Raw genomic sequence first — 57271 nt, 5'->3', positions numbered from 1 at the left:
ATCAGCGCTGCTGGCGGCATCGGCTACCCGCTGGTTGTGCGTCCGTCCTACGTGCTGGGCGGCCGTGCCATGGAAATCGTCTACGAACTGGATGAGCTCAAGCGCTACCTGCGTGAAGCTGTGCAGGTGTCCAACGACAGCCCGGTACTGCTGGACCACTTCCTCAACTGCGCCATCGAGATGGACGTGGACGCGGTGTGCGACGGCACCGACGTGGTAATCGGCGCGATCATGCAGCACATCGAGCAGGCCGGCGTTCACTCCGGTGACTCCGCGTGCTCGCTGCCACCTTACTCGCTGAGCAAGGAAGTGCAGGACGAAGTCCGCGTACAGGTCAGGAAGATGGCTCTGGAGCTGGGCGTGGTCGGCCTGATGAACGTGCAGCTGGCCCTGCAGGGCGACAAGATCTACGTGATCGAAGTCAACCCGCGCGCCTCGCGTACCGTGCCGTTCGTGTCCAAGTGCATCGGCACCTCCCTGGCGATGATCGCGGCCCGCGTCATGGCTGGTAAAACCCTGAAAGAACTGGGCTTCACCCAGGAAATCATCCCGAACTTCTACAGCGTCAAGGAAGCCGTCTTCCCGTTCGCCAAGTTCCCGGGGGTTGACCCGATCCTCGGCCCTGAGATGAAATCGACCGGTGAAGTCATGGGTGTCGGCGACAGCTTCGGTGAAGCCTTTGCCAAGGCCCAGATGGGGGCCAGCGAAGTGCTGCCGACTGGCGGTACCGCGTTCATCAGCGTGCGTGACGACGACAAGCCGCAAGTGGCTGGCGTTGCCCGCGACCTGATCGCCCTGGGCTTCGAAGTGGTTGCAACTGCGGGCACCGCCAAGGTTATCGAAGCGGCTGGCCTGAAAGTGCGCCGTGTGAACAAGGTGACCGAAGGTCGTCCGCACGTGGTCGACATGATCAAGAACGATGAAGTGTCGCTGATCATCAACACCACCGAAGGTCGCCAGTCGATCGCCGATTCCTACTCGATTCGTCGCAATGCGCTGCAGCACAAGATTTACTGCACCACCACCATTGCGGCCGGTGAAGCCATCTGCGAGGCGCTGAAATTTGGTCCGGAAAAGACCGTTCGCCGCCTGCAGGATCTGCATGCAGGACTGAAAGCATGAGCATTACCAAGTACCCGATGACCGTCCAGGGCGCTCGCGCCCTGGAAGAAGAGCTGCTGTTCCTGAGCAAGACCGAGCGCCCGCGCCTGAGCCAGGCCATTGGCGAAGCGCGCGAGCTGGGTGACCTGAAGGAAAACGCCGAATACCATGCTGCTCGTGAAGAGCAGGGCATGGTCGAGGCGCGTATCCGCGATATCGAAGGCCGCCTGCAGAACTCGGTGGTGATCGACGTGACCACCATCGCTCACACCGGTAAGGTGATTTTTGGCACCACCGTGGTGCTGGCCAACACCGAGACCGATGACGAAGTGACCTACCAGATCGTTGGCGAAGATGAAGCCGACGTGAAGAAAGGCAAGCTGTCGAGCAGCGCTCCGATTGCCCGCGCCATCATTGGCAAGGAAGAAGGGGATACCGTTGTCGTGAAGACGCCAAACGGTACGGTCGAGTACGAGATTGTCGAAGTCAAGCACATCTGACCGGCGCCTGCGGGCGCCATCCCTCGAAGGGATCCTCTGGCAGCTGGCCCAGGTCTTCTGGGTCGGTGGCTTGTGGGTGTTTCACGTGGGGCTGGTGCCAGCGCTCAAGGTCAGTGGCCTGGCGCCGCTACTGGTGCAGGATATCGCCGGGCAGATCGACCGCTGGTTGATCGGCGTGGCGTTGCTTGGCTTGTTGACCCAGCTGGCAGTGCTGGCAAGGGTGGACGGCCTGGCGGCCTGGTGGCGGCAATTCCGTGGCCAGATGCTGTTGCTCGGCTTCGGCGCCTGTGTGGGGTATTACACCCTGCGCTACGGTATTTCCGTAGGCGAGCGCTGGCAGATGTTCTGCTTCCTGGTGCTGGGCTTCTCCGGCATCGTGCTGGTGGCCCAGCCGGTGCCGGTCAAGGCCCGACGCTAAGCGGCTCGAAAACGCTGGGTCCGCTTTGCGGCCCATCGCCGGCAAGCCAGCTCCCGCAGGTAGGGCGCATGGCTTGAGTTCGATGCGGTCGGTGTGGGAGCTGGCTTGCCGGCGATGGGCTGCAAAGCAGCCCCCATGCCGTTACTTGTAACGGTGGATGTTGGACAGCTGCTTGTTCGGCTGTGGGTTCTTGCGGTAGATCAGGGCTTTCTTGCCGATGGTCTGCACCAGCTCGGCACGGCCGGCCTTGCACAGTTCGGCAATGGTCTCGGCGCGCTCTTCGCGGTCTTCCGAGCGAATTTCGACCTTGATCAGCTCATGGTCGACCAGGGCGCGCTCCAGTTCGGCGATCACGCCCTCATTCAAACCGTTGCCAGCAACGATCAGGACCGGCTTCAGGTCATGACCAATGGACTTGTATTGCTTCTTCTGCTCGTTATTGAGCGGCATAATCTGACCCTTTCCGTCTGATTCTGTAAAATTGACCGGCATTTTACCCGAGGGCCACCGGCTCCGCCCAGTCAATCACGACGCATATCATCGAGGTGCCCCGTGGTACAACGTTCCAAAAGCAGCGCAAACTGGCTGCGAGAGCATTTCAACGATCCTTTTGTGAAACAGGCACAGAAGGATGGCTACCGCTCGCGTGCGAGCTACAAACTGTTGGAGATCCAGGAAAAGGACCGGCTGATCCGCCCAGGCATGAGCGTGATCGACCTTGGTGCTGCGCCTGGTGGCTGGTCGCAGGTGACCAGTCGTCTGATTGGTGGCCAGGGCCGCCTGATCGCGTCCGACATCCTGGAGATGGACTCGATCCCGGATGTAACCTTCATCCAGGGCGATTTCACCCATGATGAAGTGCTGCAGCGCATTCTCGAGGCGGTCGGCGATTCGCACGTAGACCTTGTGATTTCCGACATGGCCCCCAATATGAGTGGTACGCCCGCGGTGGACATGCCGCGGGCCATGTTCCTCTGCGAACTGGCCCTCGATCTGGCAACCCGCGTGCTAAAGCCCGGCGGCGACTTCCTGATCAAGATTTTCCAGGGCGAAGGGTTTGACGTGTACCTGAAGGACGTGCGCAGCAAGTTCGACAAGGTACAGATGCGCAAGCCGTCGTCATCGCGTGACCGTTCCCGCGAGCAGTACTTGCTGGGCCGGGGCTTCAAGGGGGCGTGAAAGGCGGCAAGCGGGGTGGCCGATAGTTATTTCCAATCGGCCGCTGCGTCAGGATCGTCCGAACTTCGTGTAGTCTAGCTTTCACAAAGGGTTACAGACGGTGCCTGCGGCTGCGTAGGTAATGTAGTAAGTTAGGGCGATGAATATCATGCGAGGAACGGCTGCGTCGTGCGCCGACCTCAGAGGGTAGCGAATTGAACGACATGGCAAAGAATCTGATCCTGTGGTTGATCATCGCAGCTGTCCTGGTGACGGTGATGAACAACTTCTCCAGCCCTAACGAGCCGCAGACCCTCAACTATTCCGACTTCATCCAGCAGGTCAAGGATGGCAAGGTCGAGCGTGTGACCGTCGATGGCTACATCATTACCGGCAAGCGCGCCGACGGCGACAACTTCAAGACCGTGCGCCCGGCCATTACCGACAACGGCCTGATCGGCGACCTGGTCGACAACCACGTCATCATCGAAGGCAAGCAGCCTGAGCAGCAGAGCATCTGGACCCAGCTGCTGGTGGCCAGCTTCCCGATTCTGGTGATCATTGCCGTGTTCATGTTCTTCATGCGCCAGATGCAGGGCGGTGCGGGCGGCAAGGGCGGGCCGATGAGCTTTGGCAAGAGCAAGGCGCGCCTGCTGTCCGAAGACCAGGTCAAGACCACCCTGGCCGACGTTGCAGGTTGCGACGAAGCCAAGGAAGAGGTTGGCGAGCTGGTCGAATTCCTGCGTGACCCGGGCAAGTTCCAGCGTCTGGGCGGCCGTATCCCGCGTGGCGTGCTGATGGTCGGCCCGCCCGGTACCGGCAAGACCCTGCTGGCCAAGGCCATCGCCGGCGAGGCGAAGGTGCCGTTCTTCACCATTTCCGGTTCGGACTTCGTGGAAATGTTCGTCGGTGTCGGTGCCAGCCGTGTGCGCGACATGTTCGAGCAGGCCAAGAAGCACGCCCCGTGCATCATCTTCATCGACGAGATCGACGCTGTTGGTCGCCACCGTGGCGCCGGCATGGGCGGCGGTCACGACGAGCGTGAGCAAACCCTCAACCAGTTGCTGGTGGAGATGGATGGCTTCGAGATGAACGATGGTATCATCGTCATCGCGGCTACCAACCGTCCGGACGTGCTCGACCCGGCGCTGCTGCGCCCCGGTCGCTTCGACCGCCAGGTGGTGGTCGGCCTGCCGGACATTCGTGGTCGCGAACAGATCCTCAAGGTGCACATGCGCAAGGTGCCGGTCGGCGAAAACGTCAATCCCGCGGTCATCGCCCGTGGTACCCCCGGCTTCTCCGGTGCCGACCTGGCCAACCTGGTCAACGAGGCCTCGCTGTTTGCCGCGCGCGCCAACAAGCGCCTGGTCGAAATGAAAGAGTTCGAGCTGGCCAAGGACAAGATCATGATGGGCGCCGAGCGCAAGACCATGGTCATGTCCGAGAAAGAAAAGCAGAACACCGCCTACCACGAGGCTGGCCACGCCATTGTCGGTCGCCTGGTGCCCGAGCACGATCCGGTCTACAAGGTATCGATCATTCCGCGCGGTCGCGCCCTGGGCGTGACCATGTTCCTGCCGGAAGAAGACCGCTACAGCCTGTCCAAGCGCGCACTGATCAGCCAGATCTGCTCGCTGTACGGTGGCCGTATTGCCGAGGAAATGACCCTGGGCTTCGACGGTGTCACTACCGGCGCATCCAACGACATCATGCGTGCCAGCCAGATCGCCCGCAACATGGTGACCAAGTGGGGCCTTTCCGAAAAGCTCGGCCCGCTGATGTACGCCGAGGAAGAAGGCGAGGTATTCCTGGGCCGCAGCGCTGCCAGCCAGCACGCCAGCGTTTCCGGCGAAACCGCCAAGCTGATCGACTCGGAAGTGCGCAGCATCATCGACCAGTGCTACGCCACCGCCAAGCAGCTGCTCACCGACAACCGTGACAAGCTCGATGCCATGGCCGAAGCGCTGATGAAGTACGAGACCATCGACGCCGAGCAGATTGACGATATCATGGCCGGCCGTACCCCCCGCGAACCGCGCGACTGGGATGATGACTCCGCTTCGGGCAAGCCTGCCGCCCAGGGTGATCGCCCGGAATCGCCGATCGGCGGTCCAGCGGCTCAACACTAAGGGCATCTATGAGCTCAGTGCAGTACCCGACCCGGTTGCCTTGCGGCAACCGGGTTCTTGATTTGTCGCGTACCCATGTCATGGGTATTCTCAATATCACACCTGATTCCTTCTCCGATGGCGGGCGCTTCAACCAGCGCGACGAGGCATTGCGTCATGCCGAAGCGATGGTTGCCGCAGGCGCCACGCTGATCGACATCGGCGGCGAGTCCACGCGGCCGGGTGCTCGCGCGGTATCGGTGACCGAGGAACTGGAGCGGGTGGCGCCCATGGTCGAGGCGATCAATAGCCGCCTCGATGTGGTTATCTCGGTCGATACCTCCACGCCTGCGGTCATGCGTGAAGCGGCGCGCCTCGGTGCCGGGCTGATCAACGATGTCCGGGCCCTGGAGCGCGATGGTGCCCTGGACGCGGCCGCGGATACCGGCCTGCCGGTGTGCCTCATGCACATGCGCGGCGAGCCGGGTAACATGCAGGACGACCCGCATTACGAAGATGTGACCGTCGACGTTACGCATTATCTTGAGCAGCGAATGGCCGCCTGTGCTGCAGCGGGCATCGACGTTAACAGAATCATTCTTGATCCGGGCTTCGGTTTCGCCAAGACACTGGCGCACAACCTGAGCCTGTTCAAGCACATGGAAGCGCTCTATCGCCTTGGGCGCCCGCTGCTGGTGGGTGTTTCACGAAAGAGCATGATCGGCCTGACGCTGGAACGTCCGGTCGGCGAGCGCTTGTACGGCAGCCTTGCGCTGGCGGCGTTGGCCATGACCAAGGGGGCGAGCATCCTTCGTGTCCATGACGTGGCCGAAACCGTCGATGTAGTGCGCATGATCGCTGCGGTGCAAAACGCCGAATAAGAACATTGGAGCCCCTATGAGCAGAAAATACTTTGGTACCGACGGCATTCGTGGCCGCGTCGGCGAATACCCGATCACGCCTGACTTCATGCTGAAGCTTGGCTGGGCGGCCGGCATGGCCTTCCGCAAGCAAGGCCACTGCCGGGTGCTGGTGGGCAAGGACACCCGTATCTCCGGCTACATGTTCGAGTCCGCGCTCGAAGCCGGCCTGTCCGCGGCGGGTGCCGATGTGATGCTGCTTGGGCCGATGCCGACGCCGGCCATCGCCTACCTGACGCGAACCTTCCACGCTGAAGCCGGCATCGTCATCAGTGCATCGCACAACCCGCACGACGACAATGGCATCAAGTTCTTCTCGGGCCAGGGGACCAAGCTGCCGGACGAAGTCGAGCTGATGATCGAGGAATTGCTCGACCAGCCGATGACCGTGGTCGAGTCGAGCAAACTGGGCAAGGTTTCGCGCATCAACGATGCCGCCGGTCGCTATATCGAATTCTGCAAGAGCAGCGTGCCGAGCAGCACCAGCTTCGATGGCCTCAAGCTGGTTGTCGACTGCGCCCACGGTGCTACCTACAAAGTTGCGCCAAGCGTGTTCCGCGAGCTGGGTGCCGAGGTGACCGTGCTGCACGCCCAGCCCGACGGCCTGAACATCAACGAAGGCTGCGGCTCGACCCACATCGAATCGCTGCAGGCCGCGGTGCTGGTGGGCCATGCCGACCTGGGCATCGCTTTCGACGGTGACGGCGACCGCGTGCTGATGGTCGACCATACCGGCGCCATCGTCGATGGCGACGAACTGCTGTTCATCATTGCCCGCGACCTGCAGGACCGTGGCAAGCTGCAGGGCGGGGTAGTGGGTACGCTGATGAGCAACCTGGGCCTTGAGCTGGCGCTGAAGGACCTGGATATCCCGTTCGTGCGGGCCAAGGTCGGCGACCGTTATGTCATGGCCGAACTGCTGGAGCGTGAGTGGCTGGTCGGGGGTGAAAACTCCGGTCACGTGGTGTGCTGCAACCACACCACCACGGGTGACGCGATCATCGCTGCCCTGCAGGTGCTGATGGCGCTCAAGCGTCGTGGTGAAACCCTGGCCCAGGCCCGTCAGGCCCTGCGCAAGTGCCCACAGGTGCTGATCAACGTGCGCTATGGGGCCAGCAAGGTCGACCCGCTGGAGCACCCGTCGGTCAAGGAAGCCAGCGCCAAGGTGACCGAAGCGTTGGCCGGGCGTGGTCGCGTGCTGCTGCGCAAATCCGGTACCGAGCCGTTGGTGCGGGTGATGGTCGAGGGCGAAGACGAAAGCCAGGTGCGTGCGCACGCTGAAGCGCTGGCCAAACTGGTCGGCGAAGTTTGTGTCTGAAGGCGCTTGCCAGCGCAGATAGGGTTGGGTACTATCTGCGCCCACTTTGACCGACGAGGTAAAGCATGCGTCGCCCCATGGTAGCTGGTAACTGGAAGATGCACGGTACCCGCGCTAGCGTCGCTGAGCTGACCGAAGGCTTGAGAAATCTGGCCTTGCCGAGCGGAGTGGAAGTCGCGGTGTTTCCACCGGCCTTGTTCATCAATCAAGTGATCGATGGTCTGGCAGGTAAGGAAATTACTGTCGGCGCACAGAATTCTGCAGTACAACCCGAACAGGGTGCGCTGACCGGAGAAGTTGCTCCGGAACAGCTGGTTGAAGCAGGTTGCAAGTTGGTGTTGATTGGTCATTCAGAGCGTCGCCAGATCATTGGTGAAAGCGACGAAGTGCTCAATCGCAAGTTTGCGGCGGCCCAGGCCAAAGGTTTGAAGCCAGTGTTCTGCATCGGGGAAACCCTTGAAGAGCGCGAGGCCGGCAAAACGCTCGAAGTTGTCGGGCGTCAACTAAGCAGTATCATCGAAGCATTCGGTGTTAAGGCTTTTGCCAATGCAGTAATTGCCTATGAGCCTGTATGGGCCATCGGCACCGGCCTTACGGCCACGCCACAGCAGGCCCAGGATGTGCATGCCGCCATCCGCGGCCAGCTGGCGGCAGAAGATGCTGAAGTGGCTGCGAAGGTGCAGTTGCTCTACGGCGGCAGCGTGAAGGCGGCCAATGCGGCCGAACTGTTCGGCATGCCGGATATCGATGGGGGGCTCATTGGTGGGGCGTCCCTGAACGCAGACGAATTCGGTGCAATTTGTCGCGCCGCAGGAAACTGAACAAATGCTGGAAACAGTCATCGTTGTTTTTCATCTGTTGGCAGCGCTGTCGCTTGTAGTGCTGGTTCTGTTGCAACAGGGTAAGGGTGCGGAAGCAGGTGCATCTTTCGGCGCGGGTGCTTCAAATACCGTGTTCGGGAGCCAGGGCTCTGCAACGTTCCTGAGTAAATTAACTGCTATACTCGCTGCCACTTTCTTTTTGACAGCACTTGGGTTAGGATACTTCGCGAAGCAACAAGCTCACCAGCTTAGCCAAGCGGGTCTTCCGGATCCAGCAGTGCTAGAAGTGAAAGAGCCGCAGAAACCGGCAGTTAATGATGATGTACCGGTGCTCCAGCAGCAGAAGAGCGAAACCACTCCTGATACGGGTGATGTACCTCCTCCGGCACAAGAGCAGAAGTAACGGGTTTCAAGTAGTAGTATTGCCGAGGTGGTGGAATTGGTAGACACGCAACCTTGAGGTGGTTGTGCCCATAGGGTGTAGGGGTTCGAGTCCCCTTCTCGGTACCAATTAAAGCTTGAGAGCCCGCTTTAGCGGGCTTTCTTGCAGGTGAAGGTTCGGATTTGACCCTCAACAGGGTTCGGTCTTATACTTTTGCCCCAGCTTTGTCGCGGGGTGGAGCAGCTTGGTAGCTCGTCGGGCTCATAACCCGAAGGTCGTTGGTTCAAATCCAGCCCCCGCAACCAGCTTCAGCGGAGCCCCTTTTCAGGGGCTTTTTGCTAACCGAACAGTTTTCGGCGTCGTTGTCCAACGGCGCTTTCAGGGATGGGCGCTTCGCCCATTTTTTATTTGCACAGCATGCACGAGGGGGTTCAGGTGTCGAGCAAGCTAGAACAGTTGCAGGCCTTGTTGGCCCCGGTTGTCGAGGGTCTGGGCTATCAATGCTGGGGGATCGAATACGTTTCCCAGGGTAAGCATTCGGTACTGCGCATCTACATCGACAAGGAAGGCGGCATCCTGGTGGACGACTGCGAAGCGGTCAGCCGTCAGGCCAGCGCAATTCTCGATGTGGAAGATCCGATCAGCAGTGAATACACCCTTGAGGTGTCTTCTCCAGGCATGGATCGCCCACTGTTCACTCTGGAACAGTTTGCCTCGCATGCCGGCGAACAAGTGAAGATCAAGCTGCGCTCACCCTTCGAGGGTCGTCGTAACTTCCAGGGCCTTCTCCGCGGTGTGGAGGAGCAGGACGTGGTGGTCCAGGTGGACAATCAAGAGTTCCTGTTGCCGATCGACTCGATCGACAAGGCCAATATTATTCCCAGTTTTGACTGAGACGTGCCGGGCCCGGCGGACGATCCGGGCCCAATGGCTTGCGCAAGGCGAGGCGTACGATGAGCAAAGAAGTACTGCTGGTTGTTGAATCGGTATCCAACGAAAAAGGTGTACCGCCCGGCGTCATTTTCGAAGCGCTGGAAGTGGCTCTGGCCACTGCAACCAAAAAACGTTTTGAAGACGAAGTCGACCTGCGTGTGGAAATCAACCGCCACACCGGTAGCTACGAGACCTTCCGTCGCTGGACCGTGGTCGATGAAGCCGATCTTGATGATCCGGCGATCGAGACCTGGCTCGACAAGATCAAGGACACCCACCCTGAAGCCAAGGTCGGTGACGTGATCGAAGAGAAGATCGAGTCCATCGAGTTCGGTCGTATCGCCGCCCAGACCGCCAAGCAGGTCATCGTGCAGAAGGTCCGTGAGGCCGAGCGTGCCCAGGTGGTCGATGCCTACCGCGAGCGCGTTGGCGAGATCATCTCCGGTACCGTGAAAAAGGTTACCCGCGACAACGTCATCGTTGACCTGGGCAACAACGCTGAGGCCTTGCTGGCCCGCGAAGACATCATTCCGCGCGAAACCTTCCGCGTTGGCGTGCGCCTGCGTGCGCTGCTGAAGGAAATTCGCACTGAAAACCGTGGCCCACAGCTGATCCTGTCGCGCACCGCGCCACAGATGCTGATCGAGCTTTTCCGCATCGAAGTGCCGGAAATTGCCGAGGGCCTCATCGAAGTCATGGCTGCCTCCCGTGATCCGGGTTCGCGAGCCAAGATTGCCGTCCGCTCCAAGGACAAGCGCATCGACCCGCAAGGCGCCTGCATCGGCATGCGTGGTTCGCGCGTCCAGGCCGTATCCGGGGAGTTGGGTGGTGAGCGTGTGGATATCGTCCTCTGGGACGATAACCCGGCGCAGTTCGTCATCAACGCCATGTCGCCGGCTGAAGTCGCGGCGATCATCGTTGATGAAGATGCCCATGCCATGGACATCGCCGTCGCCGAAGACAACCTGGCCCAGGCCATTGGCCGTGGCGGTCAGAACGTTCGCCTGGCCAGTCAGTTGACCGGCTGGACCCTGAACGTGATGACCGAGAAGGACATCCAGGCCAAGCAGCAGGCCGAAACCGGTGACATCCTGCGCAATTTCATCGATGAACTGGAAGTCGACGAGGAGCTGGCCCAAGTGCTGGTCGACGAAGGCTTCACCAGCCTCGAGGAAATTGCCTACGTACCGTTGGAAGAAATGCTCAACATCGATGGCTTTGACGAGGATATCGTCAATGAGCTCCGCGCTCGGGCCAAGGACCGTTTGTTGACCAAGGCCATCGCTACCGAAGAAAAACTGGCAGACGCCCACCCGGCTGAAGACCTGCTCTCCCTTGAGGGCATGGACAAGGACCTGGCGGCGGAACTGGCGGTGCGCGGCGTGGTTAACCGCGAAGACCTGGCCGAGCAGTCGATAGACGATCTGCTCGACATCGACGGCATCGACGAAGAGCGTGCCGGCAAGTTGATCATGGCCGCCCGAGCCCACTGGTTCGAGTAATTAGGCGCGGCCTGAGGAGAGAAGTGCATGACGCAAGTCACGGTGAAAGAACTGGCCCAAGAGGTCGAGGCACCGGTAGAGCGCCTGCTGCAGCAGATGCGTGAGGCAGGTCTGCCGCACACCGACGCCGGTCAGGTAGTGACCGACAATGAGAAGCAGACCCTGCTGACTCATTTGAAGAGCAGCCACAAGAGCAAGGCGGAAGAGCCGCGCAAGATTACCTTGCAGCGCAAAACCACCAGCACCCTGCGTGTCGCCGGTAGCAAGAGCATCAGCGTAGAAGTACGCAAGAAGAAAGTATTCGTGCAGCGCAGCCCGGAAGAAATCCAGGCTGAGCAGAAGCGTGAGCTGGAAGAGCGCCGCGCGGCTGAAAATGCCGCTCGCGACAAGGTCGAGGCCGAAGTTCGCCAGCGCAACGAAGAGCAGGCTCGCCGTCAGGCCGCCGAAGCCCCGGCTGCCGCCCCTGCGCCTGCTGCCAAGCCTGAGGCGGCACCTGCTGCTGCCCCGGCTCCGGTAGTTGCCGACGCTCCGGCGTCCGAAGACGCCGCAGCCCGTGCTGCCGAGCGCAAGAAGGACGAAGCCCGTCGCAACGAAGGCCGCACCCGTGACGAAGACCGTCGCCGTGGCGAGGCCCCGCGCGTGTCGATCAAGGTCAAGGTCAAGGAGAAGGAAAAGGCTCCGACGCCTCGTGCCGCGCCGCGCACCACCGATGAAGAGAGCGATGGCGTACGCCGTGGCCGCGGTGGCAAGAGCAAGCTGAAGAAGCGCAACCAGCACGGCTTCCAGAACCCGACCGGTCCAGTCATTCGTGACGTGACCATCGGCGAGACCATCACCGTCTCGGAACTGGCCCAGCAGATGTCGGTCAAGGCCGCTGAAGTGGTCAAGTTCATGTTCAAGCTGGGTACCCCGGTCACCATCAACCAGGTGCTCGACCAGGAAACCGCTCAGCTGGTCGCCGAAGAACTGGGCCACAAAGTGACCCTGGTCAGCGATACCGCCCTGGAAGACTCCCTGGCCGAATCGCTGAAATTCGAAGGTGAAGTCGAATCGCGTGCGCCGGTCGTTACCGTCATGGGTCACGTTGACCATGGTAAGACCTCGCTGCTCGACTACATCCGTCGTGCCAAGGTTGCCGCTGGCGAAGCCGGTGGTATCACCCAGCACATCGGTGCCTACCACGTGGAAACCGACCGCGGCATGGTCACCTTCCTCGATACCCCTGGCCACGCTGCGTTCACCGCAATGCGTGCCCGTGGTGCCAAGGCTACCGACATCGTCATCCTGGTGGTGGCGGCGGACGACGGCGTGATGCCGCAAACCCGCGAAGCCGTTCAGCATGCCAAGGCAGCTGGCGTTCCGCTGGTGGTCGCGGTGAACAAGATCGACAAGCCGGGTGCCGACCTCGACCGCATCCGCAACGAGCTGGCCGTCGAAGGCGTGACCTCCGAGGACTGGGGTGGTGATACTCCATTCGTCAAGGTTTCGGCCAAGATGGGTACCGGCGTCGACGAGCTGCTCGAAGCTGTCCTGCTGCAGGCCGAGATTCTCGAACTGACCGCTACCCCGACCGCCCCAGGTCGTGGCGTGGTTGTCGAATCGCGCCTGGACAAGGGCCGTGGCCCGGTGGCGACCATTCTGGTTCAGGATGGTACCCTGCGTCAGGGCGACATGGTCCTGTGCGGTTCCAACTATGGCCGCGTGCGCGCCATGCTCGACGAGAACGGCAAGCCTGTGAAGGAAGCCGGCCCGTCGATCCCGGTCGAAATCCTCGGCCTGGACGGCACCCCGGAAGCCGGTGACGAGCTGTCCGTGGTTGCCGACGAGAAGAAGGCCCGTGAAGTTGCCCTGTTCCGTCAAGGCAAGTACCGCGAGGTCAAGCTGGCCCGTGCTCACGCCGGCAAGCTGGAAAACATCTTCGAGACCATGGGTCAGGAAGAGAAGAAGACCCTCAACATCGTCCTCAAGACCGACGTGCGTGGTTCCCTGGAAGCACTGCAGGGTTCGCTGTCGGGCCTGGGCAACGACGAAGTTCAGGTGCGCGTGATCGGTGGCGGCGTCGGTGGTATCACCGAAAGCGACGCCAACCTGGCGCTGGCTTCGAATGCAGTACTGTTCGGCTTCAACGTGCGTGCCGATGCCGGCGCGCGCAAGATCGTCGAGCAGGAAGGTCTGGATATGCGTTACTACAACGTGATCTACGACATCATCGAAGACGTCAAGAAGGCTCTGACCGGCATGCTCGGCAGCGATGTTCGCGAGAACATCCTGGGTGTTGCCGAAGTCCGTGACGTGTTCCGTTCGCCGAAGTTCGGCGCCATCGCTGGCTGTATGGTCATCGAAGGTACCGTGTACCGCAACCGTCCGATCCGCGTACTGCGCGAAGACGTTGTGATCTTCGAAGGCGAACTGGAATCGCTGCGTCGCTTCAAGGACGATGCCTCCGAAGTGCGTAACGGCATGGAGTGCGGTATCGGCGTGAAGAGCTACAACGACGTCAAGGTCGGCGACAAGATCGAAGTCTTCGAGAAAGTCCAGGTGGCTCGTACCCTGTAAGGGGCGAGCGTGGCGCAGGCCCCGCCCCAGGGCGGCTGGCAGCGTCTCTGAAGGTAGCGCCCGGTCAGGCTTCAGCTTGACCGGGCGTTTGCCGCTTTAAGTTACAGGTAGCAAGAATGGCAAAAGAATATAGCCGTACCCAACGCATCGGCGACCAGATGCAGCGCGAGCTGTCGGAACTGATCCGCCGTGAAGTCAAAGACCCGCGCGTCGGCCTGGTGACCATCACTGCCGTCGACGTCAGCCGCGACCTTGGCCACGCCAAGGTGTTCATCACCGTGATGGGCCAGGACGGCGCCGACGCAGTGCCGCAGACCCTCAAGGCCCTGACCAGCGCCGCGAGCTTCCTGCGCCTGCACCTGGGCCGTGTGATGCAACTGCGCAGCGTGCCGCAACTGCATTTCCACTTCGACGAGAGCGTCAGCCGAGGTGCCCACCTGTCGGCACTGATCGAGCGCGCGGTCGCCGAAGACCGTCAGCACAAGGATGCCGACAAGCCGGACGCCGAGGAGTAAGCGGTGGCCCAGGTCAAACGTATTCGCCGCAACGTCAGCGGCATCATCCTGCTCGACAAGCCGCTGGGCTTCACCTCCAACGCCGCGCTGCAAAAGGTGCGCTGGCTGCTCAATGCGGAAAAGGCCGGCCACACCGGCAGCCTCGACCCGCTGGCAACCGGCGTTCTGCCATTGTGCTTTGGCGAAGCGACCAAGTTTTCGCAGTACCTGCTCGATTCCGACAAGGGCTACGAAACGGTCATGCAGATGGGGCAGACTACCAACACCGGCGATGCCGAAGGTGAAGTGCTGCAGACCCGCGAGGTGACCGTTGGTCGCGCCGACATCGAGGCCCTGCTGCCGCGTTTTCGTGGCCAGATCAGCCAGATACCGCCGATGTACTCGGCGCTCAAGCGTGACGGACAGCCGCTGTACAAGCTGGCTCGTGCAGGAGAGGTAGTGGAGCGCGAGGCGCGTTCTGTTACTATTGGCCGCTTGGAGTTGCTCGAGTGCGAAGGCACCCGTGCACGGTTGAGCGTAGGATGCAGCAAAGGCACCTATATCCGTACCCTGGTGGAGGATATTGGCGAGGCCCTTGGCTGCGGCGCCTATGTCGCCGAGCTGCGCAGGACCCAGGCCGGGCCTTTCGCGCTGGCACAGACGGTCACCCTCGAGGAACTCGAACAGGCCCACGCCGAAGGCGGCAACGAAGCGCTCGACCGCTTCCTGATGCCCTCGGACAGCGGCCTGCAGGACTGGCCGCTGGTGTGCCTGTCCGAGCACAGTGCGTTCTACTGGCTGCATGGGCAGGCGGTACGCGCTCCGGACGCGCCACAATTTGGCATGGTCCGGGTACAGGATCACAATGCACGCTTCATCGGTATCGGTGAAGTGAGCGAAGACGGGCGCATTGCGCCGCGTCGGCTGATTCGGTCGGAATGACCGAAACCGTGGGGCAAGGCAATTGCCAGGTCCTGCGGCACCAAGGGTGGCTGTCAGTAGGCACGGTCACACCTTTTTTATTAATACAGGGATTTGTCCCTGGCCTATTGGACCCCGCATGCGGGATCCGTTATCAGGAGAAGCCACATGGCCCTCAGCGTTGAAGAAAAAGCTCAGATCGTTGCCGAATACCAGCAAGCCGCCGGCGATACCGGTAGCCCGGAAGTGCAGGTTGCTCTGCTGACCGCCAACATCAACAAGCTGCAAGGCCACTTCAAGGCCAACGACAAAGACCACCACTCCCGTCGTGGTCTGATCCGTATGGTCAACCAGCGTCGTAAGCTGCTGGATTACCTGAAGGGCAAAGACACCACTCGTTACAGCGCCCTGATCGGTCGCCTGGGCCTGCGTCGCTAATAGCGGCCTGGTCAGTGGTGTGCATGGCGTGTCGCAGGCTTCGACAGGGCTGTTTTGCAGTGCTGCCGTTGGACACGCCACGCGTATCTCCGAGGTTGGCAGCCTGGCAATGCTGAGCGGTTTTTCCGCTTGGTGCCAGGCTCCCAGCCTCGTGTTGTATCTGGACGGTCAATGGGGCCGATTCCCCGTTCTGCCCAAGAATTCGCAAGAAACCAGTTCCCCCAAGAGCCACTGAAAAAAGGTAGGAAACCGTGAACCCGGTAATCAAGACTTTCCAGTTCGGTCAATCGACCGTCACTCTCGAAACGGGCCGCATTGCCCGTCAGGCAACCGGCGCCGTGCTGGTTACCGTCGACAACGACGTCACCGTGCTGGTGACTGTGGTAGGTGCCAAACAGGCTGATCCAGGCAAGGGCTTCTTCCCGCTGTCGGTTCACTACCAGGAAAAGACCTACGCCGCCGGCAAGATCCCGGGTGGCTTCTTCAAGCGTGAAGGCCGTCCTTCCGAGAAAGAGACCCTGACCTCGCGCCTGATCGACCGTCCGATCCGTCCGCTGTTCCCGGAAGGCTTCATGAACGAAGTGCAGGTCGTCTGCACCGTGGTTTCCACCAGCAAGAAGACCGACCCGGACATCGCTGCGATGATCGGTACCTCGGCTGCCCTGGCCATTTCCGGCATTCCGTTCGAAGGCCCGATCGGCGCCGCTCGCGTTGCCTTCCACGAAAGCACCGGCTACCTGCTGAACCCGACCTACGAGCAACTGGCTGCCTCGAGCCTGGACATGGTCGTTGCCGGTACCGAATCGGCTGTACTGATGGTTGAATCGGAAGCCAAAGAGCTGACCGAAGACCAGATGCTGGGCGCCGTACTGTTCGCCCACGACGAGTTCCAGGCCGTTATCCAGGCCGTCAAGGAACTGGCCGCCGAAGCCGGCAAGCCGACCTGGGACTGGCAGCCAGCCCCGGCCAACGTCGAGCTGATGAACCTGGTGCGTGGCGAGTTCGGCGAAGCCGTTTCGCAGGCCTACACCATCACCCAGAAGGCTGACCGCTACAACCGCCTGGGCCAGCTGCGCGACGAGGCTATTGCCCGTCTGAGCAACGAAGAGACCGGCCCGTCCGCCAGCGCCATCAAGGAAATCTTCGGCGAGCTGGAGTACCGCACCGTCCGCGAGAACATCGTCAACGGCAAACCGCGTATCGACGGCCGTGACACCCGCACCGTGCGCCCGCTGAACATCGAAGTCGGCGTACTGCCGAAGACCCACGGCTCGGCGCTGTTCACCCGTGGCGAAACCCAGGCCCTGGTCGTTGCGACCCTGGGTACTGCCCGTGACGCCCAGCTGCTGGACACCCTGGAAGGCGAGAAGAAAGACCCGTTCATGCTGCACTACAACTTCCCGCCATTCTCGGTGGGTGAGTGCGGCCGCATGGGTGGCGCCGGCCGTCGTGAAATCGGCCACGGTCGCCTGGCCCGTCGTGGCGTACAGGCGATGCTGCCGAGCGACAGCGAATTCCCGTACACCATCCGCGTGGTTTCGGAAATCACCGAATCCAACGGTTCCAGCTCCATGGCGTCGGTCTGCGGTGCTTCCCTGGCCCTGATGGACGCCGGTGTACCGATGAAGGCGCCGGTTGCCGGTATCGCCATGGGCCTGGTCAAGGAAGGTGACAAGTTCGCCGTCCTGACCGACATCCTGGGTGACGAAGACCACCTGGGCGACATGGACTTCAAGGTAGCCGGTACCGCCAAGGGTGTTACCGCGCTGCAGATGGACATCAAGATCAACGGCATCACCGAAGAGATCATGGAAATCGCCCTGGGCCAGGCCCTGGAAGCGCGCCTGAACATCCTCGGCCAGATGAACCAGATCATCGCCCAGTCGCGTAGCGAGCTGTCGGCCAACGCGCCGACCATGATCGCGATGAAGATCGACACCGACAAGATCCGTGACGTCATCGGTAAAGGCGGCGCCACCATTCGCGCAATCTGCGAAGAGACCAAGGCTTCGATCGACATCGAAGACGATGGCTCGATCAAGATCTTCGGCGAAACCAAGGAAGCGGCAGATGCTGCCAAGCAGCGCATCCTGGGCATCACCGCCGAGGCCGAGATCGGCAAGATCTACGTCGGCAAGGTCGAGCGCATCGTCGACTTCGGCGCGTTCGTCAACATCCTGCCGGGCAAGGACGGCCTGGTGCATATCTCCATGCTGAGCGATGCTCGCGTCGAGAAAGTCACCGACGTTCTGAAAGAAGGCCAGGAAGTCGAAGTACTGGTACTGGACGTGGACAACCGCGGCCGTATCAAGCTGTCGATCAAGGACGTTGCCGCGGCCAAGGCCTCGGGCGTCTGATGAGCGCCTCGCAGTAGCAAGAAAGGCCCCGCGAGGGGCCTTTTTTTATGGCTGTACGGAACCTTTTGCGGACTTGCATCTTGCATGCAGTTTTATCGTGCAGATTGCAGAATGCACGACGCCCGCCAAGTCGAATTTTGTCTAACTTATTGATTTATAAGAAAACAAGCGAAGCGGAAAAGCTGGCACAGCGCATGCAGCTACCTTCATACCTGACGCCAGGACATACGGCGCAGACCCTTCGAAAAACAGGAGTGACTCACATGAAGAAGTTCGCCATTGCTGCCGCTACTGCTACCGCCCTGACCCTGACCATGGCTAACGGCGCGTTCGCCGCAGAGCCAACCCAGGCGCCAGTCATGTTGGCCGCCAATACCGTGGACAACGCCAAGCAGGAAGGTTCTGATACCTGGATTACCACCAAGGTGAAAGCGGACCTGCTGACTGAAAAAGGTATCCCAGGCAGCGACATCAAAGTCGAGACCAGCCAAGGTGTCGTCTCGCTGTCGTCTGACGTGGCGGTGACTCAGTCCCAGAAAGAAGAAGCTGTTCGTATTACCAAGAACATCAAAGGCGTCAAGAGTGTGATGGCTGACGGCCTGAAAGCTGAATAAGGAATGTCCAGTCGGCCAAACGGATTTGGCCCCCTTTGCTCCAGGCCCCGGCGTTTTGCCGGGGCTTTTCATTGCGCGCCTAGTACACCGGGTTACGCGCAACCACATCACTTTCGAAGCATTCCTGTTCGAGTATCAGCGGCTCGACCAAGGGCCGGCTGTCGCGAAAATGCGCAGTCTGGGTGTGCGCTTCGTACGCCTCGTCATCGCGATAGATCTCGTACAGGTAGATCAGCTCCGGGTCGATTCTGTCTTGCGACACATCGAACACCAGGCAACCGGGTTCGGTGGCGACGGAAGCCGCCGCGTTGACTTTGATCGCGTTCAGAAAATCCACTGCGCAACCGGGCTTCACCCGGATCTTGATGAACAGGCTATACACAAGGCGCTCCTTTTGTTTTAAATTCAATTCTAAATTGTATACAAAAATGGAGCTTCGCCAATGTCCGAATTGCCTGCCCGCCCTGGCCGCCTGAACGGCCTGCGCCATATTGCCTTGTTGGTGCCCAACCTTGAGGAGTGCGAACGCTTCTACGTCGATGTGCTGGGCATGGAAGTGCTGAACCGCGCCAACGAAGACCTGGTGTATCTCACTTGTGGTAACGACAACCTGTCGCTGGGACGCGGGGCAGGGGCCGCCAATGGGTTGCAGACCCTGGATCACTATGGGTTCATCGTCGACAGCGTGGAGGAGCTGGAAGCCTGGTATCAGTATTTCAAGGCCCATGGCGTGACCTTGCTGGACCGACCGTTCAACCATGGAGACGGGGCGCGCAGCTTCCACCTGCTGGACCCGGCGGGAAACAAGGTGCAGCCGCTGTATCACCCGGCGGTGTCGGGGCAGCGGTTGGTGTGAAGCCTGTACCGGCCTCTTCGCGGGCTGCCCGCTCCCACAGGGTCCGCACATAGCTCAAGGCCGGTGCAGTACCTGTGGGAGCGGGCAAGCCCGCGAAGAGGCCAGACCTGCTAGTAGAAGTTACTCGGCATCCAGATGCATCGGCGTCACCACGCGCCCATCGCTCTCGGCCTGGCCCAGGCTGGTATCGATGAAGTACACCCGGTCATCTTCCAGCTGGCCCTTGTCCACCAGGTAGTCCTTGATGCTGCTGGCCCGCTCCTGGCCCAGTGTGCGCAGCAGTGCAGTACTCTCGGCCCAGGACTTGATCACCGCCTCGCGAAGCTTGGCAGTGCGCTCGTCGCGGCCCAGTTGCTCCCATTCGGCAGGCGGCTGCTGTTTCAGGCGGTTACGGTAGATGCCTTCGAGCATCGCCGGCTTGTCGCTGTCGTCGACCACCAGCATCGACGCATTGGCCGGCACTTTGTCGCCGCGACGTTGCAGGATCTTGTACCAGGTGGCCTGGTACTCGCGCTCCAGGCGCTGCTGGGCGATCAGCGGGCCATCGCTGGCCTGGGCGCTGGTGCCTTCGATTTCCAGGCGCAGTTCCGGGCGTTCCTTCAGTGCCGATGCCAGCTTGTCCAGCGATGCCTGGGCGTCGCCATTGAGCTCGCTGGAGCCCGGGGCGAAGGACACATTGCCCAGGTCTTCCGCGCCACCACCGGCAACCAGCCCGCCAATGAACTTGAACGGTGCCTGCGCCGCACGCAGCACCAGGTTGCGCAGGGTTTGCCAGACGATCGGCATCACGCTGAACTGCGGGTTGTTGAGGTCGCCGGATACCGGCAGCTCGATCGAGATCTTGCCTTCGGTATCCTTCAGCAACGCCACCGCCAGGCGGATCGGCAGGTCCACGGCGTCCGGGCTGTCGACCTTCTCACCCAACTGCAGCTGCTCCACCACTACCTTGTTCTCGGCCTTGAGCTGGCCATTGGTGATCAGGTAATGCAGGTCGAGGTTGAGCCGGCCCTTGCGGATACGGAAGCCGGCGAACTTGCCGGAATAGGGCGTCAGCGTGGTCAGCTCGACCCGCTTGAAGCTGGTGGCGATATCCAGGCTGGCCAGCGGGTCGAACGGGTTGAGGGCGCCCTTGATGGTGACCGGCGCGTAGCGGTCGACCTTGCCCTTGACGTCGACCTTGGCCGGCAACGGCTTGCGGTTGTCGATGGTGCCGATCTGGCCGTTGAGCTGCTGAATGGCCGTGGCGAAGTTGGGGGTGAGGGACAGGTCGGCGAAGTTGGCCGAGCCATCGTTGATGTCGATCTGGCCGATGTGGATGCCCAGCGGCTTGTCGTTGCTGGCCGCGGCTGGCTTGGCCTGGCTGGTCGCCGGGGCGCCGGTCGGCTGCGGGATCAGCAGGTCGTTGATGTTGGTAGTGCGGTCTTCGTTGATGATGAAGCGTGCATAGGGTTGCAGCAGGGTCACCTTGTCGATCGACAGGGCATCGCCGTGCACATAGGACAGGCCATCGACATTCACCTGCTGCCATTTGACGAAGTCACGGCTCTTGATGGTGTCGAGGGTATGCAGTTGGCTGACCTGTGCCTTGCCGGTAACGCTGAAAGCCAGCGGTGCGGTGTTCTTCAGGTCGACCTTGAGGTCGCTGGCGAGCATGCCGCTGCGCAGCTCCAGCAGGATGAACGGGCTGATGTAGGCCTGGGCCACCCGCAGGTCGATGTCGCGGCTGCTCACGTCCAGCTTGGCCCAGATGGGCGCCAGGTTGACCTGGCCGGCCGCCTGCAGTTTGCCTTGCTTGCCCACGCCGGTATCGAGCTTGAGAGTGAAGGGCGACTGGTTGAGGCTGTCGAAACCTTGCAGGTCGGCGTTCAGTGGGCCGACGTCGAGGGCCACCGGCTCTTTCTGGGTACGGTCTGCCAGGTGCACCAGGTAGTTACGCAACTGCACGTCCTTGAGCAGCACCTGCCAGGGCTTGCTCGGCTGCTTGGCGGCTTGCTGTTCGGGGGTGGGGTCGGCGGTGGCTGGTTCGGCCTTTTGCTTTGGCGTGGCCTTGGCCGGCTGGCTGGCGAACAGCTTCTGCCAGTCGAGTTGGCCGTCCTTTTCCAGCGCGGCCCAGGTTTCCAGCTTTTCGCTGCGGATCTTGCCCACGATGACCAGCTGCTTGACCAGGTCGACCGAGGTCTCGCTCACCTCCAGGCTGGCCAGGCGTGCCAGCGGGCGGCCATCCGGTGCCTTGATGGCGAACGGTGCAATGCGTACCGACGCGTTTTCCAGCAATAGCTCGGTCTGCTTGGCGAGGTTGAGCTTGTAGTGGGTGTCGAGGCTGACTACGCCGTTTTCCAGCACCAGCGGCACGGCATCGCGCACATAGGGCCAGAACGCCTTCATGTTGCCGTCGGTGACCTTCAGCGTGCCTTCAGAGGCGATCGGCGCCAGGCTCAGGGTTCCTTTCCAGTCGATGCGCCCGCCGTTGGGGCCGATGGCCACCAACGTCATGTCGGCATTGTCGTTGGGCAGGGTGCTGAGGTTCTTCAGCTCCAGGTTCATGTTGTCGTAGAGGAATTCGATCGGCTCGCTCGGGCGCAGGTCCTCGAAGTGCAGGTAGCCGTCGCTGAGCTTGATGCTGCCGATGCGCAGCGGGAACGGGTCGGTGGGCGGCTCGTCGGGCTTGGCTTCGCTTGGGGGTAACCTGAACAGTTGGGTCAGGTTGAGGGTACCGTCCTTGGCGAACAGCACTTCGTTGCGTGGCTTGACCAGTTCCACTGCGTCCAGGTGCAGGGCACCGCTCCACAGGCTGTCGAGCGAGAGGTTGGCGTACAGCCGGTCGAAGCCGACCTGCTCCTTGCCCGGCTCGCCGATCTGCAGGCCCCATAAGGTCAGCTCGAGGCTGAAGGGGTTGAGCTCGATCCGTTCGAGGTGGGCAGGCACGGTTGCGTACTGGGCCAACTGCTGGTTGGCGATGCGCAGCGCGACACCGGGGAGAACGAGAAAGCCGAGAAGGCTGTAAAGGGCTACGAGGGCCAGCAGTGCGCCAGCGGCGCGAGTCAATCCTTTGTACATGTGTCGCTTCGTCTGTCTAAGCAGGAGAGCTTGGAGTATGGCACGTTAAATCAGTTCCGCTGAGGCGACCATTCGACCTCATTCGATGCCCATGCGCCGTCTGGCCCGGTGCGCCGAGCCGTCACGCATCGCCCAGCGCAGTACTGGCGCGGTGCGCTGCAGGCCCAGGCGGATCATGCGCCGCTGCAACGGACCGTGCTGCAGGCCGAGCATGGCCTGGGCCCAATCAGGTAGCAGGTCGAGGCCAGCGTGCAGCATCAGCTTGCCCACCGGCTGTGCCAGGCGGCTGGGGGCGGGGGCGTCGAGCAGGATATCGAGCACCTGCAGGCTGCGGGCATCGCAAAGCAACTGTGGGCGCATACGCAGCAGGTAATCCTCGACCTGCTGGCGCGAGCGCGGCACGTTGCGCGCACCCAGGCGCTCGGCAATCAGCGCGATCTCTGCGTAATAGGCGTCCTGTTCGGCAACTGCAAGGTGCGGGTTGCAGTAACGCAGGTGGGCACTCAGGAAGCTGCTGACTTCCGCCACATGCACCCAGGTCAGCAGGTCGGGGTCGCTGGCCGCATACGGGCGGCCATCCGGTGCGGTGCCGGTCACCTGCAGATGGATGGTGCGCACCTTGTCGATCAGCCATTCGGCATCGCGGGTGGCGCCGAAGGTGGTGCCGGAGATGAACTGGCTGGTACGGCGCAGGCGGCCGAGCAGGTCTTCACGGAAGTTGGAGTGGTCCCACACCCCGGCCAGGGCCAGCGGGTGCAGGAGCTGCAGCATGAGGGCGCTGATGCCGCCCACCAGCATGCTCGGGAAGTCGCCATGTACCCGCCAGCTGATGCTGTGCGGGCCGAACAGGCCGGGATCGCCCTTGGGCGATTCCAGGTCGAGCTGGCCGAGGGCCAGCCCGGTAAGGCTCATGACCTGGGTTTCGATGCGACGGCGAAGGGCTTCCATGGCGACCTGTGTTCAGGGCGGCCATGGACGGCGGCCGCCGGTTACTGGTTGAGGCGTTTGTCGATCAGGCCCTGCACCACGCTGGGGTCGGCCAGGGTCGAGGTATCACCCAGGTTGTCCAGCTCGTTGCAGGCGATCTTGCGCAGTATACGCCGCATGATCTTGCCTGAGCGTGTCTTGGGTAAAGCCGGGGCCCACTGGATCAGCTCGGGTTTGGCGAAACTGCCGATTTCCTTGCTGACCAGGGCCAGCAACTCGGCCTTGAGTGCGTCGTCCGGCGTTACGCCATTCATGGGCGTGACGAAGGCGTAAACGCCCTGGCCCTTGAGGTCGTGGGGGTAACCGACCACCGCCGCTTCGGCGACGCTGTCATGCAGCACCAGCGCGCTTTCCACTTCGGCAGTACCGATGCGGTGGCCGGAAACGTTGATCACGTCATCGATACGCCCGGTGATCCAGTAGTCACCATCGGCATCACGGCGGGCACCGTCGCCGGTGAAGTAATAGCCTGGCATTGGCTTGAAGTAGGTGTCGACCATGCGCTGATGGTCACCATAGACGCTTCGGATCTGCCCGGGCCAGCTGGCCTTGATCACTAGCAGGCCGGCACCGGCGCCTTCGATGAGCTTGCCCTTTTCGTCCAGCAGCGCTGGTTGCACGCCGAACATGGGCTGGGTGGCACAGCCGGGCTTGAGCGACTGCGAGCCGGGCAGCGGGGTAAGCATGATGCCGCCGGTTTCGGTCTGCCACCAGGTATCGACGATGGGGCAGCGCTTTTGCCCGACTTCCTCGAAATACCATTCCCAGGCTTCGGGGTTGATCGGCTCGCCGACGCTGCCCAGCAGGCGCAGGCTCTGGCGTGAAGTGCTCTGCAGCGGCGCGGAGCCTTCGCGCATCAGCGCGCGCAGGGCGGTCGGGGCGGTATAGAAGATGTTCACCTTGTGTTTGTCCACCACTTGCCAGAAGCGCGAGGTGTCCGGGTAGTTGGGTACGCCTTCGAACATCAGCGAGATCGCGCCGTTGGCCAGCGGACCATAGACGATGTAGCTGTGGCCGGTGACCCACCCGACATCGGCGGTGCACCAGAACACCTCGCCTTCACGGTAGTCGAACACCACCTTGAAGGTGAGGGTGGCCTGCAGCAGATAGCCGCCGGTGGTGTGCAGCACGCCCTTGGGTTTGCCGGTGCTGCCGGAGGTGTAGAGGATGAACAGCGGGTCTTCGGCGCCCATCGGCTCGGGAGCGCAGTCGTCGCCGGCCTTTTCCGTCGCCTCGTGGTACCAGAGGTCACGGCCATCGGCCCAGGCAACATCGCCGCCGGTGCGGCGCACCACGAACACGCTGCTGACCGCTGGGCAGCTGGTCAGGGCTTTGTCGACGTTGTGTTTCAGCGGGATGCGTTTGCCACCGCGCACGCCTTCATCGGCGGTGATCACCGTGCGGCAGTCGGCATCGAGGATGCGGTCGCGCAGGGCGTCGGGCGAAAAGCCGCCGAACACGACCGAGTGGATGGCACCAATGCGGGTGCAGGCAAGCATGGCGAAGGCGGCCTCGGGGATCATCGGCATGTAGATGCACACCCGGTCGCCTTTCTTCACCCCGCGTGCTTTCAAGGCATTGGCCAGGCGGCAGACCTGGCGGTGCAGTTCGCGGTAGGTGATGGCCTTGGAATCCTTGGGGTCATCGCCTTCCCACAGCAATGCGGTCTGTTCGCCACGTCGGGCCAGGTGGCGGTCGATGCAGTTGTAGCTGACATTGAGCTGCGCGCCGTCGAACCAGCGGGCGTTGCCGGTCTTCAGGTCGCATTGCTGCACGCTCGTCCAGGGCTTGATCCAGTCCAGGCGCTTGGCCTGCTCGGCCCAGAAGGCGTCGGGGTCGTCCACCGACTGGCGGTAGAGGCGGCGGTACTCGTCGGGGGTGAGGGCGGCGGACTGGCTGACGGCCAGGGCCTGGGGGTAGTTGCGAATATCGAACATGGCGGGTGGTCCTGCTCTTGTAAGGGGCGATGGACTGCAACGGCTATTCGATAGGACAGTGTAGCTGGGAGAGGTGTTCAACCTGTGCCGGCCTCTTCGCGGGCTTGCCCGCTCCCACAGGTACTGCACAGTTCTTGAGGCCTGTGCGGTACCTTTGGGAGCGGGCGAGCCCGCGAAGAAGCTGGCGAAGGTCTCAGATCAACCGCGGTGGCGACCGCGGAAGTAGTTGATCAGGCCTTGGGTGGAGCCATCTTCGGCGCTGTCTTCCAGGCTCCCTACAAGACGTTGGTAAACGCCCTTGCCCAGCTCCTTGCCCAGCTCCACGCCCCATTGATCGAAGGCGTTGATGCCCCAGATCACGCTCTGTACGAAGACCTTGTGCTCGTACATCGCCACCAGCGCGCCCAGGCGGCGCGGGCTGATGCGTTCCACCACCAGCGTGTTGCTCGGGCGGTTGCCCGGGATCACCTTGTGCGGGGCGAGCTTTTCGATGTCCGCTTCGTTCAGGCCTTTGCCGCGCAGCTCGGCTTCGGCTTCTTCGCGGGTTTTGCCCAGCATCAGCGCCTGGCTCTGCGACAGGCAGTTGGCGTACAGCCACTGATGATGGTCGGCCACCGGGTTGAAGCTCACCACCGGCACGATGAAGTCAGCCGGAATCAGCTGAGTGCCCTGGTGCAGCAACTGGTGGTAGGCATGCTGGCCGTTGCAGCCGACACCGCCCCAGATCACTGGGCCTGTGTCGGTCTTCACCGGGGTGCCGTCCTGCAGCACGCTCTTGCCGTTGGACTCCATGTCCAGTTGTTGCAAGTGCTTGGTAATGTTGCGCAGGTAGTGGTCGTACGGCAGGATCGCGTGGCTGCTGGCGCCCCAGAAGTTGCCGTACCAAACGCCCAGCAGGGCCAGCAGCACCGGCATGTTCTTGTCGAACGGCGCAGTCTGGAAGTGCTGGTCCATGGTGTAGGCACCGGACAGCAGTTCCTTGAAGTTGGCAGTACCGATGGCCAGGGCGATCGGCAGGCCGATGGCCGACCACAGCGAGTAACGCCCGCCCACCCAGTCCCACATCGGGAAGATGTTTTCTTCGCGGATACCGAAGGCCACGGCGGCGGCCTTGTTGCTGGAAACGGCGATGAAGTGGCGGTACAGCTCGGCTTCCGAGCCACCCTGGGCCAGGTACCAGGTCCGCGCGGCCATGGCGTTCTTCAGGGTCTCGAGGGTGTTGAACGACTTCGACGAGACGATGAACAGGGTGGTTTCGGCGCGCAGGTTGGCCGACAGCTCGTGGAACTCACTGCCATCGATGTTTGCCAGGTAGTGGCAGCGCACGCCGCGCTGGGCGTAGGGCAGCAGCGCCTCGGAGACCAGCTCGGGGCCGAGGAACGAGCCACCGATGCCGATGTTGACCACGTCGGTGATCGGTTTTTCGCTGTAGCCGCGCCACAGGCCGTCGTGGATACGGCCGACCAGTTCGGTGATCTGGTTGAGCACCTTGTGCACTTCCGGCATGACGTTCACGCCGTTGACACTGAGCTTGTCACCTACCGGACGGCGCAGGGCGGTGTGTAGCACCGGGCGACCTTCGGAGGCGTTGATGATTTCGCCGCTGAACATCGCTTTGATGGCGTCCTGCAGGCCCACTTCGTTGGCCAGGTTCACCAGCAGGTCGCGGCTTTGTTCAGTGATCAGGTTTTTCGAATAGTCGAGGAACAGGCCACAGGAGCTCAGGGAGAACTGATCGAAGCGCTTGGTATCGGCGGCGAAGGCTTCGCGCATGCTGAAGCCTTGCATGGCGTCGCGGTGTTGCTGAAGCGCCTGCCAGGCGGGCAGGGCCGTGACATCGTGGGGTGTACGGTAATACGCCATTGCGCGGGGTTCCCTTGGTGCGTGGTGAGACCTTGGACACGGCAGGCATTGCCGGGTTCAGGCTGGCACCATTATAGGCAAAGCCCACTTGCAGGGAATGGGTATGGCGGGGGAATTTGGGGGGGCGCTTTGCGCCCCATTCGCAGCACAAGGCTGCTCCTACAAAGGAAGGTGATCTTCTGTAGGAGCAGCCTTGTGCTGCGAATGGGCTGCAAAGCAGCCCCAAGGCGTTACGCGGTCTTATCTTCTACATGCAGGTACAGGTTGTCGATCAACCGGGTGTTACCCAGGTAAGCCGCAGCAATCACCACCACGTCACGGTCATCGAGCTGCGCCGGGCGCAGGCTCACGGCATGACGCACTTCCAGGTAATCGGGGCGGAACCCGGCTGCGGTCAACTGCGCCTGGCCTTCGGCTACCAGCGCGGCAAAGTCCCGCTGACCCCGGCCAATGGCAACCGCGATGTGCTGTAACGTGCGGTACAGCGCAGGCGCGGTCGCCCGCTGCTCAGGCGTGAGGTAACCATTGCGCGACGACAGCGCCAGGCCATCTTCGGCCCGCACCGTGGGCTCGCCGATGATCTGGATCGGCATGTTCAGGTCGCGCACCATGGCACGGATCACCGCCAGCTGCTGGAAGTCCTTTTCACCGAACACGGCAAGATCGGGCTGGACCATGTTGAACAACTTGTTGACCACGGTGGCCACACCTTCGAAATGCCCGGGCCGGCTGGCGCCGCACAGGCCTTCGGAAAGTTGGGGCACGCTGACGCGGGTTTGCACGCTCATGCCGTCGGGGTACATCTCTTCGACGCTGGGCGCGAACAGCAGATTGCAGCCAGCCTGGAGCAGGCGCTCCTGGTCGGCAGCCAAGGTGCGCGGGTACTTGTCGAGGTCTTCGTTGGCGCCGAACTGCAGCGGGTTGACGAAGATGCTGGCGACCACGAAGTCGGCGCGCTGTGCGGCCTTGGTCACCAGCGCCGCGTGGCCGCTGTGCAGGTTGCCCATGGTCGGCACGAAGCCGATGCGCTTGCCTTCACCGCGGGCGCGGGCGACTGCGGCGCGCAGTTCGCGGACGGTCTTGACTGTATTCATGCACTGAACCCGTGTTCGCTGCCTGGGAAGCTGACTTGCTTGACCGCCTCGACGTAAGCGACGAGGGCGCTGTGGATATCCGGCTGGCCTTGCATGAAGTTCTTCACGAACTTCGGTACCCGGCCGCTCAGCGACAGGCCGAGCATGTCGTGCAGGACCAGTACCTGGCCATCGGTACCGCTGCCGGCGCCAATGCCGATCACCGGAATGGCCACGGCACTGGTGATTTCCGCTGCCAGTTCGCTGGGCACGCATTCGAGCAGCAGCATGGCCGCACCCGCTTGCTCCAGGGCGATGGCGTCGGCGCGCATTTGCCGGGCCTGGGCTTCCTGGCGACCCTGGACCTTGTAGCCACCTAGCACATTGACAGTTTGCGGGGTCAGGCCCATGTGCGCGCACACTGGCACGCCACGCTCGGCCAGCAGGCGGATGGTCTCGGCCAGCCAGGCAGCGCCTTCGATCTTGATCATGTGGGCGCCGGCCTGCATCAGCGTGGCGCTGTTGGCAAAGGCCTGCTCCGGGGTGGCATGCGCCATGAACGGCAGGTCGGCGAGGATCAGCGCGCCGTCGTTGCCACGTTTGACGCTGGCGGTGTGGTAGGCCATGTCCGCGGTGGTCACCGGCAGTGTGCTGTCGTGGCCTTGCAGGACCATGCCCAGCGAGTCGCCCACCAGCAACACTTCGACACCGGCCTGGCTGGCGGCCTTGGCGAAGGTCGCATCGTAGCAGGTCAGCATGGTGATTTTTTCACCCTTGGCCTTGAGGCCATTGAGGGTGGTCAGGGTTACTTCAGGCATGTAGGAAATTCCTCGTTCAGGCGCTGTAAAAAACGACTGCATTCAACGCGTGTAGTCATCTTCCGGAGCGGCACATCATCGCGCGTGATGTTCGGGCACAGGTCCGTCCGGGCCTAAATACGGGTATGCGGCACTTTGGTGCCACACGGGACGCCTATAGTCGTGAGCGAGGTGGGGGAAGTCAATCGCCCTGTTACCGCATTGTTACGATCAGGGTGTTACTGGCGTTACCGCGCTAGTGTACAAGGCTGGAACGCCCAGTTTACAGGCGTTCCAGGCCGACGAACGGGCAATCGTCGAGCAGTTGCGCGAGGGCGCGGCCATCGGCCAGGCGGAAATCGCCCGGTACCAGTTCCGCCAGCGGGTACAGCACGAAAGGCCGGGCATGCATGTGGTAATGCGGCACTTTCAGGCGCGGCTCGTCGAGCACCTGGTCGCCGAACAGCAGGATATCGAGGTCCAGTGTGCGCGGGCCCCAGCGCTCCTTGCGCACACGGCCTTGTTCGTTCTCGATGGCCTGCAGGGCATCGAGCAGGGCCAGCGGCGCCAGGGCAGTGTCCAGGGCTGCGACGGCATTGGTGTAGCGCGGCTGGCCGGGTAACAGCGAATCGCTGGTGTACAGGGCCGAGGCTGCCACCAGGCGTGTGGCTTCGACCTGGTCGAGGGCCTGCAAGGCGCTGCGCAGCTGCTCGGCCGGTGCGTCCAGGTTGCTGCCCAGGCCGATATAGGCGCGGGTGCTCACTCGAACGCCTCGTCGCCACTGCGCTTGCGTTTGCCACCGCTGCGCTTGCGTTTGCGCGGGCCGGCACCAGCGCCTTCGTCACGGCTGCCCAGCTCGCGGATCATCTCGCGGCGCTCGCTGTCGTTGGCATCCTGGTAGTCGGTCCACCACTGGCCGAGGTCGTCGGTTTCTTCCCCGGCGCTTTCCCGCAACAGCAGGAAGTCGTAGCCGGCGCGGAAGCGCGGGTTGTCCAGCAGCACGTCGGCGCGCTTGCCGCTGCGGCGTGGCAGGCGCTCCTGCATGTCCCAGATCTCGCGGATCGGCAGGGTGAAGCGCTTGGGGATGGCTATGCGCGCGCACTGCTCGGCGATCAGGTCGTGGGCCGCACCGTTCATGGCCGGGATCGGCGGCACGCCCTGGTTCTGCAGGTGTAGCACGCGGGCCGGCAGGGCTGGCCACAGCAGTGCGGCGAAGAGGAACGCCGGGGTTACCGGTTTGCCTTGCTTCACGCGCAAGTCGGTGTTGTGCAGCGCCTGGCTGATCAGCGTGTGGGTGTAGGTCGGGCGCTCGTCCAGGGCATGCGAACTGGCCGGGAACAGCGGCTCGAACAACTGCAGGTCTACCAGCATTTCGAAGGCGATGGCGCCCTGGCCGGAAAGGAACAGCTTCAGGCTTTCTTCGAACAGGCGCGCGGGCGGAATCTCGCGCAGCAGCGGGGCCAGTTCGCGGATCGGCTGGACCGTGTGCTTTTCGATGCCGAAGTCGAGCTTGGCGGCGAAGCGCACCGCGCGCAGCATGCGCACCGGGTCTTCCTGATAGCGGTGGGTAGGGTCGCCGATCAGGCGCAGCAGGCGGTTGCGGATATCGTGTACGCCATTGGCGTAGTCGAGTATGCGCTCGCTGACCGGGTCGTAGTACAGGGCGTTGATGGTGAAGTCGCGACGTTGCGCGTCTTCTTCCAGGGTGCCGTACACGTTGTCGCGCAGGATGCGGCCACTGGCATTGTGCGACGAACGGTGGCTGTCGCCCTGGTCGTCTTCCGAGTGGTGGGCGCGGAAGGTGGCAACTTCGATGATCTCACGGCCGAAATGCACGTGGACCAGCTTGAAGCGGCGACCAATGATGCGCGCGTTGCGAAACTCGGCACGGACCTGTTCGGGGGTGGCGCTGGTGGCGACGTCGAAGTCTTTCGGCGTGATACCCAGCATCAGGTCGCGGACGCAGCCACCGACCAGGTAAGCCTGGTAACCGGCGCTCTGCAGGCGTTCCACGATGTTCACCGCATGGCGGCTGAACTGGTGGCGTTGCAGCGAGTGCTGGCTCTTGTTGATCACCTCAGGCGTGGTGCGCCTGTGGTGCGGGCCCGGTACGGGCGGGCGAAACGACTGGAACAGCTTCTTCAGCATGGGATGCACTGTTTGAAGGAATGTTCGGCCAAGAATAGGAGAATGGCCGCATGATGGGCGGGGATTCTAGCATTTACTCAAGGAATGGTGTAGGCGGGTAGCAGGATGCCTGCCGGAGGGTAGAAACGACAAGGGGAGCCTAAGCTCCCCAAGAAGTCGTTGCGTGCTCTTATTGTTTTTTTGCTGGGCTTCTTGTTTTTGTTGAGTGCCCTGTCCACAAATCTCGAAGCTTGTGGACGACCCCTAATCCAGGGGTTAAGAGCAAACGGATTGCTTTGGTCGCTGATGTCACGTTGATCTGTCGATCCAACCAGTTCAGGCGCTGCTTTTTAGTGCAGTTTTTATTGTTCTCTGCCTGGTTGTGGGGCAAGCCCCAAACACGCATCCTCTCCAAAAGAATCAGTTAGCTGCGCCTCCGCCGTCTTGTTTTTATTGTGCGTGAGCCGTTTCGTCTTGTTCTTATTCTGAGTTGCAGTGCTTGTTATTGTTCTTGTACCAGACATATAGCAGGTGCCGTGCCAACTTTTGCAAATCCAGTAAAATCAAGGGGTTGCGGGCGACTGACAGTTTTTCAGTGGTCGAAAATGTCGAAATTTCGTTACCGTACGCCTCGGGAACTGTTACGGCGGAAAGCTTGGGTAACAGATTTTTGCGGGGGCTGATGTGTTACCTAGGGGTGTGCGCTGGCTTTGCTGGCCCTTTCGCGGGCACGCCCGCTCCCACAGGCATTGCATCACCCTTGAGGGCAATGAAATTCCTGTGGGAGCGGGCGTGCCCGCGAAGAGGCCGGAGAGGTTGTCGATAGAGGCAGGAGGAACCTCCCGCCCAGGTAACGCGGTTACTCGCTGGTAGCGTTGCTCTTGCGCCGCGGGATGCCCAGGCGCTGGCGGCGTTCCCACAGGCACTTGCGGCTGACCCCGAGCTTTCGGGCCAGCTCGGTTTCGGTCATGTGATCCTGGTGTTCGAGCACGAAGTGCTGGAAGTAGTCCTCCAGCGACAGGTCCTCGGTCGGCTCATGGCTGGCATTCGTCGCACTGGCCACGGCCAGGGCGTTGTCGAGGATTTCGTCCTCCTCCAGGTCACCCAGCTCGATGTCGATGCCCAGCAGGTCGGCGGAGATTTCTGCGCTCTCGCTGAGGATCACCGCACGCTCCACGGCGTTTTCCAGCTCTCGCACGTTACCCGGCCAGCTGTAGTGACGAATGGCCTGCTCGGCTTCGGCCGAGAAGTGCAGGTCGTCACGGCCGATGCGCGCACTCTGGCGGGCGAGGAAGGCGCTGGCGATTTCGTTTACGTCACTGCCGCGCTCGCGCAGGGCGGGCAGTTTCAAGGCGATCACGTGCAGGCGGTAATACAGGTCTTCACGGAACTGGCCGGCCTTGGCCAGGTTCTTCAGGTCACGGTGGGTCGCGGCGATCAGGCGTACATCGACCTTTTGCGACTGTACCGAACCCACCCGGCGAATCTCGCCTTCCTGTAGCACGCGCAGCAGGCGGGCCTGGGCTTCCAGCGGCAGCTCACCGATTTCGTCGAGGAACAGGGTACCGCCATCGGCGGCTTCCACCAGGCCGGCGCGCCCGGCGCTGGCGCCGGTGAACGCGCCTTTTTCGTGGCCGAACAGTTCGGATTCGATCAGTGTCTCGGGGATGGCCGCGCAGTTCACCGAAATCATCGGCGCCTTGGCCCGGCGCGAGAGGTTGTGCAGGGCGCGTGCAACAAGCTCTTTACCGGTGCCTGACTCGCCCTGGATCAGCACGTTGGAGTCGGTGGGCGCGACCTTGCGGATCTTGCTGTACATGTCTTGCATCGGCGGGCATGAGCCGATGATACCGATTTCGCCATTGGCGGCTGCCGCGCTGCCTTTGTCGGCCGGTGCGGCCTTGCCATTGGTGGCGCGTGGCTCGGCCGCTGGAGCGGCAGCCGGAGCGTTCTGCCTGTCACGCAGGATACGCGCCACCGCTTGCAGCATTTCGTCGTGGTCGAAGGGCTTGGCGATGTAGTCCACCGCGCCCATTTTCATCGAGTCTACCGCCGAGCGCAGGCTGGCGTAGCTGGTCATGATCAGCACCGGTGTGCCTTGGCCGAGCTTGATCAGTTCGGTGCCGGGCGCGCCTGGCAGGCGCAGGTCGCTGACGATCAGGTCGAAGGTGGCAATGCTGAAGCGTTCCTGGGCTTCCTGCACCGAGCCGGCTTCGCTGACCTGGTACTGGTTCCGTTCGAGCAGGCGACGCAAGGCCGAGCGGATGATGGTTTCGTCTTCGACGATCAGAATGTGCGGCATTGATTCAATTCTCTCGACGGTCTCGAATTTCAGGGGACGTCGCTACGACATGCCGGGGCAGGGTCACGCGGATCCGGGTGCCACGTTGCCGTTCGATATCGGCCGGGCTGTCGATGGTGATTTGCCCATAATGCTCTTCCACGATGGAATAGACCAGAGCGAGCCCCAGTCCGGTTCCTTCGCCCGGGTCCTTGGTGGTGAAGAAGGGTTCGAACAGGCGGTCCATGATGTTCTTCGGGATCCCGCTACCTTCGTCCTCGACGATCAGGTCGACGGTGTGCTCGTTGACCTCGCTGCGCACGCGCACGGCACTGCCGGGCGGAGAGGCATCGCGGGCGTTGGACAGCAGGTTGATCAGCACCTGGGCCAGGCGCTGCGGGTCCCCTTCGACCCAGTGGTCCGGGTCGCAGAGGTTGAAGAACTGTACTTCGAAATTACGCCGGTTCAACGCCAGCAGACCAATGGCGTCCTGCGCCACTTCGGCCAGGCACACCGGCTCTTCGCTGTTCTGGTGGCTGCCGCCGGCATGGGCGAAGCTCATCAGCGACTGCACTATGCGCGATACTCGCTTGGTCTGTTCGAGAATCTGGCTGGACAGCTCGGTGATTTCGCCATCACCCTCACGCTCTTCGCGCAGGTTCTGCGCCAGGCAGGCGATGCCGGTGATCGGGTTGCCGATCTCGTGGGCCACGCCAGCCGCCAGGCGGCCGATGCTGGCCAAGCGTTCGGAGTGTACCAGCTTGTCCTCCAGCGCCTGGGTTTCGGTAAGGTCCTCTACCAGCAGCACCAGGCCGCTGTTGCCGGGTGCCAGCGGCTCGTCGATCGCCGCCTTGTGCAGGTTCAGCCAGCGCGGCTGGCCATCCAGCGCCAGGCGCTGCTTGTGCAGGTGTTCGTCGGGCACGTTGATGAACCCTTGCAGCAGGCCGCGCCAGGGCTCGTCGATGGTGACCAGGCGCGAGCCGACCACGTGCTTGGCGGCGATGCCGGTGAGCTCCTCCATGGCCTTGTTCCACATCAGGATTTCCTGGTCCTTGGCCAGTGAGCAGACGCCCATTGGCAGCTCTTGCAGAGTCTGGCGGTGGTAGCGGCGCAGGGCGTCGAGTTCGGCGGCCAGGCCGGTCAGGCGCGAGTGGTAGTCTTCCAGGCGGCTTTCGATGAAGTGGATGTCCTCGGTCACGTAGTTTTCGTTACCAGACTTGTACGGCAGGAAGGTCTCGACCATGTCCTGCGCCACACTCGGCCCCATCAGGCCGGACAGGTTGGCCTCGATACGGTCGCGCAGGCGGCGCAAGGCATAGGGGCGGCGCTCATCGAACGGCAGATAGAGGTCGCGCAGGGCCTGTTCCACTTCCTTCTGCGCAGCCTTGGCGCCCAGTGGCTTGGCCAACTGGGTGGCGAACTCCTGCGGCGAGGCGGCGTGCAGTTCGCGGCGTTGCGGGCGGCGCACGTTGTCCACTGCGCAGGCTTCGGCTGCGCTGACCTCTTCATTGCTGGCGTTGGTGAACAGCGAGATCAGGGTGAACAGCAGCACGTTGGCTGCCAGCGAGGCGATCGCCGCCATGTGCCAGCTGGTGTCGTCCAGCACGTAGATCATGTCCAGCAGCGGGATGTAGAAGCCCTGCAGGTTGCCCAGCAGCGGCAGCAGCATGGTCACCATCCACACCAGGGTACCGGCCAGCAGGCCGGCGATGAAGCCGCGGCGGTTGGCAGTGGGCCAGTACAGCACCGACAGCACGCCGGGCAGGAACTGCAAGGTGGCGACGAAGGCGACGATGCCCAGGTTGGCCAGGCTCTGGTGGTTGTTCTGGGTCAGGTAGAACATGAAGCCGGCGGTGATGATGGCGACGATCAGCGCGCGGCGGGTCCACTTCAGCCAGCGGTAGATATTGCCTTCGGCCGGCGGCTGGTACAGCGGCAGCACCAGGTGGTTGAGGGCCATGCCGGACAGCGCCAGGGTGGTGACGATGATCAGCCCGCTGGCAGCCGACAGGCCGCCGATATAGGCCAGCAGCGCCAGTGCCTGGTTGTTGGCGGCAATCCCCAGGCCCAGGGTGAAATACTCGGGGTTGGTGCTGGCGCCCAGGCGCAGGCCGGCCCACAGCACCAGCGGTACGGCCAGGCTCATCAGCAGCAGGAACAGTGGCAGGCCCCAGCTGGCACTGACCAGTGAGCGCGGGTTGAGGTTTTCGGTGAAGGCCATGTGGTACATGTGCGGCATGACGATGGCCGAGGCGAAGAAAACCAGCAGCAAGGTGCGCCATGGCCCCTCCTGCAGCGGGGTGTGCAAGGCCGCCAGGGCGGTCTGGTTCTGCAGCAGCCACACCTCCAGCTGGTGCGGGCCGCCGAACACGCCATACAGGGCATACAGGCCGATGCCGCCCAGCGCCAGCAGCTTGATCACCGACTCGAAGGCGATGGCGAATACCAGCCCTTCGTGTTTTTCGCGCGTGGCGATGTGCCGTGAACCGAAGAAGATGGTGAACAGGATGATCAGCGTACAGAAGGCGAAAGCCACCCGGGCCTTGACCGGCTCACCGGTCAGGATGCTGATCGAGTCGGCCACCGCCTGGATCTGCAGGGCCAGCAAGGGCAGCACACCGATCAGCATGATGATGGTGGTCAGTGCCCCGGCCCAGGTGCTGCGGAAGCGGAACGCCAGCAGGTCGGCCAGCGATGAAAGCTGGTAGGTGCGGGTGATCTTGAGGATCGGGTACAGCAGCACCGGTGCCAGCAGGAACGCCCCGGACACCCCCAGGTAACAGGCAAGGAAGCCGTAGCCGTACTGGTAGGCCAGGCCCACCGAGCCATAGAAGGCCCAGGCACTGGCGTACACGCCCAGCGACAGCGTGTAGGTCAGCGGGTGGCGAATGATGGAACGCGGGATCAGCCCCCGCTCGCTGATCCAGGCAACGCCGAACAGCACCATGAGGTACGCGGCACTGATCAGGATCATCTGGGTCAGGCTAAAGCTCATCGGCATCTCGTTGGCTCTGCAGGATGAAGGTGACGACGATCAGGATCAGCCAGAGCAGGTAAGGGCGATACCAGGCTCCGGTCGGCTCGATCCACCAGTCCATGATGGCCGGGGAGAACAGGTAGATCCCCACGACCAGAAGCAGGACCAAACGATAGATGTACATGCTGGCCTCGATGGTTGGGCGCTGCGGGCTTGGACTTATTATTGGCGCAAATGGCTGGGGGGATGCTAGCGGGAATCCATAGGGTTCGCCAAGAGGTTGAATTTGTTGGGCTTTTGTTTTGGGGGCCTGTGCCGGCCTCTTCGCGGGCGCGCCCGCTCCCACAGGTAAACCACAAATCTTGAAGGTGGTGTAGTTCCTGTGGGAGCGGGCGTGCCCGCGAAGAGGCCGGTAATGCCTCAGCGCAAATCAGCCTCTGGCACCGTGGTCCGCTGCGCAATCGCCTCTGGCTTCCACTGTTTGCGGGCCACTGCCAGCACTTCGGCCGGTGTCGCCAGCAATAGCTCGGGGTCGGTCTCCTGCCCCAGCGCCCGCAATGCCCGCAGCAACAGCGGCGTCGCCTGGTCCGCCTGCAGCGGCGGCGAGCGGTACGATTTGCCCAGCTTGTGCCCGTCCGGCTGCACGATCAGCGGAATATGCAGGTAACGCGGCTCAGAGAAGCCCAGCAGCTCTTGCAGGTACAGCTGGCGCGGGGTGTTGTCGAGCAGGTCGGCGCCCCGCACGATATCGGTAACACCTTGCCAGGCATCGTCCAGCACCACTGCCAGCTGGTAGGCATAAAGCCCGTCGCGGCGCTGGATGACGAAATCGCCCACCTCACGACCCAGGTGTTGCTGGAAATCGCCCTGCACCCGGTCGCTAAAGCGGTAGATCAGCTCCGGCACCCGCAGGCGGATCGCCGCACCTTCACGCGCATGCCCGGCATTGCGGCAAAGGCCCGGGTAGATGCCGTTGTAACCCTCAAGCTGCTTGCGCGAGCAGGTGCAGGCGTAGGCCAGGCCCATGTTGAACAGGCGGTCGACCACTGTGGCATAGGCATCGTGCCGCTGGCTCTGGAACACCACTTCACCGTCCCACTCCAGGCCGTAGCGCTCCAGGGTCTGCAGGATCGCATCGCGAGCACCGGGCATTTCCCGAGGCGGATCGGTGTCTTCCATGCGCAGCAGCCAGCGGCCGTTCACGGCGCGGGCATCGAGCCAGGAGGCGAGGGCGGCGACCAGCGAGCCGAAGTGCAGGAAGCCGCTGGGGGTGGGGGCGAAACGCCCGATGTAGCTTGAGTCGGTCATGTTCAGGCTGGGCATATAAATGAAACGGGGCGCATGATGCGCCCCGTTCTGGTGGAAAGAAAGATCAGCCTTTGCCGACCGTCTTTTCCTTTTTCTCGGCGATTTCCTTGCAGTCGAAGCACAGGTCGGCGGTAGGGCGGGCCTCCAGGCGACGCAGGCCGATCTCGATGCCGCACGATTCGCACCAGCCGTACTCGTCAGCCTTGATCTTGTCGAGGGTCTTGTCGATTTTCTTGATCAGCTTGCGCTCGCGATCGCGGTTGCGCAGCTCAAGGGCGAATTCTTCTTCCTGGCTGGCGCGGTCGGCCGGGTCGGGGAAGTTGGCTGCCTCGTCCTTCATGTGGTCCACAGTGCGGTCGACACTGTTCATCAGCTCTTGTTTCCAGGCGCCGAGAAGCTTGGTGAAGTGCTTTTTCATGGGCTCGCCCATGTACTCTTCACCTTTGGTTTCTACGTAGGGCTCGACACCGTACATGGTCTGGGCTTTTTGCTTTTCTACGGTGGACATGAATAGACCGCCTCTCACTCATCTGATCCAATGCGCAGGCTGCTCCATCTCCGGCACCCGCCGGCCCTGCGACTGCGAGCCGCCGAACTTACCAGATAGATCGGGGGTGCGCTACCCCGCCCGATCTCGGTAATTGACAGCGGCGCGAGCCGCACGTTCGGTGGCGTGCAGAGGTAGAATCTCCAGTTTAGACCCAATTGAGAGAAGGTCATGGCCCACCCCTACAGTGCGCGCAGCCGCGCCATCGAACCCTTCCACGTCATGGCGCTGCTGGCCCGGGCCAACGAGTTGCAGGCGGCCGGACACGACGTGATCCATCTGGAAATCGGCGAGCCGGACTTCACCACGGCCGCGCCCATCGTTGCTGCCGGCCAGGCGGCACTGGCCGCCGGGCATACCCGCTACACCGCTGCACGCGGCCTGCCGGCGTTGCGCGAAGCCATTGCCGGTTTCTACGGCCAGCGTTACGGCCTGAGTGTCGACCCAGAGCGCATTCTCATCACCCCGGGTGGCTCCGGTGCGCTGCTGCTGGCCAGCAGCCTGCTGGTCGACCCTGGCAAGCACTGGCTGCTGGCCGACCCGGGCTACCCGTGCAACCGCCACTTCCTGCGCCTGGTCGAGGGCGGGGCGCAGCTGGTGCCGGTGGGCCCGGAGGTGAATTACCAGCTGACCGCCGACCTTGTCGACCGCTACTGGGACAAGGACACGGTCGGTGCCCTGGTCGCCTCGCCAGCCAACCCGACTGGCACCGTGCTGGGGCGTGACGAGCTGGCCGGCCTGTCCCGCGCCACCCGCGAGCGGCATGGCCACCTGGTGGTGGACGAGATCTACCACGGGCTGACGTATGGCATGGACGCACCCAGCGTGCTGGAAGTGGACGACTCGGCCTTCGTCCTGAATAGTTTTTCCAAGTATTTCGGCATGACCGGTTGGCGCCTTGGCTGGTTGGTGGCGCCACCTGGTGCGGTGGCCGACCTTGAGAAGCTGGCACAGAACCTGTACATCAGCGCGCCAAGCATGGCCCAGCATGCCGCGCTGGCGTGTTTCCAACCCGAGACCCTGGCCATTTTCGAGGAGCGCCGCGCCGAGTTCGCCCGCCGCCGCGACTACCTGTTGCCCGCCCTGCGCGAACTGGGCTTCCGCATTGCCGTCGAACCGCAGGGGGCGTTCTACCTGTATGCCGACATCAGTGCCTTTGGCGGTGACGCCTTCGCCTTCTGCCGACACTTCCTGGAGACCGAATACCTGGCTTTCACCCCGGGCCTGGACTTCGGCCGCCATCTGGCCGGGCACCATGTGCGCTTTGCCTACACCCAGAGCCTGCCGCGCCTGGAAGAAGCGGTGCAGCGCATTGCCCGCGGCCTGCGGAGCTGGCAAGGCTGATGCAGTTCTTTCCCGCACTTGAACAGGGCCGCCTGCTGCGCCGCTACAAACGCTTTCTGGCGGATATCGAGCTGCCTGGCGGCGAACAACTAACCATTCACTGCCCGAACACCGGCTCCATGCTCAACTGCATGCGTGAAGGCGGGCAGGTGTGGTTCAGCCGCTCCAGCGACCCCAAGCGCAAGCTTCCGGGCACCTGGGAAATCAGCGAAACCCCGCAAGGGCGGCTGGCCTGCGTGAATACCGGGCGGGCCAATACACTGGTCGAAGAGGCCCTGCGTGCCGGTATCATCGCCGAACTTGCCGGCTTCAGCGCGCTAAGGCGGGAAGTGGCCTACGGCGAGGAAGGCAGCCGCATCGACTTTCGCCTGGAGTTCGGTGCTGCCCCGGCCTATGTCGAGGTCAAGAGCGTGACGCTGGGCTACCCCGACAGCACGGTCGCGGCCTTCCCTGATGCGGTGACCCAGCGCGGTGCCAAGCACCTGCGCGAATTGGCGAAGCTGGCCAGGCAAGGCGTGCGGGCGGTGCAGTTGTATTGCGTGAACCTGACCGGTATCGACGCGGTGCGCCCGGCCGAGGAGATCGATGCGGTCTATGCCCAGGCCCTGCGCGCGGCGGTGGCGGAGGGGGTGGAGGTGCTGGCCTACGGCACACGCCTGGATGCCGAAGGCATCGTCATCGACCGCCGCCTGCCGGTGCTGCTTACCCCTTGAACCAGATGCCCTGGCTGTCTTCGTGGCAGCCCAGGGCCTGCAGTTGCTCGCCCTCGCACGGCCCGGCCACGCATTCGCCACTTTCGATCAGGAACAGCGCGCCATGATGGGCGCAGTGGATCAGGCTGGCGCTGTCATCGAGAAACGCATCTTCCGCCCAGTTCAGCGGGATGCCACGGTGCGGGCAACGGTTGCTGTAGAGGTACACCTGGCCCTGGCGGCGCACGCCGAACAGTTCGATGCCGTCTACGCTGAAGGCGCGGCTTTGGCCTTCGGCCAGGTCGCGGGAAGTACAAAGGAAGTGCATGGCAAGGACGACTCGTTAAACACGTGGTGGCTTGACGCTTCAATGCGAATAATTATCAAATTGCCCGCATTCGCTGCGCCCGGCTGCTTATGGTGCGCAGTTCCGTCGCCCGCCACAAGGCGCGCGGCCCGCCAGCAGAAGGAACCCGATGATGCGCCGTCCTGTCGCCTTGCTTGCCCTGTGCGCAAGCCTTGTGTTCTCCAGCCAGGCCTTGGCGGCCGAAACGCCGCAGCGTTGGGTCAGCGCGGGTGGCGCACTGAGCGAATGGATCAGCGCGTTGGGCGGTGAAGCGCGACTGGTGGGGGTGGACACTACCAGCCAGCACCCGTCATCACTGAAGTCACTGCCCAGCGTCGGCTACCAGCGGCAGCTGTCGGCGGAAGGCGTTCTCAGCCTGCGCCCGGATGTGCTGGTGGGCACCGAGGAAATGGGCCCGCCACCGGTACTGGCACAGATCCGCAAGGCTGGCGTGCGGGTCGAGCTGTTCTCCAGCAAGGCCGAGTTGGCGGCGGTGGATGAAAACCTCAAGCATCTGGGGCAATTGCTGGGCGCAGAACAGCAGGCTGCAACGTTGGTGTCGGGCTACCACCAGCAGCTTGATGCCTTGCAGGCCAAGGTCAGGCAGGCCCAGGCCGGGCAAAAGGCGCCAAGGGTGTTGCTGTTGGTCGGGCATGCCGGGGCCAAGCCGCTGATCGCCGGGCAGGGCACCGCCGGTGATTGGCTGCTGAGCCAGGCAGGCGGGCGCAACCTGGCGGCACATCAGGGCTACAAGAATTTCTCCAGCGAAGCACTGGCGGCGCTGGATCCGGATGTGATCGTGTTTTCCGACCGGGCACTGGCCGATGAGCAGGCCTTGCAGGCATTGCTGAAAGAAAACCCCGCGCTGGCGGCCTCCCGCGCCGTGCGCGAGCAGCGCCTGGTATCGCTTGACCCGACACTGCTGGTCGGCGGGCTCGGGCCACGCCTGCCGGCAACCCTGCATTCGCTGGCAGCTACCTTCTACCCGGCGGCCAAGGCCAGCCTCGCCCAATGAAGCCGCGGGTCCAGCCACGCACGCTGTTCATTTGCCTGAGCCTGTTGTGCCTGTTGGCGGTGTGGTTGTCATTGGCTCTGGGGCCCGTCAGCCTGCCGCTGTTCGATACCCTGCGGGCCGGCCTGCGCCTGCTGGGGCTCCCCATTGCGGCTGATGGTTTGCAGCAGGCCGAGATGATCCTCGGCCAGATCCGCCTGCCGCGCACCTTGCTGGGGCTGGCGGTGGGCGCGGTGCTGGCATTGTCCGGTGTGGCCATGCAGGGGCTGTTCCGTAACCCGCTGGCCGACCCCGGGCTGGTAGGGGTGGCGGCCGGGGCGGCGGTGGGCGCGGCAGTGGCCATCGTTGGCGGCAGTTGGCTGGGCGGTTTGCCGGAGGTGCTTGCCCCGTACCTGTTGTCGCTGTGTGCTTTCTTCGGCGGGCTGGGCGTGACTGCGCTGGTTTATCGCCTGGGCCGGCGCGATGGCCAGACCAACGTCGCCACGATGCTGCTGGCCGGTGTGGCCATGACCGCGCTGGGCGGTGCCGTCGTGGGGCTGTTCTCCTACCTGGCCGACGACGCCACCCTGCGCACGCTGACCTTCTGGAACCTGGGCAGCCTCAATGGTGCCAGTTACCAGCGGCTGTGGCCGTTGCTGCTGGTGGCCGCGGGCGTGGCAGTATGGCTGCCACGTCGGGCTATGGCCTTGAATGCCATGCTGCTGGGTGAGTCGGAGGCCCGCCACCTGGGCATTGACGTGGAGCGACTCAAGCGCGAGCTGGTGTTCTGCACGGCGCTGGGCGTTGGAGCGGCGGTCGCGGCAGCCGGGCTGATCGGCTTCATCGGCCTGGTGGTGCCGCACCTGGTGCGCCTGTTGGCCGGGCCTGATCACCGTGTGGTGCTGCCCGCTTCGCTGTTGGCCGGCGGCGTGCTGATGCTGTTCGCCGATTTGGCGGCGCGGCTGCTGCTGGCGCCTGCCGAGCTGCCGATTGGCATCGTCACGGCCTTTATCGGTGCACCGTTCTTCCTGTTCCTGCTGATACGAGGACGCAGCTGATGTTGCAAGCAGAGGGCCTGTACTTGCAGCGGGGCAGCAACGAAGTGCTGCATGACATTCATCTGCAACTGAGCCCGGGGCAGGTGGTAGGCGTGCTCGGCCCCAACGGTGCCGGCAAGAGCAGCCTGCTGGGTGTGTTGTGTGGTGAGCTGGCGCCTGATCGGGGGCGGGTGACGCTGCAGGGTCGGGCACTGGCCGACTGGGCCGGGCAGGAACGGGCCAGGCGCCTGGCGGTGCTGCCGCAGGTGTCCAGCCTGGGGTTCCCGTTCCGGGTCGAGGAGGTGGTGAGCATGGGGCGCATGCCCCACGGCACTGGGCAGCGGCGCGATGCGGAGATCGTCGAAGCGGCCTTGCGGGCGGCGGATGCCTGGCACCTGGTGGCGCGCAGTTACCTGGCGTTGTCTGGCGGCGAGCGGCAACGGGTGCACCTGGCTCGGGTGCTGGCGCAGCTGTGGCCGGGCGAAGCGGGTACCACGCTGCTGCTCGACGAGCCAACCTCGATGCTCGACCCGTTGCACCAGCACACCACCCTGGAGGCCGTGCGCCGTTTTGCCGAGCGTGGCGCCGCAGTGTTGGTGATCCTGCATGACCTGAACCTGGCGGCGCGCTACTGTGACCGTATCCTGCTGCTGGAACAGGGGCGCTGCCATGCCTTTGCAGCACCCGAAGCAGCGCTGACGCCGGCGGCGTTGAAGGCGGTATACGGGATCGACGTACTGGTACAGGCGCACCCGGAGCGCGGGCATCCGCTGATCATCACCCGCTGACGCTGGCGCGATCTTTGTAGGAGCGGCCTGTGCAGGCCATGAATGGAGGTACTGCCCATGCGTCATCCGCTGCTGTCCGCCTTCTCGCTGTGCCTGATGCTGGTACTGGGTGGCTGCCAGGCCAGCCTGCCGCCGCTGCCCGCCTGGCAGAGCAGTGAGGGGCGCAGCCATGCCGAGCTGGGGCAGATCGTCGATCTTGCCAATGGTCAGCTGATCAGCCCTGAGCAACTGGTGCAGCACCTGTCTGCCGCCCGCCGGGTGCTGGTCGGCGAGAAACACGACAACCCCGACCATCACGCACTGCAGCTGTGGCTGCTGCGCGCCCTGCAAGGCCAACGTGAACAGGGCAGCCTGCTGTTGGAAATGCTGCAGCCCGAGCAGCAGCCGCTGCTGGACAAGCTTGCGGGGCAACCTTTGCCGACAGACCTGCCCAAAGCCCTGGCCTGGCAGGAAGGCTGGGATTGGCAGTTGTACGGGCCCATCGTGGCTGAGGCCTTGCGGCAGCGGGTGCCTTTGCTGGCCGCCAACCTCTCACCCGACGAGATGCGCCAGGCCTATCGCCAGCCGGCTTCGTTGCCAGGCGACCGGTCCAATGCGCCGGCGGTCAAGGCCGCCTTGCTGGAGCAGGTGCGTGCCGGGCATTGCGGGATGCTGCCGGAAAGCCAGTTGCCGGCGATGCTGGCCGTGCAACAGCGGCGCGACCGGCGCATGGCCGAGCGCTTGCTGGCGGCGCCGCAGCCGGCACTACTGCTGGCCGGGGCTTATCACGTGCGCAAGGACCTGGGTGTGCCATTGCACCTTGCTGATCTGCGGGCAGGGGGGGAGAGCAAGGTATTGCTGCTGGCCGAGGTGGGTGAGCAGATCAAGGTGGGCGAGGCTGACTATGTCTGGTACACGGCAGCGATGCCAGAGCAGGACTATTGCGCGCAACTGCGATGACCGGGCGGCGAAAGAAAAAAAGACCCGGCAGATTGCCGGGTCAATAACCGTGATTAGCCTGATGAGGAGATAATCTGAGAGTCCGAACCAGGGGCTCTTAGCTTATCCAACCAGTCTCGCGACCAGTTGTGGTAATCATAACGATTCTCATTACGGAGTCAATCCCTTTCCCGTGACTATTTCTATTTTTTTTGCGCAGGGCTTTTCGCATCCAGTTGTTGGTTGAGCGCTTCTTTGCGCTCGAGCGGCAAATCGTTCCAGTGCATGTCCAGCAGGGCGCCTTCAATGGCATACAACAGCACCTTAGATGCGCGGAACCCTCGCGTCTTCACCGCCTGGTACGCACCCACCGCGCCCAGGCGGCGCAGATCCGATGCGCTGTGGATGCCGGCTGCATGCAGCCACTGCGCAGAGGTCTTGCCAAGGTTCTTCAGATGCTGCAATTCATCGTTCATCGAGCCTCCTTGCGATGGCTGAACGGGGATTGGGGGATAAATCGCGAGCAGGTCAGAGAGGAGTGTAGCGGGGGTTGGGAAATGCGCGGCCTTTTGCCATGGGGGGCGACGAGATGTCCCTTGTCGGCCTCTTCGCGGGTAAACCCGCTCCCACAAGGTTGTCTGCAAGCCTCACGACTGACGCAGTACCTGTGGGAGCGGGTTCACCCGCGAATAGGCCGGCCCAGGAAAACGCTGACCTTACAGCCCAGGCAAGCGCTGGCGGATCTGCTCGATCACCTGGTCCATGCTACCGGCACTCTGGGTATCGACGCGGGTGCTCTGCACCAGTTCCTCTGTATCCAGCGGCTCACGGCTGGCCTGCTGGGCCTTGACCACTTCCAGGGTGGCATCCGACGGGTCGGTGTTTTCTGCCTGGCGCTGCTCCAGCCAGCTGGCGATGACCGCATCCGGCGCATGGCAGTCGAGGATCAGGAACGGCACCCCGGTCTGGCTGGCGATGTCTGCCGCGGCCTGGCGCTGCTCACGTTTGAGGTAGGTGGCATCCAGCACCACCGGGAAGCCGGCGCGCAGCACGGTCGCCGCCACCTCGTGCAGGCGCTGGTACGTCGCGGCACTGGCATCCTGGTCATAGATGCCGGTACTCAACTGGCCGGCGCTAGCCTGCTGCTGTTCGCCGAACAGGCGTTTGCGCTCCACGTCCGAACGCACGCGGACGGCACCCAGGGCCTCGACCATGCGCATGGCCACGTGGCTTTTGCCCACGGCCGAAACACCGTGGGTGATGGCCAGCAGGCGCGACGGAATGGCGCTGTAGCTTTCTGCCAGGTTGGCATAGTTGCGATAGGTGCGCAGGGTGGTGGCGCGCTGCACGCCATCGGCATCGGCTGGCATGCTGAACAATGCCACCTTGGCCCGCACCAGCGCGCGATAGGCTTTGTAGAAGTTGAGCAGTTCCAGGCCTTCGTAGTCGCCGGTCAGTTCCAGGTACTGGCTGATGAAGCGCCGGGCCAGGCATTTCAGGCCGCGGTCTTCCAGGTCCATGGCCAGGAAGGCGGTATCGGCATACACGTCGGTCAGGCGGAACGGTTCGTTGAACTCGATGCAGTCGAAGATTACCACCTTGCCGTCGATCAGGGTGGCGTTGCCCAGGTGGATATCACCGTGGCATTCACGGATGAAACCACTGGCCTTGCGCTTTTCCAGCAGGCCATGCAGGCGCTCGAAGCTGCTGCGTGCCCAGGCCTGCAGGGCGTCGAGTTGCTGCAGGTCGGCCTTGTCGCTGAGGAACGGACGAATCTGCTCGAAGTTCTGCTCCACTGGTGCCATCACGCTTTCCGGTGTGCCCAGTGGGTGCTCCACCGGTACACGCGGGGCCTGCAGGTGGAACTCGGCGATCTGCCGGGCCATCTGGTCGATGTGCGCGGCGTTCAGTTCGCCGTTGGCCTGCAGGGTGTTGAGCATCTGCCCCTGGGGGAACTGGCGCATCTTCAGCGCGTATTCGATGGCTGGGCCTTCACCCGCGATCTGCGGTGCGTCGACGCTGCCGGTGATCGGCAACACTTCCAGGTACAGGCCGTCGGTCAGGCGCTGGTTCAGGCGCAATTCTTCGTTACAGAAATGCTGGCGCTGGTCCAGGCCGGTGAAGTCGAGGAAACCGAAGTTCATCGGTTTCTTGATCTTGTAGGCATACTCGCCGGTGAGCAGGACCCAGGAGATATGCGTCTCGATGAGCTGGAACCCATCCACGGGGTGAGGGTACAGGGCTGGGTTCTGCAACGCAGTGATAAGGGCTTGGCTCACGGGAAATCCTTCCGGGGGCAGGGAATTCGAATGCGCCATTATGGTCAATGGTGCCGTCCCTGCCTACCGCCTGGGGCGCCTGCCCAGCCTTTATAAAGTGCGTATAATCCGCCGCCATGACCCGAACCCGAAATCCCCGTACCCCTCAGAAACGCCCGACCGGCCGCTCCCGCGCCTGGCTGGGCTGGGCTTTGAAGCTCAGCCTGGTCGGCCTGGTGATCGTCGCCGGCTTCGCGGTTTACCTCGATGCCGTCGTCCAGGAGAAGTTCTCCGGCAAGCGCTGGACCATCCCGGCCAAGGTGTATGCCCGGCCGCTGGAGCTGTTCAGCGGCCAGAAGCTGAGCAAGAACGACTTTCTTACCGAGCTGGACGCGCTCGGCTACCGGCGTGAAAGCGCGGCCAACGGCCCGGGCGCGGCGGCAGTCAACGGCAATACTGTCGAGCTCAATACCCGTGGCTTCCAGTTCTACGAGGGCATGGAGCCCGCGCAGTTCGTGCGCGTGCGCTTCTCCGGCGATTACGTGGCGGGCCTTTCCGGTGCCAACGGCAAAACGCTGGACGTAGTGCGCCTGGAGCCGCTGATGATCGGCGGCATCTACCCGAAAAACCTCGAAGACCGCATTCTGATCAAGATCGACCAGGTGCCGCCGTACCTGCTCGAAACTCTGGTGGCGACGGAAGACCGCGATTTCTACAGCCACTTCGGGGTGTCACCCAAGTCCATCGCCCGGGCGATGTGGGTCAACACCTCGGCAGGTTCCATGCGCCAGGGTGGCAGTACCCTGACCCAGCAGCTGGTGAAGAATTTCTATCTCACCAGCGAGCGCAGCCTCAGCCGCAAGCTGACCGAGGCGATGATGGCCGTGCTGCTGGAGCTGCACTACGACAAGCGTGAGATCCTCGAGGCCTACCTCAACGAGGTGTTCGTTGGTCAGGATGGCCAGCGTGCGGTGCACGGCTTCGGTCTTGCCAGCCAGTTCTTCTTCAGCCAACCGCTGTCGGAGCTGAAACTGCACCAGATCGCCTTGCTGGTGGGGATGGTCAAGGGGCCGTCCTACTACAACCCGCGGCGCTACCCCGATCGCGCCCTGGCCCGTCGCAACCTGGTGCTCGACCTGGTGGCCGAGCAGGGCGTGGCCAGCCAGGCAGAAGTCGATGCCGCGAAGAAAATGCCGCTGGGCGTGACCAAGCGTGGCAGCCTCGCCGACAGCTCGTTCCCGGCGTTCCTCGACCTGGTCAAGCGTCAGCTGCGCCAGGACTACCGCGACGAAGACTTGACCGAAGAAGGCCTGCGCATCTTCACCAGCTTCGACCCGATCCTGCAGATGAAGGCCGAGACCTCGATGAGCGAGACCTTCAAGCGCCTGGCGGGTCGCAAGGGGGCTGACGAGGTGGAGTCGGCGATGGTCGTGACCAACCCGGAAACCGGTGAAGTGCAGGCGCTGATCGGCAGCCGCCAGGCCGGCTTCGCCGGCTTCAACCGCGCCATCGATGCCGTGCGGCCGATCGGTTCGCTGGTCAAGCCGGCGGTATACCTGACTGCGCTGGAGCAACCGAGCAAGTACACCCTGACCAGCTGGGTGCAGGACGAGCCGTTCTCGGTCAAAGGGGCTGATGGCCAGGTCTGGCGCCCGCAAAACTATGACCGCCGCCCGCATGGCACCATCTACCTGTACCAAGGCCTGGCCAACTCCTACAACCTGTCGACTGCCAAGATCGGCCTGGAAGTGGGTGTGCCCAACGTGATCAAGACCATCGGCCGGCTGGGCGTGAATGTTGACTGGCCGGCGTTCCCGGCCATGCTGCTGGGGGCCGGCGGCATGTCGCCGATGCAGGTCGCGACCATGTACCAGACCATCGCCAATGGCGGCTTCAACACCCCGATGCGCGGTATCCGCAGCGTGCTCACCGCTGAGGGCGAGCCGCTCAAGCGCTACCCGTTCCAGATCCAGCAAACCTTCGATCCGGGGGCCATCTACCTGGTGCAGAACGCCATGCAGCGGGTGATGCGCGAGGGCACCGGCCGCTCGGTATACAACACCTTGCCGCGCAACCTTACCCTGGCGGGCAAGACCGGTACCAGTAACGATTCGCGCGACAGCTGGTTCTCCGGGTTCAGCCAGGACCTGCTGGCTGTGGTGTGGATGGGCCGTGACGATAACGGCAAAACGCCATTTACCGGCGCCACCGGGGCCCTGCAGGTGTGGACCAGCTTTATGAACAAAGCCGACCCGCTACCACTGGACATGCCACAACCGGACAACGTGGTGCAGGCCTGGATCGACCCGTACAGTGGCCATGGGTCTGATGGCAGCTGTCCGGGAGCGGTGCAGATGCCGTATATTCGCGGCAGTGAACCGCCCGCCGGCGCGACCTGTGGCGGCGAGCAGGATCCAGTTGAATCGGTCATGGACTGGGTCAAGGGCTGGATGAATTAAGCACAGGCTGCATTGATGAGGTGTGACGTGAACAAGTGGCTGTTTCCTGCCGTGACGGCGCTGGCAGTGCTCCAGGGGTGCGCCAGCGTCCCGCGCGGCAATATTCCGGTGGTCGACTCGAGCACCCGCGTGTCCAACAGCGAACGCGTGACGGCCAACCGCTCTGCGGTAGGCTATAACGCGGGCACCGCGCAGGCGCAAACGCTGCCTGAGGACTCCGGCGTCACCGTGTTGATCCCGCAGGGCGCTGGCGCTTCGGGCATCCAGACGTTCCCGGCGGCCAATGGTGCGGCGCCGATCAGCACCTCGCCGATTACCCCAGGGCCGATCAGCACAGGGCCAGTCAGTTCGGCGCCGATGACCACCAACCCTAACCCGATCGCCGACGAACCCTTCGATATTGCGGCGATGAACAGCGCCTCGCAAAGCACCAGCGCGCCAACCGGTATCCCGCGTAGCAGCGCTGCTGCAGGTGGCCTGTCGGCCGATGAGCAACTGGACGGCCCGGTGCTGGCGCTACTGACCACCGCGAAAACGCAGCAGGGCAGTGGCGACTTCAACGGTGCCGCGTCGAGCCTGGAGCGTGCCCAGCGCATCGCCCCGCGCGAGCCGCAGGTGCTGTACCGCCTGGCCCAGGTGCGCCTGTCGCAAGGTGATGCGCCGCAGGCCGAGCAGCTGGCGCGTCGCGCCCTGACTTACGCTAACGGCCGCCCGAGCCTGCAGGCCGAGCTGTGGAACACCATCGCCCAGGCCCGCGAGAAGCAAGGTGACAGCGCAGGCGCCGCACTGGCCCGGCAAAAGGCCCGGGTCAATTCGTGATGATCGAGCAGCGCATTCTGGATATTGCCGACCACCTGATGCTGATTGAGCGTGAACTGCAGGTGCAAGGCTGGTGGGATGACGAGCCACCAAGCGATGAGGCACTGGCCAGCACGGTGCCTTTCGCGGTCGATACCCTCAGTTTCGAGCAGTGGCTGCAATGGATCTTTCTGCCGCGCATGAAGATCATCATCGAGCTGGGCCACCCGCTGCCCAATGCTTCCGGCATTCTGGTCATGGCCGAAACCGTGTTTACCGACCGGCCGGAGCAAAGTCGTGAGCTACGCCGCCTGTTGGCAGCATTTGACCAATTGATTGCTCCTTCCGCCTGATTTCTTCAGTTTTTCCCTTGAGGGCCGCAGATTGTGGCCCTTTTTTATGGAAATCTTATTAATTCTGCTGCTGAAGCGATTTTTAGTGGTGGCAGGAATTCATCTTCGGGAAAAATTGGCAATAATTTTTCTTGACTTGTTGGCGCCGAATCAGAAGAATCCAATCTCCGCTGTAGAGGGACTGCCAGAAGCAGACCCGCTAAGCAGATCATGAGGCGCACACCCGCGCCGACCTGTTACACCCCGCAACGCGTTACCTCGCGCTGGGTGGGATAACCCCGCAACACTCAGGGGCGCTCCCAATACTTGCTCAGTCAGTGCTGACGTTCGCTCATGCTCTGCTTGGCAGTAAACCTATTAAGACCCGTCCAGTGAGGGCGGTATTCTGGCGTTTTAGAGGTGAACAACGTGGAGCTTTTATCTGGCGCTGAGATGGTCGTCCGCTTCTTGCGTGACGAAGGCGTTAAGCACATCTACGGGTACCCTGGTGGTGCTCTCCTGCATGTTTACGACGCGCTGTTCAAGGAACCGGAAGTCGAGCACATCCTGGTTCGTCATGAGCAGGCGGCTACCCATATGGCGGACGGCTACGCCCGCGCCACCGGCAAGGCCGGCGTGGTGCTGGTAACCTCCGGCCCAGGCGCGACCAATGCCATTACCGGTATTGCCACTGCCTACATGGATTCGATTCCGATGGTCATCCTGTCCGGCCAGGTGCCCAGCACCATGGTGGGCACCGATGCCTTCCAGGAAACCGACATGATCGGTATTTCGCGGCCGATCGTGAAGCACAGCTTCATGATCAAACACGCCAGCGAAATCCCCGAAGTTCTGAAAAAAGCATTCTACCTGGCGCAATCCGGTCGCCCAGGTCCGGTCGTGGTCGACATTCCAAAAGATATGACCAACCCGGCCGAGAAGTTCGAATACGTCTACCCGAAAAAGGTCAAGCTGCGCTCCTACAGCCCGGCAGTACGCGGCCACTCCGGCCAGATCCGCAAGGCGGCCGAGATGCTGCTGGCGGCCAAGCGCCCGATCGTCTACTCCGGTGGCGGCGTGATCCTCGGCGGTGGCTCCGAAGCCCTGACTGAAATCGCCAAGTCGCTGAACCTGCCAGTCACCAATACCCTGATGGGTCTGGGTGGCTTCCCGGGGACCGACCGTCAGTTCCTCGGCATGCTGGGCATGCACGGCAGCTTCACTGCCAACATGGCCATGCACCATGCCGACGTCATCTTCGCCGTCGGTGCCCGCTTTGACGACCGTGTGGTCAACGGCCCAGCCAAGTTCTGCCCGAACGCCAAGATCATCCACATCGACATCGACCCGGCGTCGATCTCCAAGATGATCAAGGCTGACGTGCCAATCGTCGGGCCGGTCGACAGCGTGCTCAGCGAAATGCTCGGCATCCTCAAGGAAATCGGCGAGCAGCCTGACGAGGCGGCGCTGGATGCCTGGTGGAAGCAGATCGACGAATGGCGTGGCGATGGCGAGCTGTTCCCCTACGACAAGGGCGACGGCAATGTCATCAAGCCGCAGAAAGTCATCGAGACCCTGTGCGAAGTGACCAATGGCGATGCCTTCGTCACCTCCGACGTGGGTCAGCACCAGATGTTCGCTGCGCAGTACTACCGCTTCAACAAGCCGAACCGCTGGATCAACTCCGGTGGCCTGGGCACCATGGGCTTCGGCTTCCCGGCGGCGATGGGCGTCAAGCTCAACTTCCCGGACCAGGACGTGGCCTGTGTGACTGGCGAAGGCAGCATCCAGATGAACATCCAGGAGCTGTCCACCTGCATGCAGTACGGCCTGCCGGTGAAGATCGTCAACCTGAACAACGGTGTGCTGGGCATGGTTCGCCAGTGGCAGGACATGGCCTACAACGGTCGTCACTCGCACTCGTACGTCGAGTCGTTGCCTGACTTCATCAAGCTGGCCGAGGCCTATGGCCATGTGGGTATCCGCATCACCAGCCTGAAGGACCTCAAGCCGAAGCTGGAAGAAGCGTTTGCGATGAAGGACCGTCTGGTGTTCATCGACATCGCGGTTGACCGCAGCGAGCACGTCTATCCGATGCAGATCAAGGATGGCTCGATGCGTGACATGTGGCTGAGCAAGACGGAGCGTACCTGATATGCGGCACATCATTTCCCTGCTGCTGGAAAACGAACCCGGTGCTCTGTCCCGTGTGGTCGGCCTGTTCTCCCAGCGTAACTACAACATTGAAAGCCTGACCGTGGCGCCGACCGAAGACCCGACCCTGTCGCGTCTGACGCTGACCACCGTTGGCCATGACGAAGTGATCGAACAGATCACCAAGAACCTGAACAAGCTGGTCGAAGTGGTCAAGCTCGTCGACCTGTCGGAAAGCGCTCACATCGAGCGTGAACTGATGCTGGTCAAGGTCAAGGCCACCGGTGCCCAGCGCGCCGAGATCAAGCGCACCACGGATATCTTCCGCGGCCAGATCGTCGATGTGACCGCCAGCGTGTACACCGTACAGCTGAGCGGCACCAGCGACAAACTGGACAGCTTCATCCAGGCGATCGGCACTGCATCGATTCTCGAAACCGTGCGCAGCGGCGTTACCGGCATTGCCCGTGGCGACAAAGTGCTCAGCATCTAAATTCAAAAATTAGCGATGGCTCCGCAGGGGCCGAGATATAACCAGGGGTATTTTCATGAAAGTTTTCTACGATAAAGACTGCGACCTTTCCATCATCCAGGGTAAGAAAGTCGCCATCATCGGTTACGGTTCCCAGGGCCACGCTCAGGCGTGCAACCTGAAGGACTCCGGTGTAGATGTCACCATCGGTCTGCGTAAAGGTTCGGCCACCGTCGCCAAGGCAGAAGCCCACGGCCTGAAAGTGACCGACGTTGCCTCTGCCGTCGCTGCTGCCGACCTGGTCATGATCCTGACTCCGGACGAGTTCCAGGGCCAGCTGTACAAGCAGGAAATCGAGCCGAACATCAAGAAGGGCGCTACCCTGGCCTTCTCCCACGGTTTCGCGATCCACTACAACCAGGTTGTTCCGCGTGCCGACCTCGACGTGATCATGATCGCGCCGAAAGCCCCGGGCCACACTGTGCGTTCCGAGTTCGTCAAGGGCGGCGGTATCCCTGACCTGATCGCCATCTACCAGGACGCTTCGGGCAATGCCAAGAACGTTGCACTGTCGTACGCTTCGGGCGTAGGCGGCGGCCGTACCGGCATCATCGAAACCACCTTCAAGGACGAAACTGAAACCGACCTGTTCGGTGAGCAGGCCGTTCTGTGCGGCGGTACCGTCGAGCTGGTCAAGGCCGGTTTCGAAACTCTGGTCGAAGCGGGCTACGCGCCGGAAATGGCCTACTTCGAGTGCCTGCACGAGCTGAAGCTGATCGTTGACCTCATGTACGAAGGCGGCATCGCCAACATGAACTACTCGATCTCCAACAACGCCGAGTACGGTGAGTACGTAACCGGTCCAGAAGTCATCAACGAAGAATCCCGCAAGGCCATGCGCAACGCCCTGAAGCGCATCCAGGACGGCGAGTACGCGAAGATGTTCATCTCCGAAGGTGCTACCAACTACCCATCGATGACCGCCAAGCGCCGCAACAACGCCGCTCACGGCATCGAAATCATCGGCGAGCAACTGCGCTCGATGATGCCGTGGATCTCGGCTAACAAAATCGTCGACAAGACCAAGAACTAAGTCTGGTCGAAAGATGAAAAACGCGGCTTCGGCCGCGTTTTTTCGTTCTGACAGTCAGCTTCTGGTATAAAGCAGACCAGTGGCCTGCCGTCAGAACGTGTTTCGCAGGCCCGTGTCGAACATTTTCCATCCTGTTGCAAGGTACCCTCCATGAGCGAACGTCCCGAAGAGCCGAACAAGCCCTCCGACGCCGAAAGCCTGCTACCTGTCGATGAGCACGTTGAAGAAGGGCATGACGCCGAAGGGCGCAAGGTGCGCCACCGTGGCATCTACCTGCTGCCCAACCTGTTTACCACCGCCAACCTGTTTGCCGGTTTCTATTCCATCATCAGCTCGATGAGCGCGCAGAGCGCCCTGAGTGCCGGTGACCCGCGCGAGGCGAGCAAGTACTTTGCCTTCGCTGCCATCGCCATCTTCGTGGCCATGGTGCTCGACGGCCTCGATGGCCGTGTCGCGCGCATGACCAACACCCAGAGCGCCTTTGGTGCCGAGTACGACTCGCTGTCGGACATGGTCGCCTTCGGTGTGGCGCCGGCCTTGCTGGCCTTTGGCTGGGCGCTGGGTGACATGGGCAAGGTCGGCTGGATGGTCGCCTTCATCTACGTGGCCGGTGCAGCACTGCGCCTGGCACGTTTCAATACCCAGGTTGGCACCGCCGACAAGCGCTATTTCATCGGCCTTGCCAGCCCGGCTGCCGCGGGCGTGGTCGCGGGTACCGTGTGGGCATTCAGCGACTACGGCATCCAGGGCTCCAAGCTGTCGTTCCTGGTGGCGCTGCTGGTGGCAGCTGCGGGCATGCTGATGGTCAGCAATATCAAGTACAACAGCTTCAAGGAGCTGGACCTCAAGGGCCGTGTTCCGTTCGTGGCGATCCTGGCCGTGGTGCTGGTGTTTGCCGTGGTGTTCAGCGACCCGCCGCGTATCCTGCTGCTGATCTTCCTCGCCTATGCGGCTTCGGGGCCGATCCAGTTCCTGCTGAAGGCGCGTCGTCGCAAAGCGTGACAATCATTTAATGCTGGAATAACCCGCCGGCTCCATAGTCTTACTGGTACATCCGTTATCCAGTGCTGTGGAGCCGCTCATGCTCATCAAGCTACCCAGGTCTTCCGAATGCAAGGCGTCGGAGATCACCCCCGAAGGCATCTACCTTTCCCGTCGTACCCTGCTGGGTGGCTCGTTGTCCGGCCTGGCCTTGGGTGCCTTGCCGAGCATGTCGCGCGCAGATGAAGCCAGCCGCTACGCCGATGTCGAGGCGGGCAGGGCGCCTGGCTGGTTCAGTGAAAAGCTCGCGGCCACCCGATGGCAGGCAGTAACGGTCAAGGGAGAGTCAATTACGCCGTTCAAGGATGCCTCTCACTACAACAACTTCTACGAGTTCGGGCCCGACAAGGGCGACCCGGCGGCCAATGGCGACAGCCTGAAAACCGAACCGTGGAGCGTTGTAGTCGATGGCGAAGTAGGTAAGCCCGGGCGCTATGCACTGGAAGATTTCGTCAAGCCGTATCAGCTTGAGGAGCGCATCTACCGGCTGCGTTGCGTCGAGGCGTGGTCGATGGTCATTCCGTGGCTGGGCTTCCCGTTGGCGCAGGTGCTCGAGCAGGTCGAGCCGACTTCCAGGGCACGCTACGTGCGTTTCGAAACCCTGAAAGACCCGGAGCACATGCCGGGGCAGCGTTCGGGATTCGCCTTGATCGACTGGCCTTATAGAGAAGGCTTGCGTCTGGATGAGGCGATGCATCCTTTGGCGATCCTGGCGGTCGGCATGTATGGCCGGGAGCTGCCCAGCCAGAATGGCGCGCCGTTGCGGCTGGTGGTGCCGTGGAAGTATGGCTTCAAGAGCATCAAGTCGATCGTGCGTATCAGCCTGGTGGCCGAGCAACCGGGCACCACCTGGGAAGGGCTGGCGCCGGATGAATATGGGTTCTATGCCAATGTGAACCCTACGGTCGACCATCCCCGTTGGAGCCAGGCCCGCGAACGGCGGCTGCCCAGCGGGCTGTTCAGCCCCAATGTGCGGGAAACCCAGATGTTCAATGGCTATGCCGATGAAGTGGCGTCGCTGTATACCGGGCTCGATCTGCGGAAGAACTACTGATGCGTTACCCCTGGTTGCGTCTGGCCATCTTCGCCGTCGGCAGCGTGTTCCCGGTGTGGTGGTTGTATGAGGCGGCGATGAATCTGCTGGGGCCTGATCCCGGGAAGATCATGATGGATCGCCTTGGGCTCGGGGCGCTGACCTTCCTGCTGGTTACCTTGAGCATGACGCCGCTGCAGAAGCTGACGGGGTGGTCGGGCTGGATCGTGGTGCGCCGGCAGCTGGGGTTGTGGGTGTTTGCCTATATCGTGCTGCACATCCTGGCTTATCTGTTCTTTATCCTTGGGCTGGATTGGGGGCAGTTGGCGGTGGAGTTGCGCAAGCGGCCCTACATTATTGTGGGTGCGCTTGGGTTTCTTGGGTTGCTAGCGTTGGCGGTTACCTCGAATCGGTATAGCCAGCGGCGGTTGGGGGCGCGTTGGAAGAAGCTGCACAGGTTGGTGTACGGGGTGCTTGGGTTGGGGTTGCTGCATTTTTTGTGGATCGTGCGCTCGGATCTGCGGGAGTGGGCGATTTATGCGGTTATTGGGGTTGTGCTGATGGTGTTGAGGGTTCCTGCTGTTGCTCGGGCTCTTCCTCGGATTGCTCGGAGGCAGGGGAGGGCGGTTTGAGTGCGGGGTTGGGCTGCTGGGGCCTGTCTTGGGATGGCATTGTCTTTAAGAGGTGTCCGCTTTGGGTTCTCTGGCGCCTACAAGATCGAGCGCCGCCCGCGCGGCGCATCGCCGGCAAGCCGGCTCCCACATCTGTTTCGGGCCAGTCTCTCCTGTGATTTCACCGCTGCCCGCCTTGTTTGTTCCCTTCGATATTGAAGGTGTCGCCTGTGCTTTTCTGCGATTTCCAGCCATGCGCCCAGGGTGCGAGTGCGGAGGAGGCAGGAGTAACTGGCCCGAAACAGATGTGGGAGCCGGCTTGCCGGCGATGCGCCGCGCGGGCGGCGCTCGATCTCATAGGCGCAGAAGGTGTCGTGGCGAACACCTGGCGGCCTTGATAAGGTCTTCGCCTGGAATATTTCAAATAAATGAAATTAACCCTTGACCCCCTTCTGAATCCCCTTATAATGCGCCCCACTTCCAGCGACGCCGGAACGACAAACTCCTTGAGATTCAATGAGTTAGATAGTCAAGGCGAAGTTGTAAGGGCTAC

Annotated in this window: 51 protein-coding genes and 2 tRNA genes (1 of these 53 cut by a window edge); 35 read left to right on the top strand and 18 right to left on the bottom strand. The window is 62.5% G+C overall.

Features of this window, described 5'->3' with window-relative positions; all coding sequences use genetic code 11:
* The 3 genes in view from carB to CAF70_RS20520 are tightly spaced (each overlapping or abutting the next) and all read left to right on the top strand, a layout consistent with a single transcriptional unit that may run on beyond the window.
* A protein-coding gene (gene carB / locus CAF70_RS20530; RefSeq protein ID WP_085625698.1) for a carbamoyl-phosphate synthase large subunit crosses the window boundary here: on the top strand, window positions 1-1122 show its final stretch. It extends 2100 nt beyond the left edge of the window; 1122 of the gene's 3222 nt are visible here — the last part of the coding sequence; its start codon lies off the left edge, out of view; the stop codon is at window positions 1120-1122.
* Window positions 1119-1601, top strand: a complete 483-nt coding sequence (gene greA / locus CAF70_RS20525; RefSeq protein ID WP_085625697.1) for a transcription elongation factor GreA — start codon at window positions 1119-1121, stop codon at window positions 1599-1601. The genes carB and greA overlap by 4 nt, the downstream gene beginning before the upstream one ends.
* Complete coding sequence (locus CAF70_RS20520; protein ID WP_085625696.1) at window positions 1579-2019, top strand: MFS transporter; 441 nt, start codon at window positions 1579-1581, stop codon at window positions 2017-2019. The genes greA and CAF70_RS20520 overlap by 23 nt, the downstream gene beginning before the upstream one ends.
* A gap of 141 nt (window positions 2020-2160) precedes the next feature.
* Here CAF70_RS20520 and yhbY read toward each other — a convergent pair whose 3' ends face one another.
* Window positions 2161-2469, bottom strand: coding sequence for a ribosome assembly RNA-binding protein YhbY (gene yhbY, locus CAF70_RS20515; RefSeq protein WP_003249945.1), 309 nt, complete (start codon window positions 2467-2469; stop codon window positions 2161-2163).
* A gap of 102 nt (window positions 2470-2571) precedes the next feature.
* Here yhbY and rlmE point away from each other — a divergent pair, with 102 nt between their 5' ends.
* From rlmE to CAF70_RS20430, 16 genes are all read left to right on the top strand, one after another.
* Entirely contained in the window at window positions 2572-3198 is a 627-nt protein-coding gene (gene rlmE, locus CAF70_RS20510; RefSeq protein WP_025340705.1) for a 23S rRNA (uridine(2552)-2'-O)-methyltransferase RlmE, read from the top strand.
* Window positions 3199-3401: 203 nt separating this feature from the next.
* Window positions 3402-5306, top strand: a complete 1905-nt coding sequence (gene ftsH / locus CAF70_RS20505) for an ATP-dependent zinc metalloprotease FtsH (protein ID WP_015271861.1) — start codon at window positions 3402-3404, stop codon at window positions 5304-5306.
* 8 nt (window positions 5307-5314) lie between these two features.
* The gene (folP, locus tag CAF70_RS20500; RefSeq protein WP_085625695.1) at window positions 5315-6166 is read left to right on the top strand and encodes a dihydropteroate synthase; all 852 of its coding nucleotides are present in this window, start codon (window positions 5315-5317) and stop codon (window positions 6164-6166) included.
* Between the two features lie 16 nt (window positions 6167-6182).
* The gene (glmM, locus tag CAF70_RS20495) at window positions 6183-7523 is read left to right on the top strand and encodes a phosphoglucosamine mutase (protein ID WP_085625694.1); all 1341 of its coding nucleotides are present in this window, start codon (window positions 6183-6185) and stop codon (window positions 7521-7523) included.
* Between the two features lie 65 nt (window positions 7524-7588).
* Window positions 7589-8344, top strand: coding sequence for a triose-phosphate isomerase (gene tpiA / locus CAF70_RS20490; RefSeq protein WP_085625693.1), 756 nt, complete (start codon window positions 7589-7591; stop codon window positions 8342-8344).
* 4 nt (window positions 8345-8348) lie between these two features.
* A complete protein-coding gene (gene secG / locus CAF70_RS20485) occupies window positions 8349-8747 on the top strand; it encodes a preprotein translocase subunit SecG (RefSeq protein WP_085625692.1) in 399 nt (132 codons plus the stop codon).
* Window positions 8748-8768: 21 nt separating this feature from the next.
* Window positions 8769-8854, top strand: a tRNA-Leu gene (locus tag CAF70_RS20480).
* Between the two features lie 100 nt (window positions 8855-8954).
* Window positions 8955-9031 (top strand) — tRNA-Met (locus CAF70_RS20475).
* A gap of 130 nt (window positions 9032-9161) precedes the next feature.
* Entirely contained in the window at window positions 9162-9620 is a 459-nt protein-coding gene (gene rimP, locus CAF70_RS20470; protein WP_003249960.1) for a ribosome maturation factor RimP, read from the top strand.
* Window positions 9621-9679: 59 nt separating this feature from the next.
* Window positions 9680-11161 carry a transcription termination factor NusA gene (gene nusA / locus CAF70_RS20465; RefSeq protein ID WP_009685349.1) on the top strand — a complete coding sequence of 494 codons (1482 nt, stop codon included), beginning with the start codon at window positions 9680-9682 and terminating at the stop codon, window positions 11159-11161.
* Window positions 11162-11188: 27 nt separating this feature from the next.
* Entirely contained in the window at window positions 11189-13717 is a 2529-nt protein-coding gene (gene infB, locus CAF70_RS20460) for a translation initiation factor IF-2 (RefSeq protein ID WP_085625691.1), read from the top strand.
* A 116-nt stretch (window positions 13718-13833) separates the two neighbouring features.
* Window positions 13834-14232 (top strand): 30S ribosome-binding factor RbfA, encoded by a 399-nt coding sequence (rbfA, locus tag CAF70_RS20455; RefSeq protein WP_085625690.1) that lies wholly within the window; start codon window positions 13834-13836, stop codon window positions 14230-14232.
* 3 nt (window positions 14233-14235) lie between these two features.
* On the top strand, window positions 14236-15153 hold the full coding sequence (gene truB / locus CAF70_RS20450; RefSeq protein ID WP_013974284.1) for a tRNA pseudouridine(55) synthase TruB: 918 nt from the start codon (window positions 14236-14238) through the stop codon (window positions 15151-15153).
* A 147-nt stretch (window positions 15154-15300) separates the two neighbouring features.
* Window positions 15301-15570, top strand: a complete 270-nt coding sequence (rpsO, locus tag CAF70_RS20445) for a 30S ribosomal protein S15 (RefSeq protein ID WP_003249971.1) — start codon at window positions 15301-15303, stop codon at window positions 15568-15570.
* 251 nt (window positions 15571-15821) lie between these two features.
* Window positions 15822-17927: a polyribonucleotide nucleotidyltransferase gene (pnp, locus tag CAF70_RS20435; protein WP_085625689.1), complete on the top strand. Its 2106-nt coding sequence runs from the start codon at window positions 15822-15824 to the stop codon at window positions 17925-17927.
* A 263-nt stretch (window positions 17928-18190) separates the two neighbouring features.
* Window positions 18191-18541, top strand: coding sequence for a BON domain-containing protein (locus tag CAF70_RS20430; RefSeq protein ID WP_085625688.1), 351 nt, complete (start codon window positions 18191-18193; stop codon window positions 18539-18541).
* Between the two features lie 79 nt (window positions 18542-18620).
* Here the strand turns inward: CAF70_RS20430 and CAF70_RS20425 are convergent, their stop codons facing one another.
* Window positions 18621-18923, bottom strand: a complete 303-nt coding sequence (locus CAF70_RS20425) for a putative quinol monooxygenase (RefSeq protein WP_085625687.1) — start codon at window positions 18921-18923, stop codon at window positions 18621-18623.
* Window positions 18924-18983: 60 nt separating this feature from the next.
* Here CAF70_RS20425 and CAF70_RS20420 point away from each other — a divergent pair, with 60 nt between their 5' ends.
* Window positions 18984-19397, top strand: a complete 414-nt coding sequence (locus CAF70_RS20420) for a VOC family protein (protein ID WP_010955354.1) — start codon at window positions 18984-18986, stop codon at window positions 19395-19397.
* Between the two features lie 120 nt (window positions 19398-19517).
* Here the strand turns inward: CAF70_RS20420 and CAF70_RS20415 are convergent, their stop codons facing one another.
* The 13 genes from CAF70_RS20415 to dksA all read right to left on the bottom strand — a co-directional run bounded on the left by CAF70_RS20415 (window position 19518) and on the right by dksA (window position 38312).
* Entirely contained in the window at window positions 19518-22454 is a 2937-nt protein-coding gene (locus tag CAF70_RS20415; RefSeq protein ID WP_085625686.1) for a DUF748 domain-containing protein, read from the bottom strand.
* A gap of 78 nt (window positions 22455-22532) precedes the next feature.
* Window positions 22533-23402, bottom strand: a complete 870-nt coding sequence (locus tag CAF70_RS20410) for an oxygenase MpaB family protein (RefSeq protein ID WP_085625685.1) — start codon at window positions 23400-23402, stop codon at window positions 22533-22535.
* Between the two features lie 41 nt (window positions 23403-23443).
* A complete protein-coding gene (acs, locus tag CAF70_RS20405) occupies window positions 23444-25378 on the bottom strand; it encodes an acetate--CoA ligase (RefSeq protein ID WP_085625684.1) in 1935 nt (644 codons plus the stop codon).
* Window positions 25379-25576: 198 nt separating this feature from the next.
* Window positions 25577-27241 carry a glucose-6-phosphate isomerase gene (pgi, locus tag CAF70_RS20400; protein ID WP_085625683.1) on the bottom strand — a complete coding sequence of 555 codons (1665 nt, stop codon included), beginning with the start codon at window positions 27239-27241 and terminating at the stop codon, window positions 25577-25579.
* 230 nt (window positions 27242-27471) lie between these two features.
* Entirely contained in the window at window positions 27472-28335 is an 864-nt protein-coding gene (gene panC / locus CAF70_RS20395) for a pantoate--beta-alanine ligase (RefSeq protein ID WP_085625682.1), read from the bottom strand.
* Entirely contained in the window at window positions 28332-29132 is an 801-nt protein-coding gene (panB, locus tag CAF70_RS20390) for a 3-methyl-2-oxobutanoate hydroxymethyltransferase (RefSeq protein ID WP_085625681.1), read from the bottom strand. The genes panC and panB overlap by 4 nt, the downstream gene beginning before the upstream one ends.
* 262 nt (window positions 29133-29394) lie before the next feature.
* A complete protein-coding gene (folK, locus tag CAF70_RS20385) occupies window positions 29395-29874 on the bottom strand; it encodes a 2-amino-4-hydroxy-6-hydroxymethyldihydropteridine diphosphokinase (RefSeq protein WP_085625680.1) in 480 nt (159 codons plus the stop codon).
* Window positions 29871-31259, bottom strand: a complete 1389-nt coding sequence (locus CAF70_RS20380) for a polynucleotide adenylyltransferase PcnB (RefSeq protein WP_085625679.1) — start codon at window positions 31257-31259, stop codon at window positions 29871-29873. Before CAF70_RS20380 ends, folK begins: the two co-directional genes overlap by 4 nt.
* Window positions 31260-32097: 838 nt before the next feature.
* A complete protein-coding gene (locus tag CAF70_RS20375) occupies window positions 32098-33540 on the bottom strand; it encodes a sigma-54 dependent transcriptional regulator (protein ID WP_085625678.1) in 1443 nt (480 codons plus the stop codon).
* A 4-nt stretch (window positions 33541-33544) separates the two neighbouring features.
* Window positions 33545-36520, bottom strand: a complete 2976-nt coding sequence (locus CAF70_RS20370) for a sensor histidine kinase (protein WP_178076410.1) — start codon at window positions 36518-36520, stop codon at window positions 33545-33547.
* Window positions 36504-36680 (bottom strand): hypothetical protein, encoded by a 177-nt coding sequence (locus CAF70_RS27140; RefSeq protein ID WP_003250005.1) that lies wholly within the window; start codon window positions 36678-36680, stop codon window positions 36504-36506. Before CAF70_RS27140 ends, CAF70_RS20370 begins: the two co-directional genes overlap by 17 nt.
* Window positions 36681-36916: 236 nt before the next feature.
* A complete protein-coding gene (gene gluQRS / locus CAF70_RS20365; RefSeq protein ID WP_085625813.1) occupies window positions 36917-37804 on the bottom strand; it encodes a tRNA glutamyl-Q(34) synthetase GluQRS in 888 nt (295 codons plus the stop codon).
* Between the two features lie 64 nt (window positions 37805-37868).
* Window positions 37869-38312 carry an RNA polymerase-binding protein DksA gene (gene dksA / locus CAF70_RS20360; RefSeq protein ID WP_025340685.1) on the bottom strand — a complete coding sequence of 148 codons (444 nt, stop codon included), beginning with the start codon at window positions 38310-38312 and terminating at the stop codon, window positions 37869-37871.
* Window positions 38313-38522: 210 nt separating this feature from the next.
* Between dksA and CAF70_RS20355 the strand changes: the two genes are divergently transcribed.
* Entirely contained in the window at window positions 38523-39695 is a 1173-nt protein-coding gene (locus tag CAF70_RS20355) for a pyridoxal phosphate-dependent aminotransferase (RefSeq protein WP_085625676.1), read from the top strand.
* Entirely contained in the window at window positions 39695-40408 is a 714-nt protein-coding gene (sfsA, locus tag CAF70_RS20350; RefSeq protein WP_085625675.1) for a DNA/RNA nuclease SfsA, read from the top strand. Before CAF70_RS20355 ends, sfsA begins: the two co-directional genes overlap by 1 nt.
* On the opposite strand, the gene CAF70_RS20345 is transcribed toward sfsA, so the two are convergent.
* Window positions 40398-40715 carry a Rieske (2Fe-2S) protein gene (locus CAF70_RS20345; RefSeq protein WP_085625674.1) on the bottom strand — a complete coding sequence of 106 codons (318 nt, stop codon included), beginning with the start codon at window positions 40713-40715 and terminating at the stop codon, window positions 40398-40400. The genes sfsA and CAF70_RS20345 overlap by 11 nt on opposite strands.
* A 148-nt stretch (window positions 40716-40863) precedes the next feature.
* Between CAF70_RS20345 and CAF70_RS20340 the strand changes: the two genes are divergently transcribed.
* From CAF70_RS20340 to CAF70_RS20325, 4 genes are read left to right on the top strand one after another with little or no spacing between them, the layout of a single operon-like run.
* Entirely contained in the window at window positions 40864-41748 is an 885-nt protein-coding gene (locus CAF70_RS20340; RefSeq protein ID WP_085625673.1) for a hemin ABC transporter substrate-binding protein, read from the top strand.
* 50 nt (window positions 41749-41798) lie between these two features.
* The gene (locus CAF70_RS20335; protein WP_178076411.1) at window positions 41799-42782 is read left to right on the top strand and encodes an iron ABC transporter permease; all 984 of its coding nucleotides are present in this window, start codon (window positions 41799-41801) and stop codon (window positions 42780-42782) included.
* Window positions 42782-43549 (top strand): heme ABC transporter ATP-binding protein, encoded by a 768-nt coding sequence (locus CAF70_RS20330; protein WP_085625671.1) that lies wholly within the window; start codon window positions 42782-42784, stop codon window positions 43547-43549. The genes CAF70_RS20335 and CAF70_RS20330 overlap by 1 nt, the downstream gene beginning before the upstream one ends.
* A 57-nt stretch (window positions 43550-43606) precedes the next feature.
* A complete protein-coding gene (locus CAF70_RS20325) occupies window positions 43607-44488 on the top strand; it encodes a ChaN family lipoprotein (RefSeq protein ID WP_085625812.1) in 882 nt (293 codons plus the stop codon).
* A gap of 182 nt (window positions 44489-44670) precedes the next feature.
* Here CAF70_RS20325 and CAF70_RS20320 read toward each other — a convergent pair whose 3' ends face one another.
* Together CAF70_RS20320 and CAF70_RS20315 are read right to left on the bottom strand one after the other, a co-directional pair.
* Entirely contained in the window at window positions 44671-44943 is a 273-nt protein-coding gene (locus tag CAF70_RS20320) for a TfoX/Sxy family protein (RefSeq protein ID WP_085625670.1), read from the bottom strand.
* A 240-nt stretch (window positions 44944-45183) separates the two neighbouring features.
* Window positions 45184-46746 (bottom strand): bifunctional aminoglycoside phosphotransferase/ATP-binding protein, encoded by a 1563-nt coding sequence (locus tag CAF70_RS20315; protein WP_085625669.1) that lies wholly within the window; start codon window positions 46744-46746, stop codon window positions 45184-45186.
* A 116-nt stretch (window positions 46747-46862) separates the two neighbouring features.
* Here CAF70_RS20315 and mrcB point away from each other — a divergent pair, with 116 nt between their 5' ends.
* From mrcB to msrQ, 9 genes are all read left to right on the top strand, one after another.
* Entirely contained in the window at window positions 46863-49184 is a 2322-nt protein-coding gene (gene mrcB / locus CAF70_RS20310) for a penicillin-binding protein 1B (RefSeq protein ID WP_085625668.1), read from the top strand.
* A gap of 15 nt (window positions 49185-49199) precedes the next feature.
* On the top strand, window positions 49200-50003 hold the full coding sequence (locus CAF70_RS20305; RefSeq protein WP_085625667.1) for a M48 family metallopeptidase: 804 nt from the start codon (window positions 49200-49202) through the stop codon (window positions 50001-50003).
* Window positions 50003-50335: a YqcC family protein gene (locus tag CAF70_RS20300; protein WP_085625666.1), complete on the top strand. Its 333-nt coding sequence runs from the start codon at window positions 50003-50005 to the stop codon at window positions 50333-50335. The genes CAF70_RS20305 and CAF70_RS20300 overlap by 1 nt, the downstream gene beginning before the upstream one ends.
* A 408-nt stretch (window positions 50336-50743) precedes the next feature.
* Window positions 50744-52468 carry an acetolactate synthase 3 large subunit gene (locus CAF70_RS20295; RefSeq protein WP_085625811.1) on the top strand — a complete coding sequence of 575 codons (1725 nt, stop codon included), beginning with the start codon at window positions 50744-50746 and terminating at the stop codon, window positions 52466-52468.
* Window position 52469: 1 nt separating this feature from the next.
* Complete coding sequence (gene ilvN / locus CAF70_RS20290; RefSeq protein ID WP_003250040.1) at window positions 52470-52961, top strand: acetolactate synthase small subunit; 492 nt, start codon at window positions 52470-52472, stop codon at window positions 52959-52961.
* Between the two features lie 55 nt (window positions 52962-53016).
* Window positions 53017-54033, top strand: coding sequence for a ketol-acid reductoisomerase (gene ilvC / locus CAF70_RS20285; protein ID WP_054885606.1), 1017 nt, complete (start codon window positions 53017-53019; stop codon window positions 54031-54033).
* A gap of 150 nt (window positions 54034-54183) precedes the next feature.
* Complete coding sequence (gene pssA / locus CAF70_RS20280; RefSeq protein WP_003250045.1) at window positions 54184-55035, top strand: CDP-diacylglycerol--serine O-phosphatidyltransferase; 852 nt, start codon at window positions 54184-54186, stop codon at window positions 55033-55035.
* 79 nt (window positions 55036-55114) lie between these two features.
* Window positions 55115-56128: a protein-methionine-sulfoxide reductase catalytic subunit MsrP gene (gene msrP, locus CAF70_RS20275; RefSeq protein ID WP_085625665.1), complete on the top strand. Its 1014-nt coding sequence runs from the start codon at window positions 55115-55117 to the stop codon at window positions 56126-56128.
* The gene (msrQ, locus tag CAF70_RS20270; protein ID WP_085625664.1) at window positions 56128-56739 is read left to right on the top strand and encodes a protein-methionine-sulfoxide reductase heme-binding subunit MsrQ; all 612 of its coding nucleotides are present in this window, start codon (window positions 56128-56130) and stop codon (window positions 56737-56739) included. The genes msrP and msrQ overlap by 1 nt, the downstream gene beginning before the upstream one ends.
* Window positions 56740-57271: the final 532 nt, after the last annotated feature.

Source organism: Pseudomonas sp. B19(2017), from assembly GCF_002113165.1.
GTDB lineage: Bacteria > Pseudomonadota > Gammaproteobacteria > Pseudomonadales > Pseudomonadaceae > Aquipseudomonas.
This window is presented reverse-complemented; position numbering and strand designations above follow the sequence as displayed.

Excerpts from the sequence above, each read along its gene's own strand:
- greA (WP_085625697.1), top strand. The coding sequence starts at position 1,119 with ATGAGCATTACCAAGTACCCGATGACCGTCCAGGGCGCTCGCGCCCTG.
- yhbY (WP_003249945.1), bottom strand. The coding sequence starts at position 2,469 with ATGCCGCTCAATAACGAGCAGAAGAAGCAATACAAGTCCATTGGTCAT.
- ftsH (WP_015271861.1), top strand. The coding sequence starts at position 3,402 with ATGGCAAAGAATCTGATCCTGTGGTTGATCATCGCAGCTGTCCTGGTG.
- folP (WP_085625695.1), top strand. The coding sequence starts at position 5,315 with ATGAGCTCAGTGCAGTACCCGACCCGGTTGCCTTGCGGCAACCGGGTT.
- glmM (WP_085625694.1), top strand. The coding sequence starts at position 6,183 with ATGAGCAGAAAATACTTTGGTACCGACGGCATTCGTGGCCGCGTCGGC.
- tpiA (WP_085625693.1), top strand. The coding sequence starts at position 7,589 with ATGCGTCGCCCCATGGTAGCTGGTAACTGGAAGATGCACGGTACCCGC.
- secG (WP_085625692.1), top strand. The coding sequence starts at position 8,349 with ATGCTGGAAACAGTCATCGTTGTTTTTCATCTGTTGGCAGCGCTGTCG.
- nusA (WP_009685349.1), top strand. The coding sequence starts at position 9,680 with ATGAGCAAAGAAGTACTGCTGGTTGTTGAATCGGTATCCAACGAAAAA.
- infB (WP_085625691.1), top strand. The coding sequence starts at position 11,189 with ATGACGCAAGTCACGGTGAAAGAACTGGCCCAAGAGGTCGAGGCACCG.
- rbfA (WP_085625690.1), top strand. The coding sequence starts at position 13,834 with ATGGCAAAAGAATATAGCCGTACCCAACGCATCGGCGACCAGATGCAG.
- rpsO (WP_003249971.1), top strand. The coding sequence starts at position 15,301 with ATGGCCCTCAGCGTTGAAGAAAAAGCTCAGATCGTTGCCGAATACCAG.
- CAF70_RS20430 (WP_085625688.1), top strand. The coding sequence starts at position 18,191 with ATGAAGAAGTTCGCCATTGCTGCCGCTACTGCTACCGCCCTGACCCTG.
- CAF70_RS20420 (WP_010955354.1), top strand. The coding sequence starts at position 18,984 with ATGTCCGAATTGCCTGCCCGCCCTGGCCGCCTGAACGGCCTGCGCCAT.
- CAF70_RS20415 (WP_085625686.1), bottom strand. The coding sequence starts at position 22,454 with ATGTACAAAGGATTGACTCGCGCCGCTGGCGCACTGCTGGCCCTCGTA.
- CAF70_RS20410 (WP_085625685.1), bottom strand. The coding sequence starts at position 23,402 with ATGGAAGCCCTTCGCCGTCGCATCGAAACCCAGGTCATGAGCCTTACC.
- acs (WP_085625684.1), bottom strand. The coding sequence starts at position 25,378 with ATGTTCGATATTCGCAACTACCCCCAGGCCCTGGCCGTCAGCCAGTCC.
- pgi (WP_085625683.1), bottom strand. The coding sequence starts at position 27,241 with ATGGCGTATTACCGTACACCCCACGATGTCACGGCCCTGCCCGCCTGG.
- panC (WP_085625682.1), bottom strand. The coding sequence starts at position 28,335 with ATGAATACAGTCAAGACCGTCCGCGAACTGCGCGCCGCAGTCGCCCGC.
- panB (WP_085625681.1), bottom strand. The coding sequence starts at position 29,132 with ATGCCTGAAGTAACCCTGACCACCCTCAATGGCCTCAAGGCCAAGGGT.
- CAF70_RS20380 (WP_085625679.1), bottom strand. The coding sequence starts at position 31,259 with ATGCTGAAGAAGCTGTTCCAGTCGTTTCGCCCGCCCGTACCGGGCCCG.
- CAF70_RS20375 (WP_085625678.1), bottom strand. The coding sequence starts at position 33,540 with ATGCCGCACATTCTGATCGTCGAAGACGAAACCATCATCCGCTCGGCC.
- CAF70_RS20370 (WP_178076410.1), bottom strand. The coding sequence starts at position 36,520 with ATGCCGATGAGCTTTAGCCTGACCCAGATGATCCTGATCAGTGCCGCG.
- CAF70_RS27140 (WP_003250005.1), bottom strand. The coding sequence starts at position 36,680 with ATGTACATCTATCGTTTGGTCCTGCTTCTGGTCGTGGGGATCTACCTG.
- gluQRS (WP_085625813.1), bottom strand. The coding sequence starts at position 37,804 with ATGACCGACTCAAGCTACATCGGGCGTTTCGCCCCCACCCCCAGCGGC.
- dksA (WP_025340685.1), bottom strand. The coding sequence starts at position 38,312 with ATGTCCACCGTAGAAAAGCAAAAAGCCCAGACCATGTACGGTGTCGAG.
- CAF70_RS20355 (WP_085625676.1), top strand. The coding sequence starts at position 38,523 with ATGGCCCACCCCTACAGTGCGCGCAGCCGCGCCATCGAACCCTTCCAC.
- sfsA (WP_085625675.1), top strand. The coding sequence starts at position 39,695 with ATGCAGTTCTTTCCCGCACTTGAACAGGGCCGCCTGCTGCGCCGCTAC.
- CAF70_RS20345 (WP_085625674.1), bottom strand. The coding sequence starts at position 40,715 with ATGCACTTCCTTTGTACTTCCCGCGACCTGGCCGAAGGCCAAAGCCGC.
- CAF70_RS20340 (WP_085625673.1), top strand. The coding sequence starts at position 40,864 with ATGATGCGCCGTCCTGTCGCCTTGCTTGCCCTGTGCGCAAGCCTTGTG.
- CAF70_RS20330 (WP_085625671.1), top strand. The coding sequence starts at position 42,782 with ATGTTGCAAGCAGAGGGCCTGTACTTGCAGCGGGGCAGCAACGAAGTG.
- CAF70_RS20325 (WP_085625812.1), top strand. The coding sequence starts at position 43,607 with ATGCGTCATCCGCTGCTGTCCGCCTTCTCGCTGTGCCTGATGCTGGTA.
- CAF70_RS20320 (WP_085625670.1), bottom strand. The coding sequence starts at position 44,943 with ATGAACGATGAATTGCAGCATCTGAAGAACCTTGGCAAGACCTCTGCG.
- mrcB (WP_085625668.1), top strand. The coding sequence starts at position 46,863 with ATGACCCGAACCCGAAATCCCCGTACCCCTCAGAAACGCCCGACCGGC.
- CAF70_RS20305 (WP_085625667.1), top strand. The coding sequence starts at position 49,200 with ATGAGGTGTGACGTGAACAAGTGGCTGTTTCCTGCCGTGACGGCGCTG.
- CAF70_RS20300 (WP_085625666.1), top strand. The coding sequence starts at position 50,003 with ATGATCGAGCAGCGCATTCTGGATATTGCCGACCACCTGATGCTGATT.
- ilvN (WP_003250040.1), top strand. The coding sequence starts at position 52,470 with ATGCGGCACATCATTTCCCTGCTGCTGGAAAACGAACCCGGTGCTCTG.
- ilvC (WP_054885606.1), top strand. The coding sequence starts at position 53,017 with ATGAAAGTTTTCTACGATAAAGACTGCGACCTTTCCATCATCCAGGGT.
- pssA (WP_003250045.1), top strand. The coding sequence starts at position 54,184 with ATGAGCGAACGTCCCGAAGAGCCGAACAAGCCCTCCGACGCCGAAAGC.
- msrP (WP_085625665.1), top strand. The coding sequence starts at position 55,115 with ATGCTCATCAAGCTACCCAGGTCTTCCGAATGCAAGGCGTCGGAGATC.
- msrQ (WP_085625664.1), top strand. The coding sequence starts at position 56,128 with ATGCGTTACCCCTGGTTGCGTCTGGCCATCTTCGCCGTCGGCAGCGTG.